Below are 57,671 nucleotides of genomic sequence, written 5' to 3' on the forward strand. Positions count from 1 at the left end.
GCCGCCCGCCATGGACGACGTGCCCGCCTGCGCGAAGCGGTCGATGTCGGAGGTGCGGTTGCCTTCGAACACCGTGCTCTCCACGCGCGAGCCCACGGTGAACATCAGGTCCAGCGCGCCGCACTTCGCGGCGGACATGTTGTCCCGGAACAGCGAGTTGCGAATCGTCACCGGCCCCGGGTAGTAGGCCCACAGCGCGCCGCGCGTCCAGTCACGGTCGCCGTTGTAATCGTTCTTGCGCACCTTCTCGAAAATCATGTGGTCGAAGACGGGGTGGCCATCCCCCACCGAGTTGTCTCCGTAGAAGTTCATCCCCCACCAGCCATATGGATTCGTCGAGGTGAGCACCACGGGCTTGTCCGCCGTGCCGCTCACCTGGATGCCTCCGTAGACGCGCAGCTCCACGCGGCCCTTCTGGTGGTTCATCACGCTGTCCGGTGCCCCTGACGCGACATCCGCCTCCGTCACCTCCGGGCGACCCTTGAAGTCGAGGACGACGCCGGGCTGCACCTTGAGGACCTGTCCCTTCGGAATCGTGACGACGCCCTGCGCGTTGCCGATGACCCGGTAGGGCGAACCCGCCGCCGTCAGCGTCCCCGACAACGTGCCGGTGATGAGCGTGCCGCCGTCCGTCGGCACGTCGATGGGACCTGCGTCCCGCCCGCCATCCGGTGGCCCCGCGTCCGGAAGGCCAGCGTCCACGGGGTCCGGACCGCGGCCACCGTCCGTGCCGGAGTCGCCGCCATCCGAGGACCCAGAGCCGCCCGCATCCCTCGACTCCGGGGTTCCACCATCGGCCTCATGCGTCCCAGCGTCTTCGCGACCTGGCTCGCCCGCATCTTCATGACCTGGTTCGCCGGCGTCTTCGCGATCTGGCTCGCCCGCATCTTCACGACCCGGTTCGCCGGCGTCTTCGCGATCTGGCTCGCCTCCGTCATCTCGACCGGGTCCGCCAGCGTCTTCGCGTCCGGGCCCGTCTCCACCGTCGTCACGCCCAGCCCCGCCACCGTCCTTGGTCGGCACCACTCCGTCTTCATCCCGGTCGGTCGACGAGGGCTCACCGGAACAAGCAAAGACACTCAACGACAGGGACACGAACACGACGCTGACAATCAAGAAGGGAGACGAGGGTGTCTTCATGGGCGGGTTGGCAGGTAACACGGAGAGGAGTCATCCACCATTGCATGAGGGTCCCATCCTCCACTGCCTCGCCGTCGGACCGATGCCCTGCACGAAGGGGCATCTCCATTGCGCGCCGAGCACTCCCCCACCCCCACGGTCGGGCTTCCCGTCGCATGCTCCATGCCTTCCAGCGGGGGGACTCCACGTCTGTATCCCCGCACCCGTGCTCGACAATGCTTCCCACCCAGGCTGACGCATCAGGTCTGATTTCCGACGACGCGCTGACACCATGCGTACATCGACGCCTCCGGCGCCGAGCCCCGAATCCGATAGAGTCCCGCGCACAATGGAGCTCGTGCTGTCGTTTCTCGCGGGCGCGTCGCGTCCGTGTGGCCCGGACGAGTCACAAGTCCTGGCAGGGCGATTGGGGGAAGCACTGGACCGCAGCCACGAAGCGTGGCCGGGCGTCGTGTTGTCTGGCGACACGTTCGCACGCCACCTGGGCGAGCGCGTTCCTCCTGAGCTGTCCCTCACGGAAGGACTGCATGCGCTGAAGGTCGAGGACCTCTACCTCGCCCGCGCATCTCTCGACGGAGACCGCGCCGCGCTCGAGGCCCTCCAGCGCGCGGTGCTCCTGCCCGTGTCGCGCGCCGTGCGCCGCGTGGACCGCTCGGACGCCTTCGTGGACGAGGTGCTCCAGCTCACCCGCCTGAAGCTGCTGGTGGGCAGCACCCGTCAGGGCCCGCGCCTGGGCGAGTACGCCGGACGCGGCACGCTGCGCCGCTGGACGGAGGCCATCGCGGTGGGCGTCGCCCTGACCCTCAAGCGCGGCCCTCCCCGCGCCGTGTCTTTGGATGATGCGCCGCTCGTGTCGGAGCTCCAGGGCGCGGACCCGGAGCTCGCGCTCATCCAGCAACGCTATCGCCCCGCCTTCCGCGCCGCGTTCGCCGAGGCGCTGTCGCAGCTCTCGCCCAGGGACCGAAACCTCCTGCGACTGAGTCTGGGTCAGGGGCTCGGGGTGGAGTCCCTGGGCACGCTCCACCAGGTCCACGCCTCCACGGTGTCTCGCTGGCTGACGCGCGCCCGCCAGTCCCTGCTGGAAGGCACTCGCGCCGGACTCTCGCGGCGACTGACGCTGAATGTCTCCCAGCTCGACAGCCTGCTGCGGGTGATGGATGCGAGCCTCGCGGTGAGCCTGTCTTCCCTGCTCGACGAAGGATGAGTGCCATGGCTCCGTCAAACGACTCGCGGTGCCTCGACGAACCCCAGCTCCTCGACCTCGCGGATGGCGTGGCCTCCCGGGAGCTGCGCGCACGCGCGGAGGCCCACCTGGATGGCTGTGCCGCCTGCCAGGCCCAGCTCGCGGGCTTCCTCCTCGCGCGCGCGCCGTCCACCCCTTCGCCACGCCAGGAGCCTTCGCCCACGCCCTCCACCCTGGTGGAGGACACCGTCACAGCGAAGGGGCCACCCATGGCCGCGCTGGAGCGAGGCACGCTGCTGGGACGCTACGTCGTGCTGGAGCGAATCGGGGCCGGTGGCATGGGCGTGGTGTACGCGGCCTATGACCCCAGCATCGACCGCCGCATCGGACTCAAGCTGGTGCACGCCGCACCGGGCGTGGTGGACTCCACCGACCGAATCCTGAGCGAGGCCCGCGCCGCCGCGCGCACCCAGCACCCCGCCGTCGTCGCCGTGCACGACGTGGGCAGGGTCGATGACCGGGTGTTCATCGCGATGGAGCTGGTGGAAGGCGGCACGCTGCGCCAGCACCTCGCCACCACGCGGCCTGACTGGCGGGGCGTGTTGCGCCTGTACCTCCAGGCGGGCCGAGGCCTCGCCGCCGCGCACGCCGCGGGCGTCATCCACCGCGACTTCAAGCCGGACAACGTCCTGGTCGACCGCGCGGGCCGCGTGAAGGTGACCGACTTCGGCCTGGCCCGCCTCGCCGCCCGCGTGGAGTCCACCGCGTCATCCCCTGGAACGTCCGAGCCACTCGCCGTCGGACCGGGCACTCCCGGCATCGTAAGCACGGCCGCCGCGGGCACGCCGGGCTACATCTCTCCCGAGGGACTGGTGGGAGGGCGCGTGGATGCGCGCTCGGACCAGTTCAGCTTCTGTGTCGCGCTCTTCGAGGGGATGCACGGCGCGAAGCCCGGCGAGCGGGAGGCCCTCACGCGCGCCTCCGTCCCCCGCGCGGTGCTCACCGCCGTGCAGCGAGGCCTCTCGCCGTCGCCGGAAGACCGCTTCCCTTCCATGGACGCGCTGCTCACCGCGCTGGAGCGCGCGGCGTTTCCCAGGACCTCGCGCTGGCTCGGAGCGCTGGGGGCGGGCCTGGGCGTGGCGGCGGCCATCACCGTCCTCTTCGTGGCGCGAGGCCCCCAGCCTTGCGCGGACAGCCCCTCGCGACTCGTGGGCGTGTGGGACGCGACTCGCAAGCTGGCGCTCCGCGACGCCTTCCTCGCCACCAGCGCGCCCGGCGCGGAGGCCCAGCATGCGACGCTGGTCCGCTCGCTGGATGGCTACGCCAGTCAGTGGATGGAGGCCCACCGCCAGGCCTGCGAGGCGACCCACGTCCGCCATGAGCAATCCGAGGCGGCGATGGACCTGCGCATGCATTGCCTGGAGCGCCGCAAGCGCGAGCTGCACGCGATGGTGGACGTGCTGAACACCGCCAGCGCCAGCGAGGTGTCGAACGCGCTCCAAATGGTGCGGGGACTGGTGCCCACCTCCCGCTGCGCGGACGTGGAGGCGCTCGCCCGGCCCGTGCCACCGCCCACGCGAGGCCAGGAGCGCGAGCGGGTCCGCGCCGCCCAGGCGCTGCTCGCCGACGTGAAGGCGAGGGACCACGCCGGGCGCTGGAAGGAGGCCCTGGAGCTGGCGCTCACCGTGGAGAACCAGGCCCTGGCGACGAACTACAGACCGCTGCTCGGGGAGGCGCTGCTCGCCCAGGGCCGCATCCGGCTCCATGAGCGCGACGAGAAGGAGGCCGGGAGACTGCTGCGGCGCGCCGCGCTGGCCTCCCAGGCGGGGCGGGATGACGAGCACGCCATCGAGGCGATGGTGAACCTGGTCTACGTCGAGGGCGAGCTGGCGGAGCGTCCGGAGCAGGCCGACCTGTGGAGCGACCTGGCCCAGTCGCTTTTGGAGCGCATCGGTGGCGACGACCAGCTCGAGTCCAACCTCGCCTTCACCCAAGGCATGGTGCTTACCCGTCGGGGACGCCACGCGGAGGCCGCTCCCCTGCTCGAGAAGAGCATCGCCATGCGTGAGCGCGCCCATGGCAAGGACGCCTACGTCCTGCTCGACGCGCTCCTCGCGCTCGGGACCGCGCAGCGCGGCCTGGGCCGCCTCGAAGAAGCCCTGGCCACCCAGCGGCGCACCCGGGATTTGCTGGTGACGCACGTGGGACGCGAGCACCCCTTCGTGGCCATGACGCTGAACAACATCGCCTCCACGTTCGTCAAGATGGGCCGCTTCGACGAGGCGCTCGCGACCTTCGAGGAGAGCATCCAGCTCTTCGAGCGCATCCATGGCGCGGGGCAGCCCGCCAGCTATCTCATGAACCTGAATGCGAACATCGGCGCGGTGCACGGCGCGCGCGGCCACTTCGAGCAGGCGCACGCGGCCCTGGAGCGCGCGTGGGCCCTCGCCAAGGCCAGCCGCCCGCCTGGACACCCGGACCGGGCTTTCATCGCGGGACACCTCGCCCTGGCGCTCGCGGGCCGGGGCCGGGTGGCCGAGGCGCTCGCGCGCGTGGAGGCCGCGCGAGGGGAGCTGGATGCCGCACTGTCCGATGGACGTCGCAGCGTGCGTCACGGGGAGCTGTCCACGCGCGTCGCGGAGGTCCTCCTTCGGGTGCGTCGCTTCGAGCCCGCGGCCAACGAGGCACGCAAGGCGGTGGCCTTGCTGCGCGAGCTGGGGGCTCAGGACAAGCTGGCCACCGCCCTGTGCAGGTGGGCGGAGGCCCTGCTCGGCGCGGCCCGGCTTCCGGACGCCGAGCGCGCCGCCCGCGAAGGGCTGAAGCTGCGCGAACAAGCGACGCCACCCGACGCGGAAGAGGTCGCGGAGGCTCGCTCCGTGCTGGGGCAGGTGCTGCTGGCGCGCGGAGACCTCGCGGGGGCCCGCGCGTTGCTGGAGCAGGCACTGGAGGGCTGGGAGAAGGAAGGCGCCAGTGCCTTCATGCTCGCGCCGACTCGCTTCGCGCTCGCCCGCTCGCTCGGGCTTTCGGGCGTCGAGCCCGAGCGGGCGAAAGCCCTGGCGCTCTCCGCGAGAGAGGCCATGGCCCAGAGCCCGCCGCCCAGGAGCCTCCCCTTGGAGGAACTGGACGCCTTCCTCGCCGGGGGTCGCGTAGACTCCGCGGCACGATGAACCGTGAAGAAGCGAACCAGGCCCTGGAGCTCATCCGCCGCGTCGTGACCCAGGCGCGTGACGACTCGGCGCTCCAGAACTGGGGCGTCATCTGGATGCTCCACGCCTTCACCAACGCCGCGGGGTTCGCCACCACGCAGTGGCTCTGGAACCGAGGGGACCGGACACCCGGCGCCTACGTCGTCCTCTGGTGCGGGGTGCTCGCCTTCAACATCTCCACCATCTTCCTGCTCAAGCGCGGCCAGACGGCGGGCGCCCGCTCCTTCGTCGAGCGGCAGATCTGGGCCATCTGGACCACGTTCATGGGCGGCATGGGGCTGGTGGCCCTCATCAACTGGCTGCTGGGCCTGGACCGGCTCTTCATGCCCGCGGTGGCCTGCGTGTTGTTCGCCACCGCCTTCTCGATGATGGGCGCGCTGATGGGCCGCGTGTGGTTCACGGTGGCCGCCTTCTTCGCGGTCGTCTCCCTGGTGATGACGCGCTTGCCGGAGCACGGCTTCAGCCTGCTGGCGGCGCTCTGGTTCGCGGTGCAGTTCGGCGGCGGGCTCGCGCTCCACCGCGCCCGATTGCGAAGACTCGCGGCCCGGGCGCCCGAGGCTCGCCTGGTATGAAGCCGGAGTCGCTCGCCGCGCTGGTGGCCCTCGCGACCGAGCCTTGGGGACTGGACGAGTCGGAGCTTCACTCGCGCCTCACCGTGGCCGGTGTGACGGACCCCGCGGCGGCGCTGCGTGCGATTGCCGTGGCCGGCCTCGCCCGCGAGGAGCGCCGCCGCTGGGTGCCCACGCCGCTGGGACACGAAACCCTCCGAGAGGCCCACCTGCTGCTCGCGAGCAGCCAGGACCCAAGCCCCAGTCCCCCGGGCATGGAGGAGTGCCCGTCCGTGCCCTGGCTCACCCAGGTGCAGACGCACTGGGTGGAGGCCGTGTCGCTCAACTACGCGGTGGACGCGGAGCGCCTGGCAAGGCTGCTGCCCGCGCCGCTGGTTCCGGAGCTTCATCGAGGCACCGCGTGGGTGCAGGTGTTGATGTCGTCCCTGCGCGACATGCGACCCCAGGGCGTGTCTCCCCTGTTGGGCGTGTGCTTCTACCAGGTGAGCTATCGGGCGGCGGTGCGCTACCGCAACGCGCGCGGCGAGTGGCGTCGTGGCGGCTACTTCGTGCGCAGCGAGACGAACGACCCGGTGATGCGCCGCATCGGCAATACGCTGGATGAGTTCCGCTTCCACGAGTTCGGCGAGGCGCACATGGTGATGGCTCGCGAGGGAGCGCTGCTCACCCTCGCAGCGGACCCGGACGCGGCGTTTCCCGGTGGGCGCCTCGTCGGCGTGTTCGACACCCGGCCCCAGACGCGTCCTCCGCCGGGCAGCGTGTGGACGGGGCTTGCGGACCTGCACGAGCCGCTGGTGGAGTGCTACGACGCGCTCGGCGTCTCGGGCGACTTCGTCTACGTGCTCACCATCGACCGCGAGCCGTGGAACGCCCGCTTCTGCACCCCGGTGGAGCTGTACTGCGAATACTTCGAGGAGGGCCCCCTGGCCCCGGGAGCCCGGCTGGACTCGGCGCTCCACCTCACGGAGTGCGCCTATCGCTGGCGTCCCCTTCGCAGGGAGCGACATGTCCTGGAACGGTGAGCGGCCCGCCGGAGTCCAACGCGCGATGAAGACCTCCCTCGCACTCGTCGCCGGCCTCCTTGGCACCCTCCTGTCCTTGAGCGCCCACGCGGGGGACCGCGTCGCCACCGCGCGCGCGTCGCGGATGAAGGACGTCACGGCCCTCTTCGCCACCGCCGGGACACCCTGGCCCACGGACCAGCTCTATGTCCGGGCCTTCAAGCACGAGCAGGAGCTGGAGGTCTGGGCGGGTCCCAAGGACGGGCCGCTGGTGAAGGTGAAGACGTATCCCTTCTGCGCTGCCTCGGGAGAGCTGGGGCCCAAGCGTCGCGAGGGCGATCTCCAGGTGCCCGAGGGCTTCTACACGCTCGACCTCTTCAACCCGGTGAGCAACTTCCACCTCTCCGTGCGGGTCAGCTACCCCAACGCGGCGGACAAGCACCACCAGAAGCCGGGCGTCCGGCTGGGCGGGAACATCTTCGTCCACGGCAACTGCGTGAGCATCGGCTGCATCGCCATCGAGGACAGGCCCATCGAGGAGCTGTACCTCATGGCGCTGGACACTCGCGCCCGGACGAAGCGGGACGCGCCCATCCACATCTTCCCCCGCAGACTCGACGCGGCGGGGATGGCGGCGCTGGAGAAGCAGGCCGGCGCGGACGCGGAGCGGGTGTCGTTCTGGAAGAGCCTCCAGCCCGCGTACACCTTGTTCGAGGAGAGCCGCCAGGTGCCGCGCACCTCGGTCGTCGCGAAGACGGGCGCCTATGTCGTGACACCCGCGACGAAGGCCCCTCGCGCGGGACGCTGACCGCGCGAAGGGCTCGGCACGTCACAGCGGATACAGGAACGCCGCCGCCGTCTGGTCCTGGGCGCTCAACACCAGGTCTCCCACCCGCCGGCTGCACGCGTAGTTGACCATCACCGAGCTGGTATCCCCGGTGTCCGTCAGCAGGCATGCGCCCGTGGTCTTCGGGCAGAGTCCGCTGAGGACCGGCTCATGCACGAAGCCCAGCACATGTCCCAGCTCGTGCCGGAGGAGGCCCCTGAGGGTGAGTGGAGCGATGGTCCCGAACGCGGTGGTGTCGATGAGTAGATTGCGCGAGGAGCGGGACGCATTCGGGAGGAACGCGCGGGCCAGATAGCTTCCGCTCGAGTTGACCGGACGGACGTCGAAGACGACGCCCGCCTGGGAGGCACTGCAGGCCCCGTCGAGCGAGCTCTCATGGATGAAGTTCACGCCCGCGATGGCTTCCCAGTCCGCCGCCGCGCCGTTCATCGCCGCGATGACGGCGGCCTGGCGTGAACCGAACGCCGTGCTGACGCAGTACCGCAGGTCACGCACCTCGGTCGAATTCCACATGACGAGGACGCCATTGGGACACCCCACGGCCAGCGCATCCTCGCGAGTCCCCAGTCCGTCCTGTCGCACGTAACGGTCGTGGTACACGCGCAGCGCCGCGTCACCATCGAACGCCAGGTCAGGCGGCACGACATGGACGTTCGAGTCGGGCTCCTTGTACGCCCGCGCCTTGAACTCCTCGAAGGACGCATCGGCGGTGCTTGCCGGAGCACCTCCCGATTCCAGCTCGACGCTCCCGCACGCCGAGAGCACGACGGACACTCCGAAACACAACCCCACGAAACAGACCTTGCGCATGACTCCCCCTCTGGCGGCTCCCAAAGCCGACCAACCTGAAATAATAGCAAATCAGGAAGACAGGATGGGAGCCGGAGGGGACGAACTTCAGTCCGGCGTGGGGTGCTCCACGTCCGGCGTGGGGCTGGGGGCGCGGGCCACTGGAGACGCGGGGGGCTCCGTCTTCAAGACATTCACCAGGGCCATCATCTGCGCCACCAGCGTCGTCAGCCCCTGCCCGTCCTGCACGCCTCCAGTGCCGCCGATGGACACCGAGCGCAGCTCACGAGGATGCGGCAGCTTCTCCGCGATTGCAGGCAGCAGCTCCACGAGGCGCGCCTGCACGTTGGACGCGCTCAGGCCGTTGAGGATCTGCTGGCGCAACTCCAGATGCTCCAGCTCGACGCGGGCCTGACGGTTGGCCGCGGCGCGCTCCACGTCGCGAGCGTCCGCGCTCGCCAGCGCGGTGCGCTTGAGCTTCGCCGCCTCCACCTCCTGCCGCAGCCGCGCCAGCTCCGCCTCACCGGCCAGCCGAACCTTCTCCAGCTCCGCGGACTGGAGCACCGTCTGCTGCCGCTCGGTGGCCAGCCTGCGCGCGTCCTCCTCCTCGCGCTGCTGTCGCCGCAGTCGCTCGGACTGCTCGCGGTCATACGACTGCGCGTCCTTGCTCGCCCTCAGCGCGGACAGCTCGCCATCGCTCTCCAGCCGCATGCGCTCGCGGGTCTGCTCCACCTCCAGCTCGCGCTGGGCCAGCGACTCCTCCTTCCCCAGCGAGGCCAGCCGGGCGATGCGCTCCTGCTCGGCGCGGAACGGCGTCTGGAGGCTCTCCCACAGGCGCGCGGAGCTGACCACCGCCTCCTTGATCTGCACCGTGACGATGCGCAACCCCAGGCCCTTGTCGGTGCCTCCGCCGCCCTCCGCCACGTGCCGCAGCCGGGCGGTGAGCTCCTCGATGATGGGCTGCTTGTCCGACAGCACCGCGTCGATGCTCATGGTGGCCACCTTGTCCTTGATGGCCGCCTCCGCCTGCTCGCGAAGCTGCACGTTCACCACGCGCATCGGGTCCTCCACGTCGGTGAAGTCCAGCTTGCGGTAGGCCGTGCCGAAGTCCTCGATGATCCACTGCACGTAGCCCTGCACCAGCAGGCCCTGCAGCTCGCGGCAGATGCAGTGCGCGTTGATGAGGATGGTCTGCATCGCTCCCGGCACCACCAGGAACGAGTCCTTCGCCGGGTCGTAACCGAACGACACCCCCAGCCCGAGCGTCAGCGGCTGCGCGTGTCCACGGCGCGTGTGCACGACATACGCATTGGGCGGAACGACGACGGTCTTCCAGCGCCAGAAGCCGGTGATGCGCACGTCCACCGCGTTGCCCGGACTCGAAGAACCACCACCGCCACCGCCCGGAGCCGGCGCCGAACGGGACGCACGCGCCGCCTGCGCCATGGGGGGCGCCACCATCTGCTTGCGGGCCCGCAGGTCCACCTCCAGGCGTTGCTGCTGCTCCCGCACCTGGTCGAGATACGCGTTCTTCACCGGCTCCTGGGACGACATGGACGCTCCCCCTGAAATGAGGGCCCATCCAAGCACACGTCAGGAGCGCCGAGGAGCCTGGGCCCGCTACTTGCCCCGGACCAGCAGGATATCCACGCGGCGGTTCAGCTCGCGCCCGCGCGGAATCAGGTTGGGGGCCTTGGGACGGGTGTCCCCCAGCCCGGAGGCGTCGATGCGCGACGGGCTCAGGCCCGCCTTCACCAGCAGGTCCGCGACGGCCTTCGCGCGCGCCTCGGAGAGCGCCTGTCGCGCAGGGGCCGGTGCCTCGCGGTTGTCGGTGTGGCCTTCCAGGCGCAGGCGCAGCGTCTCGTCCCGCACCATCATGTCCACCAGCAGGGCCAGGCCCTGGGTGGAGCCCTTGCGCGGCGCGGCCTGCTTCTCCTCGAAGCCCGGAGGCGTGGGCAGCTCCACGCGCGCGTCCTTCACCTGCGCCTGCTGGTCCTTCTTCGCCGGCGCGGGCGCCAGGACGAAGTCCACCGTGGCCTCGCGCTCGCGGCTCACCTTCACCTGACGCGTCTGGGCCAGGAACCCCTTGGAGAGCACGTCCACCGTGTACTCACCCGGAGGCAGCATCACCGCCGCCGGCTTGCGCGCGGCCTTGTCCAGGAGGACCTGCTGCGGCGCGCCCCGGCCGCCTCGCACGTACGCCGTGGCGGCCACGGGCTTCTTCCCCGCCAGCACCTTCAGCATCAGCTTCCCCGGCGCCACCGGCCCCGGGTCGGGAGGCTTCGTGGGCGGCGGCACCTGCGTCACCGTGACAGGCGGGGACGTGACGGGAGGCGCGGTGACGGGCGGCGGCACCTGCGCCACCGCGACGGGCGGCGGGCCCGCGTCCTGGCCTTCTCCCAGCGTGGCGTCCGCGAGCGGCGCGGTCATCTCCGCCGAGACATCGTGAGACAGCTTCAGCTTGAGCCGAGGGTCGGGCGCGTTGGGGTTGATGCTGGGAACCACCTTCACCCGCATCCGCAGCCCCTTCTGCGCCTGGAACGTGACGGAGGCCGTCATCTTCCAGAGGAAGCCACTCTCCTCGCTGAACAGGCTCCACGAGTCGCTGTTCGTATAGGTGACGCGCGACACCAGCGTGTAGGAGCCCTCCTCCACCTTCAGCGCCGCGAGGCGATGGATGCCCGGGCCGGAGATGACATCCAACCCCGGCACCGCCAGGGGCTGGCCGTTGAGGATGAAGTCCACTTCCAGCAGCTTGTAGGGCCGCGCGGTGCCCTCTCCTGGCAGGCCCTCGTAGGTGATGACGACCTCCGGAGGAGGCGTCTTGACCAGGGCCTGGAGCTGGCGGTCCAGGTCCTCGCGGGCCCGCTGCTCGACGGTGGAGGGTTCAGCCGCCCGCGCCGTGGCGCCGATGAGGGCCAGGATGCAGAGCCACAGTGCTTGTACGGAGGAATAAGCCACGGGGGTTCACAGCATCGCACAACCTGGGCCCGTCGCGAGTTGTCAGCCGGGCGAGCTGACCACCATCCGACCGTCAGCCCCCCTCCCCTCACCCCATGTCCCGGCGCTACAGGGCCCTTGCGTGTGGCCCCCTCCACGTTTTTGGCTCCCATCCCGCCGCCAAGGGCGCTAGTCCTGGGCGCCGAAGACTCCCCCGAAGAGGCCGCGCGCGATGAACGACTTCCAGTTCCAGGAAATGCTTCCGCTGGGCAAGGACGAGACGCCCTACCGGCTGCTCACGAAGGACCACGTCTCCACCTTCGAGGCCGGCGGACGCACCTTCCTCCAGGTGGCTCCCGAGGCGCTCACCCTGTTGACCCGGGAGGCCATGCGGGACATCGCGCACCTGTTGCGCCCCGGCCACCTGGGTCAGCTCGCGGCCATCCTCCAGGACCCGGAGGCCTCCGCGAATGACCGCTTCGTCGCGCTGGAGCTCTTGAAGAACGCCAACATCGCCGCCGGTGGCGTGCTGCCGTCCTGCCAGGACACGGGCACCGCCATCATCATGGGCAAGAAGGGCCAGCACGTCCTCACCGACGGCCACGACGAGGAGGCCCTGTCCCGCGGCGTCTTCGAGACCTATCGCACGTCCAACCTGCGCTACTCGCAGATGGCGGCGCTGGACATGTACAAGGAGGCCAACACCGGCAACAACCTGCCCGCGCAAATCGAGCTCTACGCGACGGGCGGTGACGCCTACAAGTTCCTGTTCATGGCCAAGGGCGGCGGCTCGGCCAACAAGAGCTACCTGTTCCAGGAGACGAAGGCGCTGCTCAATCCGACGAGCCTGCTGGCCTTCCTCGACGCGAAGATTCGCGCGCTGGGCACCGCGGCGTGTCCGCCGTACCACCTGGCCATCGTCGTGGGCGGCACGTCGGCGGAGTTCGCGCTGAAGACGGCCAAGTACGCCTCCGCGCGCTACCTGGACACGCTGCCCACCGAGGGCAACGCGCTGGGCCGGGGCTTCCGCGACGTGGCGCTGGAGCAGGAGGTGCTGAAGCTCACGCAGCGCATGGGCATTGGCGCCCAGTTCGGCGGCAAGTACTTCTGCCACGACGTGCGCGTCATCCGATTGCCGCGCCACGGCGCCTCGTGCCCGGTGGCGATTGCCGTGTCGTGCTCGGCGGACCGACAGGTGCTCGGGAAGATTACGCGCGACGGTGTCTTCCTGGAGCAGCTGGAGGCGGACCCGGCGAAGTACCTGCCGGAGCCGACGGAGGCGGACCTGGCCGGCGAGGTGGTGAAGCTGGACCTCAACCGCCCCATGAGCGAGCTGCGCGCGGAGCTGTCGCGCTACCCCATCAAGACGCGCGTGTCGCTCACCGGCCCCATGGTGGTGGCGCGCGACATCGCCCACGCCAAGCTCAAGGAGCGGCTGGACAGGGGCGAGGGCATGCCGCAGTACCTGAAGGACCGCATGGTCTATTACGCGGGCCCGGCGAAGACGCCGGAGGGCTATGCCTCCGGCTCGTTCGGTCCGACGACGGCCGGGCGCATGGACGCGTACGTGGACCAGTTCCAGGCGGAGGGCGGCAGCTTCGTGATGCTGGCCAAGGGCAACCGCTCCCAGGCCGTCACCGACGCGTGCAAGAAGCACGGCGGCTTCTACCTGGGCTCCATCGGTGGCCCCGCGGCGCGGCTGGCCAAGGACTGCATCACCAAGGTGGAGGTGCTGGAGTACGAGGAGCTGGGCATGGAGGCCGTGTGGAAGATTGAAGTGGTCGACTTCCCGGCCTTCATCGTGGTGGACGACAAGGGCAACGACTTCTTCGCCCACCTCAACAAGCCCTCCGCGAAGAAGGGCTGAGCCTCGCGCCATGCCAGCCGAGGTGCTGACCTACCAGGAGCGGTTCCGCGAGGACTTCGCGCGGCTCAATCGCGAGTGGATTGAGACGCACTTCCGGCTGGAGCCGGAGGACCTGGCCTCCTTCGCGGCCCCGCACGGCACCTTCGTCGCTCCCGGCGGCGAGGTGCTGTTCGCCCTCGTCGACGGCCAGGTGCTGGGCACCTGCGCGCTGCGCCGCGAGGACGCTGACACGTTCGAGCTGTGCAAGATGGCCGTGTCTCCCCAGGCGCGGGGACATGGACTGGGTGACGTGCTGATGGAGGCGGTGCTGCGCGTCGCTCGCGAGAAGGGCGCGCGGCGCGTGTACCTCGTCTCGAACACGAAGCTGGCGCCCGCGCTGGGGCTGTACCGCAAGCACGGCTTCGTGACGACGCGCCTGGGCGACGAGGTGTCGCGCGAGGCGGGCTACGAGCGCGCGGATATCGAGATGGAGTGGCGGCCCTGAAGAGGCCTTCAGGCCTGGCGGAGGGATGAGCCGGCGAGCGCCCTTCCCGGCGCGTGACTCACACCGTCATGCGGGCGCCCGAGGCGACTCAGACGCCGGGAGGCTCGGGCGCCGTCGGCACGCGCGCGGTGGCCTTCTTCTTCGGGATGATGCCGCGACGGGGGCCCTTGAGGGCCACGCCCAGCAACATGCTCGCGGGGAGCATCATCCCCAGTCCTTGCGTGAGGTTGTCGGGAGGGTGGACGACGGCCCCCAGCACCAGCGCGGAGAACAGCAGACCACAGACCAGCCGAAGCAACAGGGAGCTCACGCGAGGGACCTCGGTGACGGGATGGCCCAGCGTAAACATCCGCCGGGCGCTGTCCAGCCGGCCTCGCGAGGCCCTTCAGGGAGGGGCCGAGGAAGCGCCCCACCCTGTCCCACCGTCCACGTCGGACGGTGGGCGTGTCAGGGAGCTACCAGATCTTCACGCGCTTCTCGGGGGCGAGCCAGCCCGCATCGCCCTCCTTGACGCCGAACGCCTCGTAGAACTCCGCCATGTTCCGCACCACGCCGTTGACGCGGTACTGCGGCGGCGAGTGGGTGTCGGTGAGCAGCATCTGCCGCATCGCATCGTCGCGGTACAGGCCGCGCCAGACCTGCGCCCAGCCGAGGAAGAAGCGCTGCGGACCGGTGAAGCCGGCGATGGTGGGCGCCGCCTTGCCGCCGAGCGACTGGACGTAGGCCTTGTAGGCCACCGCGAGGCCGCTGACGTCGCCGATGTTCTCACCCAGGGTCAGCTCGCCGTTGACCTTCATGGACTCCAGCGGGCTGAAGCCGGCGTACTGCTCCACCAGCACGGCGGTGCGCTGCTTGAAGCCCGCCTGGTCCTCCGGGGTCCACCAGTTGCGCAGGTTGCCGTCGCCGTCCGAGCGGCTGCCCTGGTCGTCGAAGCCGTGGCTGATTTCGTGGCCAATCACAGCGCCGATGGCGCCGTAGTTCGTCGCGTCATCCGCGTCCGGGTTGAAGAACGGCGGCTGGAGGATGGCGGCCGGGAAGACAATCTCGTTCATCGTGGAGCTGTAGTAGGCATTCACCATCTGCGGCGGCATGCCCCACTCCTCGCGGTCAATCGGCTTGCCCAGCTTGTCCACCATCCGCTGGAAGTCGAACGCATCCCCGCGACGCACGTTGCCCAGCAGGTCGCCCGCGACAATCTCCAGCCGCGAGTAGTCCCGCCACTTGTCCGGGTAGCCAATCTTCACGTTGAACTTCGACAGCTTCGCCTGGGCCTGCGCCTTCGTCTCGGCGCTCATCCAGTCCAGCCCGTCGATGCCCTGACGGAACGCCTCACGCAGGTTGTTGACCAGCTCCACCATGCGCTGCTTGGACGCGGGGCTGAAGTGGCGCTCCACGTAGAGCTGACCCACGGCCTCGCTCAGCGAGTCCTCCACCGCACCCACGCCGCGCTTCCAGCGGGGACGGTTCTCCTGAAGGCCCTGCAGCGTCTTGCCGTAGAAGTCGAACGAGGCCTGCTCGAAGGCGCTCGACAGCATGGGCGCGCGGCCGGACAGCACCTTGAACGTCAGGTACTGCTTGAGCACGGGCAGCGGCGTCGTCTTCACCAGCCCCGCCATGGCCTCGAAGTACGCCGGCTGACGGACGATGATGCCGGGCGTCGCCTGGGCGCCCGCGGCCTTGAGGAAGCGCGTCCACGAGAAGCCAGGGGTGAGCGCCTCCGCCTCCTTGACGCTCTTGAGGTTGTAGGTGGCCTCGCGGTCCCGGCTCTTCACCCGGTCCCAGCTCTTGTCGGCCAGCGTCGTCTCCAGCGCGAGGATGGCCTCGGCCGCCTTCTTCGCGTCCTTCTCCCCGGCCAGGGTGAAGAGCTTCTCGATGTACGCCACGTAGGCGGCGCGAATCTCGATGAAGCGCGGCTCCTGCTTGGAATAGTAGTCCCGGTCCGGCAGGCCCAGGCCGCTCTGGCTGACGTACGCGATGTAGCGCGTGGCCTGCTTCTGGTCCTGGCCCACGAAGAACGCGAAGGGCGTCTGGAGGCCGCTGCGCTGGAACTCCACGAACAGCTCCGGCAGCTGGGCCTTGTCCTTCAAGGCCTTCACCCGCGCCAGCTCCTGGGCAATCGGCTTCATGCCGAGCGACTCGATGCGCTCGGTGTCCATGAAGCTGTTGTACAGGTCGCCCACCTTCTGCGCGGTGGTGCCCGGCGCGCGCTCCTTCGCGGTGGCGGACTCCTCGATGATGGCGCGCAGGGCCAGCTCGGACTTGTCCGCCAGCTCGATGAACGAGCCATAGCGGGCGCGGTCCGCGGGGATGGGCGTGTTCTTCAGCCACGTCCCGTTGACGAACCGGTAGAAGTCATCCTGGGGACGGATGGTGCGGTCCAGGTTCTTCAGCTCGACACCGAGTGCGCGCACGGCTTCCTCCGACACGGCCTCCGCGACGGGCGTCGTCGAGGACGCGGACGCGGCGGGAGGCGGAGTCGCCTCGGTGGGCGCGGGCTGCGGCGCGCTGGCGCAGCCGGTCAGCAACAGGGTTCCGAGGGCGCTGGTCGCCCACGCGCGGTGGGCAAGGGACTTCTTGGGGCTCATGAGGTTCCGAGAGGAAAAAGGGACGGGGGATGCTGCCGGACCCGAATGGTCGTCGTCCATCCGGGCAGGCAGGAAAAACACCCGCGCGAGCGCCCTATTCCTCAGGTGAGGCCCCCAGCCCCGCGGGCAGGCCCCTGAATCAGCCATTTCCGGCCCGCCCCCGTCCAGGAGGCGAGGCCACGAGCCCCTACCGAGGGCTCAGGAGTTCAGCGCTGGCCCATGACGGGCGCGGGCACCGGGGCGGCCGGGGCCGGCACCGTGGGCGCGGCGGGCACGGGCGCGGGCGTCACCGTGACGTCCTGAGACAGGGCCTCCAGGTCATGGAAGCCCTTCGTCGTCACGTCGCCGCCTCGGAACAGGGCCCAGCCCTGGAGGTTGCGCTGGTACGTCCGCGTCATGTGCCAGAGCTGGATGCCGCTGTTGGCGACGAAGAGGTACAGGGCGCGCTTGGGGTTCCAGGGGTTGGGCAGGGCCAGGGCGATGCCGTCATCCGGGCGGCCATACGTCTTGCCCTGCCAGCGGAAGAAGCGGCGGCCCAGCTCCACGGGGAGCTTCTTCTCCGAGGCCAGCCGGGCGAGCAGCGCGTTGTCCTCCGCCCCGCCGAAGACGACCAGGTCGCGGTCGGCGAGCTGCGCGTCCGTCACCTCGAAGTCAGGAGACACCGGGACGAGCCGCTCGGTGAACACATCCGCCAGCGCCTCGCGGTAGCCGAGCACCAGCGTGCGCATGGACTCCGTCTGCCGGGCGGTGCCGTGCACCATGAGCAGCCTCTCCCAGGCATCCGTCTGGTTGGACAGCACCTGGTAGCGCTCGCGCGGCACCGGCACGTCATTGCCCGCGTTGAAGACGACGCGCACGGGCGCCTCGGTGGTGCGCAGGACGAAGGTCTCGCTCGCCGCGCCCTTCACCTCCACGCGCTCCAGCGTGGAGCCCTTCGCCGTGTGCACTTCCACCAGTGTGACGAAGTGCCAGGGCTTCGGGCCGGGCTGCTCCACCTTGAGCGTCACCTCGTAGCCGTCCTTCACCTGCGCGGCGGTGGCGCGGAAGCGCGGCTGCGGCAGGCCCGTGCGCTCCAGCCACTGGCCCACGAAGGGGCCCACGTCCTTGCCCACCGTCTCCTGGGCCGCGCGCTTGAAGTCCGCCGTGGAGATGTCCTTGTTCGCGTAGCGCGTGTGGACGGCGTTCATCACCTTGGAGAAGTCCGCGTTGCCCAGCAGCAGCCGGAGCTGGTGCAGCGCGAAGGTGCCCTTGATGCGCGGCACCAGGTAGGTGCCATAGCGGCCGTACTCCGTCTTGACGGAGGCAGGCAGCACGTCCGCCTCGCGCGAGGTGGTGAAGAGGTAGCGGTCATTGAGGTCCGCGAGCGCGTCCCGCTGCGCCTCGAAGGCCTTCTCCGGCTTGTCCTCGTGCGCCGACACGTCGCGCAACAGCTTCCAGTACGCGGACGTGCCGCTGATGAGCCAGTTCTCGCCGTCCGACGCGGGGAACAGCGTGTTGGACCACAGGAGCGACTTGTCGAAGCCGACGGCGCCCTTCACCCGCGCGAAGTCCCGCTTGGCCGCCTGCGGCTCCTCCGGAGCCTTCCACGTCTTGCGCGCCTCCTTCAGCTTGGCGGCGACGTAGATGGGGCTGAACGTCGTGTAGCCCAGCGACAGGTGCGGCGTGGCGCCGGGCAGGTCCGGCATGAAGCGGCTGCCAATCATCTTCTCGCGCAGCGTCGTCTTGCCGTAGTGGGCCAGGAACATCAGCTTCTCGGCCATCTCCGATGTGGTCACCTTGCCGTCGCACGCGTGCGGCCGGTTGATGGGGCTGGAGGCCAGCATCCGCGTAGCGGAGTCCAGGTCGAAGCCCTTCTTGCCCAGCTTCGAGTAGTACTCCCAGAAGGCGATGTCGCGGTTCCAGGTGTTGAAGGCCAGGTCCGCGGGGGCGTTGTCCGGGTTGGAGACGGATTCCTTGCGGACCTCCAGGTCGCGGTTGTTGTTGTTCGCCCAGATGAAGTCCTTGAGGTTGCCCGGCGTGTCAGAGGCGTTGCCCTTGCTGCCGGTGCGCCACAGCCGCGTCTTCTTGGTGCCGAGCAGCAGACACGCACCCTCGTCCGTCTTCGTGTCCGCGAGTGTCCAGTCGTTGGTGTACAGGCCGTTGTTGTTGTCCTTCATGATGCGCGCGACGTCATCGATGGAGGACGCGTACTGCGCGGCCTTGCGGATGCGGTTGCTCTGCGGAGAGCCATTCATGTCGAACGGCGTCTGCCCCACCGTCGTCTCGCCGATGACGATGCCCGCGGAGTTGATGAACCAGTCCGCGCCGCTGTGGATGCCGCCCGGGAAGGTCTGCATCACGAAGCGGTGGCCCCGGGTCGGCTGCACGTCGAGCACCACGTCCCAGTGGACGCCCGTGTAGCCGTTCCACATGAAGATTTGCCCGATGATGGCGCGGCCGTCCTTCGTCGCGGACTTGGTGGCGACGAAGGAGGAGCAGTGGTCGCCCTTGCCTCCGCGCTCGGCCTCTTCGTCGGCCTTGAGGAAGGTGCGGCCGGACAGGGAGGTCGACGTGGCGCGGTTGGCCTCCTCGAGCTGGCCCGCGTCCACGGCGGTGTTGAGCGTGACGATGTCGAGCACGTCCAGCTCGCGGTCCTTGAACTTCGCGCCGGCCTTGTTCGCGCCGTCGGCGATGCCCTTCATCTCCTCCAGGTATTCGGCGTCGAACTTGCGCAGGAAGAGCGAGTCCGCGAGCAGCCGCTGGTGGCTCCACCCCTTGGCCGCGTCCGACTTGTCCTTCTGGATGCCGAGCTTCTCGATGTAGCGGACAATCTCTTGCGAGGTCAGCTCGCCGAACTGGACGCCGCGCTCGTAGGGCTCGCCCTCGATGTGGACATAAATCCAGCCGCCGTCGTCGTAGCGGAAGCCCTTGCCGGCCCAGCGCACGGACTCCATGGGGACATAGGCCGTGATGTCCTCCACGGGCTCCAGGCGGACATCGTCGTACCAGACGGAGCCGGTGGCCTTGCCGTTGCGGCCCAGGTGGAGCTGCACGCGGTCCGTGGACTGCGTGGCGAAGAAGAGGACGGAGGCGCGGGTGCCAGCCTCACCGCCCGGAGCCGTCGCGCAGTTGGTGAAGGGGAAGCTCTTCATCGAGAAGCAGGCGCCGTGGGCCGTGGGATAGCGGGCCTCGGGGTCGACCTGGACGCCCTTCGTCCGCACCCAGGCGCTGAGCCGGTAGAGCTGGCCCACCTGGAGCTTGAGGCTCTCCGACTCGACGGTAGTCTCCCCACCGCCCTGCGGGCTCTCGATGAGCAGGCCGCGCGAGCCCTCCACCTTGCCCTCCGCGCTGGAGGCCACCTTGCCGGGGCCTTGCGAGCGCCAGAACGCGGGCACCGAGGAGGAACCTCCGGCCACCTCGAAGGTTCCGTTCGGCACCGCCGAGGAGTTGACGGGAGTGGCGGCCACGGCGGGCGCGGCCTGGAGCAGGCTCGCGGACAACAGCAGCGCGCCGAGGAGCTTCGACGTCTGGGGGCGGTCGGTCATGTCGTTCCCTTCCCGAGCAGGGCGGGGCATCAGCTCGGGCAATCCGGGCGCATGACACTGCCGCGCCTGTCGAGCGTCAACCCTTCAAACCCGCGAAGGCACCATGACGCGAGGCGACTTCCGTGGTCACCCCGACAGTCCGTGCGCCCCCTCCCCTGTCAGCGCAGCAACCGGCCCGACGCCTGGAGCACGCCGCGCGCGGCCCTGCGCACCGCGTCCACGCGCCGCGACTCCACCCAGGGCGGGTCCACGGGCGCATCCCAGTCGAACACGCGCAGCCGGGGCAGGAAGCCCTGCTTCACGCAGCCCTCCAGGCTGAACACATGCAGGTCGTGCGTCCACCGCACCGCGAGCCGCAAGTCACGCGACAGCTCCGTCCAGTCCAGCGGCGGCGACGCGAGGACGCCCGGCAGCTCCACGCCACCGCCGGTGCTGCCCACCGCGAGCGAATTCGTTCCCGGCGCGTAGCTCCACAGGAGCGCGGCCCCTCGGGGGCGCACGAAGCTGGTGTAGAGCATCAGCACCTCGCGGTCCGCGGGCACGTCCACCACGCCCGCCACGCGCCGCAGCACCGAGGAGCGAGCCTGTCGCTCGTCCACGATGAAGGGAAACTGGTACGCGTCCACGCGGTAGCCATCCGCGCGGATGCGCTCCACCAGGGCCTGGTAGCCCGCTCGCGCCTCACGCGTGCGCCCACCTCGCAGGAGGAGTCGCGACAACATCCCAGGGAGGCTCCGCAGCGGCGCCTCCGCCCACCTGCGCAGCTCGTGGATATCGGGCTCGATGTCCAACCCCACGCCGGCCCACTGGAGCTTCTCGTCGGCCGTCCACGTCCTGAAGGCTTCGTAGCGCGCACGCGCCTGCGGGACGTTGCCCGCATGGAACCAGTAGCCCTGCTCGACAGGGAGCAGGAGCCACGCGGTGACGGGGATGCCAGCGCGGTTGAGGAGGCGCACGACTTCGGCGCGCTCGGCGCTCAAGTCGAGGAGGCCCAGGCTCACGCCGGCGCGCATCGCCTGGAGGTCGTCGACGACGCCTTCGGTGTTGAACAGTTCGCGAAGTGGCTCTGGAGCCAGCTCGCAAAAGAAGGTCAGGAAATGGGGTTTCATGGCAGCCTCGCGCCTCCACGCGTACCCCTTCAGGGGTGCACATTTTCGCGAGGAGCACCATGGAATTTCACAGAGGCCGGCTGCTGGACCACGTCCACCTCCGCGCCAAGGACATGGCGGCGAGCAAGCGGTTCTACCAGGCCATTCTCGAAGTGCTGGGCATCCCGCTCGGCTCGCACGGCCCCGACAACTTCTTCGCGGACGAGCTGTTCGTCAGCACCGCGGACCCCGGTGCGCCCGCCGGGCGCGGCGTCCACCTGGCCTTCCAGGCGAAGGACCCGGAGATGGTGAAGCGCCTCTACGACGCGGCGCTCAAGGCCGGAGGGAAGGACAACGGCGCTCCCGGTGAGCGGCCGTACCACCCGGGCTACTACGCGGCCTTCGTGCTGGACCCGGACGGCAACAACATCGAGGCCGTCTACCATGGCCCGGCGAAGCGCTCCGCCGAGTCCGTGGTCTTCACCGCGTAGGGACGAGGCATCGAACGGCCCGCTCCGGAGTCTCCGAAGCGGGCCGAGTCCCGAGGAACGACGCGCGGCTCAGTAGGACCAGGGGAAGCGCTTGAAGTCGCGCTTGCGCTTCTGGACGAAGGCGTCGCGGCCTTCCTGGGCTTCGTCGGTGCCGTAGGCCAGGCGCGTGGCCTCGCCCGCGAAGAGCTGCTGCCCCACGAGGCCGTCATCCGGCAGGTTGAAGGCGTACTTCAGCATCTTGATGGCGGTGGGGCTCTTGGTGTTGATCTCCGCCGCCCACTCCAGCGCGAAGTCCTCCAGCTTCTCGTGCGGCACCACGGCGTTGACCATTCCCATCTGGAAGGCCTCCTGCGCCGAGTAGTTCGCGCCCACGAAGAAGATTTCGCGCGCCCGCTTCTGGCCAATCTGTCGTGCCAGGAGCGCCGAGCCATAGCCCCCATCGAAGCTGGCCACGTCCGCGTCGGTCTGCTTGAACACCGCGTGCTCCTGGCTCGCGATGGTCATGTCGCAGACGACGTGAAGGCTGTGTCCACCGCCCACGGCCCAGCCCGGCACCACGGCGATGACGGCCTTGGGGAGGAAGCGGATCTGTCGTTGGACTTCCAGGATGTGAAGCCGGCCGAGGCGCGCCGGGTCCGACTCGCCGTCCTCGCCCTCGTACTTGTAGCCGTCCTTGCCACGGATGCGCTGATCTCCGCCGGAGCAGAACGCCCAGCCGCCGTCCTTGGGGGACGGGCCGTTGCCGGTGATGAGGACGCAGCCCACGTCCGTCATGAAGCGCGTGGCCTCCAGGGCGCGGGAGAGCTCGTCGACGGTGCGGGGACGGAAGGCATTGCGCACCTCCGGGCGGTTGAACGCGATGCGCACCGTGCCCTGGTCCACCGCGCGGTGGAAGGTGATGTCCTTGAACTTGTGGCCCTCGACGGGCGTCCATCGGGCCGGATTGAAGATGGCCGAGACCATGGGTTTCTCACTCGGGAGAAAGGGGGGAACGGGCGCGGACCCTACGCTGGCCCGTTGGGAGCGTCCATCCCTCCGGCACGGCGACATGGGCTCATGGGAGAGGGACGCGCCAGGTGCGCTCGGGAACGGCCAGGACAAGCTCGCCAGCGCGAGGGTCGAACAATGCGCCGTCAGCGGGTGGCAGGGAGACCCCTGCGCGATTGCGCACGAGCGCACGCGGCCGCACCGGGTCGCTCCATGAGAGCCCACCGCTCTCGACGTGCCAGGACGGGCCGACGCAAGAGGTCTCGACCGCGCTTTGCACGTCCCAGATTCGCAGCCCGTCAGCGAAGATGTCGCCAATCGAAGCGACGAGGTACTCGCCGGCAAAACGCATGTCGCGCAGGATCCGACCATCCTTCCGCCAGGTGTCGTGGTCGAGTCGGAGCTGGCCGGCCTCGTCGCGCACTTCGAGCCGCACGTAGTTGGCCCTCGCGGTGAGGCACTCGCCGCCCACCCATCCGAGCGCGGCGACGTGTAGGGGTTGGAGCAACAGCGCTTCAAGTCGTTTGGCGTCCATCATGGTGTCGCACCAGAGGATTGAGCCGAACCTACCAGCACCCGAAGTACCCCTGTCCCTCAAGCCAGGCAGCCCCTGCGTTCAGCCGGGTTCGTGGCCACCTTTTTCCCAGGCGGCGGCTCCGCCCAGCCCAGGAGGCCCGTGATGAAGCGATGGACCCAGCACCTGCTCCTCGGACTCCTGCTGAGCACGCCTCCCCTGGCCCTGGCCGTGGACACGCAGGCGAGCGGGGACTCGGCCCGTCCCTCACCTGCCCCATCCCCTGATGCCGAGAGCACCCCCGGAACGCCCCGCGCCTTCTCCGGCCCGGTGCTGGGAACCGCGCCGGGAACACTCTTCGTCACCGGCCCCAGCGGCGCCTCGATTCCCATCCGCGTGACACACCAGACACGCATCGCCGGCATGACGGTCCCTCGCGACCAGGACATCGAGACCTATCTGCGCGAGCACCTGAAGCCCGGCCGCTCCGTCCGCGTCCAGTTCGACGTCAGGCCTTTCTCCGATGGCACCCCGCAGAACGTCGCCTCCACCGTCGAGCCGAAAGCCTCCCGAGAGCTCCCCCCGCAGTGAGCCACGTCGCGGAAGCACGGCGACTCGTTGGAGCCACAGTCATCCGGCCGGGCCCTACTTTTCAGCCCTGGGAAAACCCTCGACTTGTGACGCGGTGACGCTGGGCGAATTGCTCGGAAGGTGCCAGCCTGCGCAACGCACGGTGCAGCCCTTCGCGAGGAACTCCGCGTCATGCCCGCCGACGTCGCCCTGCTCAAGGAAGTGCCCCTCTTCGCCGCCCTCGATGACGAGGAGCGCGCGCTGCTCGCCAACCAGCTCGAGGAGGTGCGCCTGTCCGCCGGAGAGAAGGTGTTCAGCCGAGGAGACCCCGGCGGCGCCATCTACATCGTCAGCTCCGGCGAGGTGCAGATCTCCGTCGAGGACACCACCGGCCAGGTCATCGTCTTCGAGACCGCCCGGCGCGGCGACTTCTTCGGAGAGCTGTCCCTGCTCGACGGAGACCCGCGCAGCGCGGATGCCCGCGCCATCCAGGACACCTCCGCCCTCAAGGTCGACCGCGCGGACCTGGAGCTCCTCTTCCGGCGCCACCCCTCCAGCGCCATGGACGTGTTGACCGCCATCGGCCGGCGACTGCGCGAAGCAGACAAGATGCTGCACAGCCGGCCGTCACTCAGCCCCAACGAGATGGTGGAGGAGCGACTGACCACCATCCAGCGGCTCGCGGATGGACTGGCCGCCTTCAGCGGTACCTTCACCTTCATGATGCTGCACGCCGTCTGGTTCGCCGTGTGGATCACCATCAACCTGGGCTGGATTCCCACGTTCCACGCGTTCGACCCGTTCCCCTTCGGCCTGCTCACCATGGTGGTCAGCCTGGAGGCCATCTTCCTGTCCTGCTTCGTCCTCATCAGCCAGAGCCGGCAGGCCGCCAAGGACCGCATCCGCTCCGACGTCGAGTACGAAGCCAACATCCGCGCCGGCATGGAGGTCACCCAGCTCCACTCCAAGCTGGACCACCTCTACGCACAGACCATGGCCCGCCTGGACGCCGTCGAACGTGGGCGCCCACCCTCGGCTCCGGTCGCCTCGAAGCCCGGCCAGCCCTCCGCGTCCCAGGGCTGACCGCGCCACAGCCACTCCGTCTCCAGCGGCAGGCGGGGCGGAAGGCCTGCTACGTTGACCTCGTCAGGGGGTCGGCATGGATGCATTCCCGCTGTGGCTGGGCATCACCTTGGGCGGCACCGTCGTCGCCCTCGTGGGCATCGTCGTGTCGGAGGCGCGCGAACAGAAACGGCTCCAGTCGCTCGTCCAACCGCTTCGATGCCCGGAGTGCGGCGGAGGATTCGACCCCGCGTCGGTAACCAGGTCCTCTCCGCCGAGAATGACTCCGCCACCTGGCACGTCCATCCAGGCCCTTCCCTCGCGGGTCCAGGCGAGGTGTGCCGTGTGCGGGCTTACCGCCGTCTTCACAGAGGCGGGAGTGCTGCAGCGGACGCACCGCGAAGCTCCGCGCGCGGCCTGAGTCGCGAGGCTCGCCCCCCAAAGACGCCCGCCCTCAGGTGGACATGTACAGCTTCATCTACGCCTTCACGCTGTGGTTCGTCGTCGCAGGGAGCGGAGTCCTCGGCGTCCTGTTCCTGCTCCAAGTCGGTGCACGGCGCGAGAAGAAGTTCTTGGAGAACCTGTTCGCGCCAATCCGCTGTCCCACATGCGGAGGGATGTATGACCTTGAAACCGTCTCGGAAGTCCACCGAGCGGTCTGTCCTCGCGGGCGCCCACCCCACGCCATCGGCGATCCAAACGCACCTGCACCGCCTCCCGAACTCGAGGTCGCATGCGGTGCCTGCGGACTCGTCGGCGCGTACTCCATGGAGGGACGGTTCTTGCGAACCGGCTCACTCTGGGATGAACCCACCGAAGATGCGCCTTCTCACCGGAGCACCTCCAGCACCCCGCGTACGGCCCATCGGTCAGGTGCCCCCGGTGACATCGAGAGTGAATAGCTTCAAAGCCTACGACGTCAGTGCCCAGTTCGAAGAGGCTTCAGGGAGGGGCGCTTCGAGAGAGCGCTTGCTCCTTGACAGCGGCTCCACAGGAGGATGGGTCATGCTGGGAATGAAGTGTCGTGGTTGGAGTCCTTCGCCAACGGCTCGCTCGCAGGTTGCATTCTCGTGGGGGCGTCGCCGGGCCCGGCATCTATTGCTGCCTCTCTTTGTCGCGTTCGGCCCGCTGACGGGAATGGCCCAGACGCCGCCGCCCCTGGCTGTTGGCAAGGGAGGAGGAGATGCGGGAACAGGGGTGGCCATCGCGTCGCCACCCAAGCCATGGGTCTGCCCCCCAGAGCGGCGCGTCACGGTGTTGCCCCGGGTGTTGAAGAAGAAGCTGAGCGCCGCGAAGGAGTCCGCCGAGGTGAAGAAGCTTCTTGAGCCCCTTCAGCTCGGGCTCTCATGGAACCGCTTCGACTCATGCGACAAGCAGAACGCCCCCGCGTCCGTGACGCTCGACATCTTTCGTGCCCGCCTCCTGTCTGCCGAGACGGAGGATTTCGTTCTCCAGGTGCGGGGAGGTGTCTGTGACAACGTGTTGTTGCTCGCTGGCGTGGTGGCTCATCCGCTCGAGGAGAAGAACGTCTATTGCCTCATGAAGATGCCGTTCTTGCCGGGGATGAGCGAGCCCTATGCGCCCACGGTTGTCTTCGCATTCGAGAACCTCACCCACCCGCTGCGACACGTCATCAAAGTCGATTTTGAAGAGGGCCAGCCCAGTTCCATGGACTACGCGCTTTCCTACTGGGAGGCGCAGGAGGGTTCCCTGGAGAAGATCTTTGGCCTGGAGTGGAGCAGCGGCTCTGACGCCTTCGGCAGCGGCGGCTCCAGCGTGGAAGTCAGCGCGGAGGGGAAGGCGTTCCCGCGTCAACTCCGGCTCAAGGAGTCGACGGGGGGCTGCAGGAGGGAAACCATCGAACTGCCGTCCGGGAAGACGGAAGAGAGCAACAACTGCGACGAGGCCTCGAGCGAGGCGGTCTATTGCTACAAGCCCACTGACGCTCAAGGTCCTGGCGGTTATACGGAGTGTGGAAGGAAATCCCCAGACTTGTGAGCGCCTCCAGGGGCACGTCGAGCACCGAGTCCGCAGGCCCCAGGCGCACCGCCTGAGGCTCTGCGAGAATCACGATCTCTCGTTTAGTACGACCTGGTCACTTCAAGAATGCGTGAGGGTGGGCGAAGTGTTCCCCCTGCATGACGCCGAAGCAGTTGAAGCGACTGGAGGGAGAGCTGGCGAGCTTCCTTGAGTCGATGTTCTCGGGCCTGGGCCGGGTAGAACGGCGACGGGCGATGGACTGGTATGTGAAGGGCCTTCTGCTTGAGGGCGAGCGCAAGAGCATCGACCCGATGGCAGGTCGGCTGGTGGAGGAGGCTGGCGAGAAGGAGGCCATGCGCCAGCGCCTCCAACAATGCGTCAGTGGCAGCGCCTGGGCGGACGAGGAGGTCAGACGCCGACTGGCACTGAAGCTGGAGGCGGACCTGCCTGGAATTGAAGCCCTTGTACTGGATGACACGGGCTTTCCGAAAAAGGGCAAGCACTCCGTGGGCGTGGCCCGGCAGTACTCAGGCACGTTGGGCCGCACCGACAACTGCCAGGTCGCAGTCAGCTTGCATCTGGCGGGTGAGAAGGGCAGCGGCTGTCTCGGAATGCAGCTGTACCTGCCGGCGGAATGGACTTCCGACACCCCGCGCATGCGGAAGGCGGGTGTGCCAGAGGACGTGGCATTCAAGACGAAGCACGACATCGCCCTGGAGCTGATTGGGCGTGCGTTGGACTGGGGAGTGAAGCCGCGGTTGTTCCTCGCGGACTGCGGATATGGAAACGACGTCAAGTTCCGCGAGGAACTCACGCGACGGGGGCTGCCGTACATCGTCGGCATTCGAGGAGACTCGGTGGTCTGGCCTCCCGGATTCCAGCCTCCACCCATTCCCCCGAAGCCCGCGGGAATGAGCGGGCCTGTGCGCTCACGCTACCGTTATGGAGAATCGAAGCCGGTGGCTGTCGAGAAACTTGCCGCAGGGCTGCCCAAAGCCTTCTGGAAGCATGTCAACTGGCGCGAAGGCGCCAAGGGAATGCAGTGCTCCCGCTTCGCAGCCCTGCGCATCCGCATTGCCCATGGACACTCGGTGGGGTTGGCCCCGGGCGATGAGCAGTGGCTGATTAGTGAATGGCTCAGCCACGAGAAGAGCCCCACCAAGTTCCATCTCTCCACGTTGCCGGCCGCCACCCCTCTCAAGCAGTTGGTGCGCCTCACCAAGCTGCGCTGGCGCGTCGAGCGTGACTATCAGGAACTGAGGGGAGAAGTCGGCCTTGACCACTTCGAAGGGCGCACGTGGCGTGGCTTCCATCACCACGCCACTCTCTGTGCCGTGGCCCACGGCTTCCTCGCGCTCCGTCGGGCGCTTTTCCCCCCGGAGCCGAGTGCACTGGACGCTGCCAATGGTGAGGCGCGTGATTCAGCCTCTGCTGCTCCAGCAGATTGGCACCTGCCCGCTCTGCAACAGGGCCATCAACCCCAGAGCGCCGCCTGAGCAGCCCTCACGGATGTGACCAAGTCGTATTAGCGATGCTCGTCGTCATCGGCCAGGTGGCCGCCAGGTCCGAGACCCGCGCCCGCACCGAGGCCAGACCCCATGCCGCCACCACCCCCTCCACCGGGGCCCTTGGCTCCGCCTTGTCGCGCGTCGTCCTTCCCCGCGCCTTCGCCCTTGCCGCGTGCGCCACCCGAGGAGGGACGCGCCGGGCCTTGTTTCGGAATCACCAGCGAAGCTGGCACCGGGTCGAGATCCAACACCGTACGGATGAAGTCGCGCAGTGACACGACGAGGTCGTGCGTATGAATCGGGCGACCTTCCGCGAGCTCGCCGGCGGCCTTGGCCGCGAGCCGAACCTGGTCCTCGGTGCCGAGCAGGATGATGTCCGACAGCGCCGCCTCGACTGCGTCCCGCACGCGGCGCGAGCGGTCGTCGCCTGGACGAAAACCCTCGAGCGCTGCCACGGACTCAGCGACGGCGGCGGCAGGAACACCGGCGCGCTGGCGCAGCTCGCGCAGGTGTGTCGGGTCGACGGCGAGATCTCCAGTGAACGAGCCGCCCAGCGTCTTGTAGGCGGCGATCAACGTGCGCAGGCGTTCGTTGATCTGCCGATTCTCACGCTCGCGGCGCTGCTGGATGGTCTGCATCGCAAGCAGGCGGATGCCGACGCCGAGCAGCGTGAAGACGGCGAGGCCGAGCAGCGTCGACAGGAGCGCCTGCCAGGAACTGAAATCCAGATTGCGCACGTGGGTGGCGGCTCCAGTGGAAGGGCCACCAATCTACGCGAGCAAGCCCCTTCGCGCTCGCGGCGCGGACGACCGCCTCTCGACAGGGCCTGTCGGTCCTCAGGCTCGGGAGGCGCGGCTTTGTTCAGGGGCTGACCGACGATTCGACCACCTGGAAAGCGCAATCGCAGTAGGGGCAGACACGCTTGTCTCCGGGACCTGCTCCGCCAAGGTCCTGAGGGGCGTTGCACGAAGGACAGCGGTGCGCGAGGGGCCGGGTGGACACCAGGACGAGGCCCGATGAAGAGAGTTTGAGCTCGCCCACCTCGCTGAGGGGAATGGGCTCGACGACGCCCGACTGAGGAATGGCGGGTGCCCACGCCGGGATGAAGGGGTGGACGACGTACACCCCCCTCTCGGGCGCGAAGACGAGATTGATTTTATCGCGGGCGATGAGATCCAGGATGAATCGCTCGGCGATCTGCTCCGACACCTCGCAGAAGCCGGCCACGTCCGCCACGGTGACCTCTCCCTTGGAGCGGATGAAATCAACCACCCGCCACTCTTCTCAGGGTCTGTGTGGTTTGGCTCTACCTCCCGGGAGGTAGACAGAGGCGATTGCCGCCTGCCCACGATGCCGAGCCGCCGGCTGGGGTTGCCGTCAGGGCCAATGGGCCATGCCGGCCAGCCTGGCCGCCAGTCATTGTTTCATACCGGAACAGGTCGTACGAGTTGATGCCGCCGTCGCAATTTCAGTCTCGAGCAGGGCACAATGGGCTCAAACAACGCCCAGCTCGTGGTCGATGGGGCTGTCGAGCTTGTTGGCGTTGAAGTCCACGGGACGGAGGATGACCCCGGTGAAGTCATCGCGGCCGAGGGCCGCGTATCACATACACGCCCATGGGCGAGGGCGTGTTGACCTGGGCAGCGGCCTGATCCTTCGCCCTCCCCTGTCCTTCAGCGCCCCGCGGCCCCGCTCGGCACCGGTGTGTCCAATCACGGGCCGCGGGGCCATGACCCAGCCTCCTCTGGACAGTCCTCTCGAAACAGAGCGCTTGTCCGTCCCTCACGAGCGGGACAGCACCCTGGGCGCCTATCGCTCACATGCGCTCATCTACGCAGACAGGATGACTTGAGGCGTCATTTCAGCGCGGGAGAGGCTTGCGGACCCCCTACGCACGGTGCGAGCGTACGCGCCGCGCTGGCTGGACGGTGGGGGCCGTCCCCTCGTACTCGTCGTCCCCCGGACCTTCCCGCACCCCGATTGCCCCGGCGCACGGTCAACGTGTGCCTTGGAGGTTAGATGTCCCTGACGCTGTCCTGGCCCCTGCGCCTCTGCGTGGTGTTTCTCTCGGCGCGGTTCGTCCTCGCGTGTAGTGGTGGTGAGTCACCCCCACCCAATCCCTCCGACCTTGCCCCACCCACGACACGCGTGACGCCCGCGGGAGGGGAGTTCACCACCCCTGTCGCGGTGACGTTGGTCTGTGATGACGGCGGTGGCAGCGGCTGCGCGGCCACGCACTACACGCTGGATGGCAGCGCGCCCACGCAGGCGTCGCCGCGCTACACCTCGCCCCTGTCCATCGCCCAGACCGCCACGCTGCGGTTCTTCTCCGTGGACCGGGTGGGCAACCCCGAGGCGGTGCAGCAGGCCCGCTACGTCGTGGACACGCAGGCGCCTCAGGTGGTCGCGACGCCCAGGAGCGGCAGCTTCGCCACGTCGCGCGCCGTCACGCTGACGTGTGACGACGGCGAGGGCAGCGGCTGCGTGGCCATCCACTACACCACCGACGGCGGCATTCCCTCACGGCAGTCCCCTGTCTACCAGGAGCCATTGTTGCTGACGGCCACCACCCTCGTGCGGTTCATCGCGGTGGACCGGATGGGCAATGTCTCCGAGGTGGTGTCGGAGGAATACACGCGGGACACGTCCGCGGAGGATTCTACCGCGCCCACGACGACCGCCGCTCCCGCGGGAGGCGTCTACCGGAGCGCTCAAGCCGTGGTCCTGTCCTGCGTGGACGATGCGGCGGGAAGCGGCTGCGCGGGCACCTATTACACGGTCGACGGCAGCGCGCCGACGACGTCGAGCCCCCGCTACACGGGGCCCATCACCGTGGCGGCCTCCACCACCTTGCGTTTCCTCTCCACGGACATCGCGGGCAACGTCGAGCTGGCGAAGACGGAACAGTACAACCTGGACACGACGCCGCCGGTGACCACCGCCACGCCCCTGGGGGGCGTCTACGATGACGCGGTCTCCGTGACGCTGACGTGCGGTGACAGTGGCTCGGGCTGCGCCGAGACGCGCTACACGCTGGATGGCTCGGCGCCGTCCGCGAGTTCGCCGCTGTATGCGGCGCCCATCCCCCTCACGGCCAGCCTGAGGGTGCGCTTCGCTTCCACGGACCTGGCTGGCAACGTGGAGCAGGTGAACCAGGAATCCTACGTCCTGCAGGCGTCCGCGCAGCTCCAGGCCGTGCGCGACGCGGCGAATGGCGCGGTGAACCTCGTCATCGATGGCGCCCGGATTACCTTTCTCAAGGAAGGCGTGGGCGACCTGACGAGAGACCCGGCGGGCTTCTTCCTCCAGGCGGAGCGGACCGGTCCGGCCCTCTTCGTGCCGGTGGACCCGTCGACGCTGTCCCCGGTGCCGCGAGTGGGAGACCGGGTGCGCGTCACCGTGAACGCGAAGAGCGTCGTCAATGGCCAGACGCGCGCGAGCATCTCCAGCTTCAGCGTGCTCGGCGGTGGGAGGCCGGTGGCGGAGTTCCTCCAGGATGTCAGCGACGTGAATGTCACCACCGGCGGGACTCAGCCTGTCCATGAGTCCGAGTACATCTCCATCACCGGCACCATCGGCATGCCCGGCTTCTCCGCCTCCGGCGCGGGGCATCTCGAGGCACCGTTCACGACGGTGGGCGTGCCCTCGGGGTCGGCGGCCGCGTCCTGGCTGCGGCTGCGCCTGGTGGAGCCCCTCCGCGACAGCCTGGCCCTCACGGCGGGTTGCTCGTTGACGGTGACGTCACCCCTCTGGGTGTTCATGCCCGATTCCCAGTCGCGTCCCACCCTCCAGCCGTCCGTATGGACGGCGAGCGACGTCACGGTGCACGGGTGCCCCGCGCCCCGGGTCATCGACGCGTCGACCCCGGACCGCAATACAGTGAGGGTGCGCTTCAGCCGCCCGCTCGACCCCGCATCGCTGGTGGCCAGTGGCAGCCAGTTCAGCATCCCGGGGCTGAGCGTCACGCAGGCCCAACTGGAGGACGACACCGAGGTCGTGCTGACCACCAGCAACCATTCGGCCTACCAGCCGTACACGCTGACGGTGGCGACCACGGTGCGGGACCGGCGCGGCGTCAGCCTCGATCCGACGGCCACCCAGGCCTCCTTCCGGGGCTTCGTGAGGCCGCCGGCCCGGCTGCTCCTGAGCGAAGTGGCACCCAACGTCGCCAATGAACGGGACCTGGTGGAGCTCTATGTCCTGGAGGCTGGCTCCACCGAGAATGCCACGCTGATGGAGGGGGACACGACGCTGGCGACGTTGCCGGATGCCCTGGTGGCCGCGGGGGACCTCATCGTCATCCACCTCAACCCGGACCGGGTGACGCCGGGGATGGATGCGCCGGCCTCCGAGACACTCGGCAAGACACAACATCCAGCGTCCAGCTACAGCACAAACTACGACAACGCCTGGGACTTCCACGGTGGAGCGATGGGCGTGGGAGTTGGCAACCGGACCCTGCGCATCCGGAATGTCTTCACTGTCACCCAGGACGGTGTGGCCGCGGTCCTGACCGCCGCCACCTTGGCGGGCTACCCGCCGCATCTCCAGGCACTTCAGGCCGAAGGGCAGTGGTCCCCGGCGAACTGTGGCGGCGTGCCATGCACGTATGAGTCCTCCCCCTCCGCCTTGAACGTCTCCGCCGAATGGACCGCGGCTTTCCTCTCGAGCCAGACAAACACGTTCCAGCGCCATGGCATCACGGACAGCAACACACGAGCGGACTGGACAAACACCGCCCCCTCGCTCGGCCAGCTCAATGACTAGCCTTCATGGGCGTCCATCAGCCTCATGAACCGCGAGATGTCTTGGGCTCAGGGACATGAACGCCGTGCAGCCAAGACATTGCACACGGCGCCACCCGGGCATGGATGACCCATGCCCGGGTTTCATTGGACGTCCCGCCGAGGTAGATGAGGACCGAGGTCCCGTCCCCCTGCTCCCCAGCAGCGCGAGAAGCGCTACAGTCTCCTGGCATTCATTGGAGCAACCGAGGCGAATCAAGGAGGCCTTCAACCCCATGCGCAACAAGGTACTCGTCTTGCTCGGGCTGGTGCTCGTCTGTGGCATCACAGCCTCGGTCCTCTGTCACAACCTCTGGGGGTACTACATCACGCCGCCGAGCGGCGCGAGCGTGATTGCCTCTTCACGTCGGCTGGAGGCTTTGACCCGTTTCAGGGTCGATCCCGGGGGAAAGGTGGAACGCGTTTCTGGACGCCCCATCATTCCGAGCGAATTCGTGGGGTGCACCCTGTTCGATTTCGATTCGCGGTGCATGAACGACAGGCTGATGGCCGCCGTATTGACGTTGCCTGGAGATACCGCCCGAGCTGAACCGTTGGAGTCTCTTCGTCATCAGATTGAGCGGACCTGTGGCGAATGGTCCACGGCCCGCTGGGGTGTCGCGATCTCGGTGCAGGATGCCGCGGGGCCGGCGCGCCTGATCAGCTGCACGGCCGGCGAAGTAACCAATGATCGCTACGCCCATCGGGAGGTCCTGTTCTCCGAAAGCGGGGAGCGGGAGGTGGCCTTCTTCTGGTACGAAGTTTCGGGGCTTGAGTTCCTCACGGTGACGTTTCTCTTCATCACGCTGATGTTCGTGAGTTGTGGCCTGCTCGCATGTGGTTGGGGCGCGTGGAAGCTGAGGAAACTTCTCGCCGAACCGACTTGAGCGTTGGCCGACGCGCGAGGGAGAGCTTCGGAGCCGAGCCTCAGAAGCGGACGCCTGGCAGCCCGAGGCACCTCGTCGGCGACCCCTGCTGCTCACATGTGGCCGGACGGCTGTACGGACAGGGAGCTGTATGTCATCTACTCTCCGGAGTCGCGCGGCGTCCTGGTGTTCGAACAGGACCATGCCCCGGGACTGCTGACGTCCAACTCGACAACGTTTCCCACGGGAGCCCCTGTGCTTCTCTTGAAGACCATCGCTGTCCTCGCGCTGCTTTCGTCCACCCCGGCCGCCACGGCCGCCAGGCCCGCGAGCAGCTCCGGCTGCATGACCACCAACATCGAGACCGCGCTCCGCCACCTCTTCGAGCGTTACCCTGACGGAGGGCCCCTGCGCATCGGTAGCGACTCCGGCGACCCGCTCCCCCCGGACTTCATCGCGAAGTCGCTGAAGGTCCGCGATGTGCCGAACGGCTACGCGACCTTCGAGAGCCCGGACGCCATCGCGAGCTTCGAGGCCGCCCTCTTCAAGAACCCGACGGGATATCACCTGGTCATCGTGGCGTCGGGTGGGTCGGTGAACGACTTCACCGTGTTCCGCTGCACCCTGGAGGGGCTGACTACAGATCCGTCCGCCTTGAAGATCTCCACCGAGGATGCCATCCGACTGTACGCGGACGCGGGGCTGCTCACCGCCGACGGAAAGGAGGGGACCGACAGGAAGACGCTCGAGGACTGGGCAGGGACCATCGTCACCCTGTCGCTGCCACGAAAGGGCAGGAGCATCGTCATCAAGGCGGATATCGAAGAGCCGCCCAGCATCTACGGAAAGAAGCTCGGAACGGTCGACTACGTGGACAGCAGATTCATCGTCAAATCACTCAAGAGCAAAGTCGCCCCTTGAGGCGCGTGGGCACGGCGACCGTCGCGGTGACGCTCAAGGGGGGGCCGGTTGGTCAGTAGCGGGTGTGGACCTGCCCCTGGAGCGTGGTGTCGTCCGCCTGGCTCCACTGGACAGTGAAGCTGAGCTGGCACGTGATTCCGGTCTTGTATGTGAAAGGGACCTGCTGGCCGCACTGGATTCCCTGGGCGGCCAGGACGAGTCGGCCGCTCCGGGCCGTGTCGGTCACCTGGATGCTCCACGTCCCCTCCGGCGGCGCGGCGACCTGGAAATAGCCCGAGATGCTGACCCATGCGGTGACCTTCTTCTCGGTGGTGAGAGCGCCCTCCCCTCCCACGATGGGGATGCTGAAGGGCATGTCGACGGTCCCACCGAGCACCATGGCGGCCTTTGTCTCATCGCCCTCCGCGTCGACGTGATTGGCGAGCAGCACCTGCTGTTCGGGCGTCAGCTTCAGCCGTGCAGCGGTGGCCTCGCCCATCGCCTGGAGGCCCGCATCCAGGGTCATGGAGTTCTTCATGGCGTCTTCCTCCCAGCAGAGTGAATGGCAACGTCGGGAAGTTCATTCCAAACATCCCCCGACATCGAGGAGGGTTCCTTGCCGCGCTGGCGCCGACTGTAAGGTGCTTCACAAGCGCCCGGTTCACCCAGCCACCGGCGCATGCGGGTCGCGGGCGTTGGTCCAAGCGGGCCCTGTCGATTTGCTCGCGAGAGCCGCTCCGCGTTAAGGGACGGCATGACCCGATTCGAAAGCAGTGTCCCGCGGTTCTCCCGTGCGTTGTTCGTCGCGCTGTGCGTCTTCGTGGCGGCCTGTGACGACTCGGACGACCCGACTTCGACTCCCATCGCCGAGGCGCGCGCGCAGGCGACGGGGACGCAGGCCACCATCGAGGGCTACGTCAGCGTCCAGCCCGGCGCGTTCGTCTCGGCCCTGGGCGACGAGGGCTTCGCGCTGCAGGACTCCACGGGCGGCGTCTACGTCAAGCTGGAGCAGAAGCAGTCGTTCAATCTGGCGCCCACGTCCGCGTCACCGGGACGCTCGACGAGCAGAACCAGCTGCGCATCCTGAAGGCCGAGCCCGAGGACGTGGAGCTGCTGAGCGGCTCCAAGGCCGTCTCGGCCAAGGACGTAACCACCGGCTCCGTCAACGAGTCCGTCGAAGGTCAGCTCATCGAGGTGACGGGCGACGTGACGCAGACGTTCCAGGACGATTCGCCCTACGGCTACAAGCTCTACGTGAATGACGGCTCGGGCGAGGTGCAGGTGTTCGTCCACGCCTCGGCCGGCTTCGACGCGAGCGCGCTGCAGGCGCTGAAGCTGGGAGACACCCTCACCGTGGTGGGGCTGGCCGCCCAGTACGAGACCACCTACGAGGTGGCGCCCCGGTCTCCCGCGGACCTGACCGTCTCGCCCTGAGTGACGCCTCCACGAGCGGCGTGGGCGCGTCCCTGGAGTTCGCAGCGACCGGTCGGCCGGTAGCGCCGCGGCTGGGCGTCTTCATCACCTTCAGAGATGGGCTGATGGCGGGCGAGCGATTCCGTCAGGTTTCGCGAGCCATTGCCGCCCTGGCTGGCCTCCTCAGAAGGTGCTGGGCCCCCTGGAGCCCCCCCGGGCGTGAAACGCTCACAAGGATACGTCTTTGCTCCCATTCCCTACACCGTGGTGTTCATCCTTGAGGGAGTGTCCTAACGAGGGACGGAAATGAGTCAAAAGCAACCTGAGCGCACCCAGACCGATGACAGCCTTCGCAGCGAGCGGGCGAGGACGGACCGAGAGCTGGAAAAGAAGCGGGCCTCCATCGAGGAGGACTCGGACGAGGTCCTGGCCCGCGCCAATGACCGCGCGGATGAGGTGCTCAAGTCAGCCCGCGCGAAGGCCGACACGGCAGGCCTGGGCTCCAGCGCGGCGCTCGAGGTCGAGCGGACAGCAGAGGACCGCGCCCTGGCCGAGGAGCGCACCACGAAGGCCGCTCAACTGACCAGCGAGCGCGACGAGCGGCGGCGAGCCCTCGCTGAGCTGCTCCGCTTCGAGCGTGAAGTGACCGACAAGGACCTGTTGCTCGAGCGCAGGGGAGCCGACGCCGCACTGGTCACCCGCGATGAATTTCTCGGGATGGTCAGCCATGACCTCCGCTCGTTGCTGGGTGGCATCGCGGTGAGCACGTCCTTCCTGTTGAAGGAGGCGCCCGACGACGACAGTGGCAAGAAGGTCGTGAAACGGGCCGAGGGCATCCAGCGCTTCACGGCGCGCATGAACCGCCTCCTCAGCGACCTGCTGGACGTCGTCAGCATCGAGGCCGGCCAGCTCCACGTGCGTCCCGCGCCTGACGACGCCACCCAAGTGCTGCGGGAGTCGGTCGACATCTTCCAACCCGCCGCCACGGCTCAAGGCATCTCGCTCTCCCTGGCCGGACCTCCCGGTCCGCTCCTCGCGAACTTCGACCACGAGCGCATCCTCCAGGTCCTCGCGAACCTGCTGAGCAACGCCCTGAAGTTCACGAAGGAAGGCGGCCGGATCGAGCTTCGCGCGGAAGCACAGGGCCCACAGTGCGAGATCTCCGTCACCGATACCGGCTCGGGAATTCCGCCGGACCAACTGGACACCGTCTTCGAGCGGTTCAGCCAGGTGAACAAGTTCGATCGCCGCGGGCACGGGCTCGGGTTGCACATCTCCAAGTGCATCGTCGAGGCGCATGGCGGGCGAATCTGGGTGGAGAGCGGCATCGGCACCGGCAGCACGTTCCGCTTCACGCTGCCCCTCGTGAAGCAGGAGCAGGGCTGAAACGCAATCGGGGGACGGGTCACCTGGACCCGTCCCCCGAAGTTCAGCGCCCCAGTGCTAGCGGGGAGGCTGCGTGACGGTGGCCTTCTGCAGGGCCACCTGCGTCTGCGACAGGATGCGGCCGTTCATCGTCGCGCCCGTCTCCAGCGTGACGTCGGTCTTGCAGAGCAGGACACCCTCGAAGTGCGAGCCGGCGCCCAACGTCGTCCGGCCGGCGACCTGCCAGAAGATGTTCTTCGCCTGCGCGCCGCCGCTCAGGGTGATGCGCTGGGCGGCGCTCACCGTCAGGTCTCCCGTGGTCTGGAAGATCCACACGTCATTCGCGCCGCCGGAAATCGTCACGTTCGTCGGCAGGGTCACCGTGCTCGTCCACTTGTAGAGCCCCGGCGCCAGGGTCCTCCCGCCGATGTCGCCCGTGCCCAGCTCGAGGAAGTCGGGCGTCGGCCGGCTGGCGGCGTCGGTGTAGGCGCCCTCCATGTTGCCCACCGCCGTGGTCAGGTTGGAGGGCGTCGGCACCGCGTAGTTGGCGGCATAGGCCCTGCCGACAAGCTGCGGGGAGGTGGCGAAGATGTTCGTGGCGTCCGCGACCAGCGAGAAGCCCGTGAGGTAGCTCGCGGCGGCCGGGCCGAGCCCGATGTCGCCCGTCACCGAGGAAGCAGGAACCGTCGAGACGCCCGTCTTGGCCAGGATGGCGTAATTGGCGGCCGTCCCCAGCGACACCGGCATGGGCCCCAGCGCGGCCGAGGCGCCCGTCGTGAAGCTCCACGTGAAGGCGGCCTCCAGGCGATTGCCATTCAGGTCCTTGACGTCCGTGCTCACCGAGGCCGTGAGGATGGCACTGGAGGCCAGCGCGCTCCCGGGGGTGAACGTCGCGGTGGTACCGGGGCCGTAGACCACGGTGCCAGTCACCGGCGTGGCGCCCTGCCGGACGGTGAAGGTGGTGGAGGTGAGGGTGAGCGGGTCCATCGCCTCGTTGAAGCTCACCGTGACCTTCCGGTTGGTGGCCACACCGGCGCTCTCGGCGGCGGGGGTCGTCGAGCTGACCTGGGGCGGGAGGGTGTCCGCCGCCACGCCCGTCGTGAAGCTCCAGGAGCGGGCCGCCGCGAGGCTCGTACCTTCCGCGGACTTCGCTCCGGTGGTGACGGTGGCGGTGTAGACGCTGCTCGCGGTCAGGCTGCTGGAGGGCGTGAAGGTCGCCGTCCTTCCATCGGCGCTGGTCGCCACCGTTCCCGTGACGGCGGTCGTCCCCTGCTTCAGCGTGAAGGTCGTCCCGGTGAGGGCGTCCATGGCCAGGTCGAAGGAGGCGGAGAGCGTGGCGTTGAGCGGCACGCTGGTGGCGCCGTCCACGGGGGTGGTCGCGGTGAGTGTCGGCGCTGGCGTCGGCTCGGGGTCATCCGTCCCCCCGCAGGCGGTGATGGCGAGCGTCAGCAGGGCGAGGCCCAGCCGGGTCGCGAGGGTGCTTTGGATGGACGGGTGGCGTGAAGTGAAGGGAAAGAAAGTCAAGAAGGCTCCGAGGGGGGACCCACCTGGACGAAGCGCAGCGATGCGCTTCCAGTCCAGGGTGGTTCGTGGGGGATGAATCCTTTGCCCCGAGCGAGTCTCGCCAGGGAAGGTTCTGCTACCAACCTAAGACAGGAATTGCCCACGTCAAGGCAGCGGGGTGAGCAATTCGAGAGGTCAGCAGCGACAATGACTCCTCCCACGAAGCCGTGATGCGACGTGGTGCCGAGAAAGCCGGTGCGTCAGTTCGCGGTGGCGGCCTGGGCGGACGGCGCGCGGCACAGCTCCAGGAGCTTCTTCTTCTCGACGGCCGAGGCGCTCGCCCAGTCCGGATGCTCCGAGGCGACGCAGGTCGGCTGGGAGGGGGCCTCGGGCGGAGCCTCCGGCCTGGCGATCAACGCACCAGGGCCGCTGGTCTGCCCCAACTCCAGCTCCAGCAGCATGCCGCGGATGGCCTCCGCCTCCTCCTTCCCGGTCATCTGGTGCCGGCCATTCCAGAGCGAGTCGACGACGACATTCTCGTCGCAGCTCGGCACCCAGGCGGGAGGGGCGTCACTGCACACCGCGTGGCCATCCATGGTGGGCTTGCCAATCAAGTCCATCCGGGTGACGCCGTCCTCGCGTGGCGTCAGCAGCACGAAGAACACGGACCCCACCGTTTTCGTGGTGCCGCTGACGATGTCGCTCCCCGACACCGTGGTCATCGCCGTGCGCTGTCCCTTGAAGACGTAGACGAGGCTCCCGTCCCTGCGTACCTGCTTCTCCGTCACCGGGAAGCCGCGCTTGCTCATCAACTCCGTGAGGCGTCGCGCGGCGTCGTCCGTGCCTCCTTGGAGGAGTGCCTCGGACTCCTTCGCATCCAGGAATGAGCGACTGCTGGTCCGAATGCTGGAGATGCAGCCGCTGCCCAGAATCACCATGCCCGCCAGGGCCCATGCTTGGATTTTCATGGGAAGACGCCCTAGCATTTGCCATTCCAGCCCCGTCGCTCGTCAGGCTTTCGAGCGGAGGGGGCCCCGGCACCGCATCCACACCCCGCGTGTCTGAGGTCAGACCTTGCGGCGGGCTGGTGCGTGGATGCGGATTCCGCAGGTTTTGCGGAATTCGCACTGCCATTTCTTCCACGCGGGTGTCTCCACCCGCGTCCAGCTCAGGGCTCGGCGAAGCCTTCGCGCACCCACGCGTTGGCGGCGTCTCTGTTGAACTTGAAGTTCATGGGCACGCGATGCTTCGCGACGGTCGCGCCCGCGTCGTCGGTGGCCGAGAGCAGCGCGTGGGGATCATACTCATCGGCCACGAGCTCGAGCCGGACTTCGTACCAGCGGCCCTCCCAGGCGATGGAGAGCTTCTTGGTCATCGCCTGGTCGTGCTGTCGCGCGGAGCGGTCGAGGACCTCCGAGGCCGTCTTCACGAAGGTCGCGAACGCGGGTGCATCGAAGGGCTTGGGGTTCTTCTTGTCGCGGCCCATCACCCACGGACTGATGAGGACGGGCTCGGGGATCCCCTGCTTGCGGATCTCCACGGCCCAGCCGTCATCCTCCTCGTTCTTGATGACCCGGGCCGACCAGCCATTCTTCCGCCAGAACGTGGGCTCCATCACTTCAGGCTCAGCAGGTGTGCTCTCGGCGCTCATGGGGATTCGTCATACCTCCGATGGCCATTTGCCAGAGCAGAGAATGAGTCTTCCCCCGCACCATGGAAGTCGACCGGGCGCTCGACCTCCTCGCGGCCGAGCGCTCCTCGCAACGATGCTCGCTCGACGGGAGGCTGCGGGATTCGAGCCGCCGGCTGCGTCCGGAGCGCTTGCTCCCGCTTGATTTCCGTAGGAGTTCCAGTCGCTTACGTTGCTTCCGGCTCCGTACCGCCAGCCGGGGTCGCGTGGACATCCCACGCGACCTCCAGGCTCTCGTGCCTCCTGACGGTGACGCTCCTCAAGAAGCCCGGCGTCTGCCCTGGCACGAGCCGGAGCCCCGGGAGACTCCGGAGCAGGGCCTCCAGCGCCAGACGTGCCTCAAGCCTTGCGAGCGGCGCTCCAATGCAGAAATGGAGCCCCTGCCCGAAGGCGAGGTGCTTCTTGACGTCGGGCCGCCGGACGTCGAAGCGCTCCGGCTCGTGGAACCGGGCCTCGTCGCGGTTGGCCGACGCGTAGACGATTCGGATGTGGGCTCCCTTGGGAATGGGAACGCCCCCCAGCTCCACCGCCTCCAGCGCGGTCCGGAACATGGCATGCACGGGGGAGCTCATCCGCACCGCCTCTTCGACGGCGCCCGCGATGAGGCCCGGGTCGTCCCGAAGGGCCCGCAGCTGCTCCGGATGCTCCAGCAGGAGCTCCACCGCTCCCACGATGAGGCCCGCGGTCGTCTCGTGCCCCGCGAAGTGCACCTGCATCAGCATGCTCACGAGCTCCGCCATGCTCATGGGCGGCGTCATCCCCTGAGAGCCGGTGACGATGTCGCTCAGCAGGTCCTCCCGGGGAGACGTCTTTCGCTCCTCGAGCGCCGCGGCGAGGTAGCGCTGGAAGTCGACCACGCCTCGCGCGCAGGCGACCTGGTGCTCGATGGGGCCATGCGCCGCGAGGACCGTGGTCAGCTCGTCGGACCAGCGCCGGAACCTGTGGATGTCCGAGCGAGGGATGCCGAGAATCTCCGCGATGATGCTGGCCGACAGCGGATGGGCGAACCGGAGGAACAGGTCCACCCTCCCCTCCTTCCGGAAGGAGTCGATGAGTTCGTCCACGAGGGCGCGGATGAAGGGTTCCTTCTCCGCGAGGCGCCGCCCGGTGAAGGCCTTGCTGACGAGGCTCCGGAAGCGCGAATGCGCTGGCGGATCATTGTCGACGAGGCTGGGGACCAGGGGGTAGCCGTCCATCAGCGCGGCAACCACCTCCGGAGGCGTCGTCGCGGCGCCCACGGTGATGGACTCGGCCGACGAGAAGCGCGCGGTATCGGCGACCACGGCGCTGATGTCTTCATGGCGCGTCACCACCCACGCCCCCAGCGCCGGGCTGAAGAACACCGGCTCCTCCCTCCGTGCCCGCGCGAGGAACGGGTGGGGATTCTCGAGATGGGGAGAGTCGAGCGGGCGGTACTCGGACCCGAGTCCTGAAGCGGCGCTGTCCTTGAACATGCGTGCTGACCTCACTCAAAGGTTCGTCGGGTGTTCAGTGCGGAGGGGCGGCCACGCGAATCCTAACAGGCCCGCAAGGCGCTCCCGCGTCCCGACGCGACATGACGAGGCGGGACTGGAGCGGCGCCGCCTGTCGCCTCCGGGTGGTAGGTTGTCGTCACCTACCTTCTTCGAACAGGGCGTGAGGATGAGCATGCGCGGTGTGACCGCCAGGCGGTTGGGATTCTGGGGCGTGGTGGTCTGTGCGCTCGTGCTCTCGGGCTGTGCCACCCGGGCGGCGACGCCCCGGCCCATTCCCCCGCTGCTGCCTCCAGGCCCGCTCTTCTCCCCGCGCGCCACGTTTCGCTTCGCCGTCATCCACACGCCGAAGCCCGGCATCCCCGTGCTCCCGAAGGTGGAGGAGCTGTTGCGCGAGCGCTTCACAGTGCTGCGGCTCGCCGGGGAGGGTCCGGAGGCCACGCCCCTGCCCACCGTGCGCGCCTCGGAGCGGGCCCTGAAGGACCATCCTCTTCCCGAGCAGGGGATGCTGGAGATCGCCGCGCGCGGCCTCTCTCCCCAGGAACAGGCGCAGCTCGCGGCCTCCGAGCGCGTCACCGTCCTGGAGTTCACCACCGAGCCCCCGGCGTTCGAGGCGGTGCGGCAGGCGCATGAGCTGGCGCTGGAGCTGGCCCGCACCAGCGGCGGGCTGCTGTGGGACGAGCATGCCGGGGAGTTCTTCTCCGTGGAGGGCTGGCACGAGCGCCGGCTCGAAGACTGGGAGGGCGGCGAGCCGATGCTGGCACGCCACTTCAACACCCGTGTCTACTCGGAATGGGACGGCACCGCGCGGCTCATGACCACGGGCCTGGGCACCTTCGGCCTCCCGGACCTGGGCGTGCAGCAGGTCCCAGCGCCGCTCGCGCACACGGTGGGCACGTTCATGAACCTCGTTGCCCAGCTCATGCTCGAAGGCACCGCCGTCCGCAAGGATGGGGCCTTCCCCATCACCGTGGACGCGCTGAAGCTCGCCTCCTATCGCAAGGCCCTGCTGGAGCAGGTGCCGCCCGAGGCGCCTCGGCGCACCTTGATTGGCCTGCTCCCCGTGGACCCGAGCGACGTGGAGGGTGAGAACCGGCTGCTGGAAATCATCTTCAAGGCAAAGCCCGGCGACAACCCTTCGGAGCGCCCCTATGCCGCCATCGCCGAGGTCTTCGGCACGCAAGCCGAGATTGTCCATGTCGAGGAGGACCCGGAGCTGCTGGCCGCGAGCCGCCGCGCCGTGGAGACCTTGCTCACGCGCGTCAAGCCGCGCTTCCAGGAAGGACTGGAGCTGGAGTCGAAGCTGCTCGTGAAGTCCCGCTTCACCACCCATGACGGGGGCATCGAGTGGATGTGGGTCCACGTCACGCGGTGGGAGGGCAACGCGCTCCAGGGCGTGTTGAACAGCGAGCCGGAGGCCGTGCCGGGACTGAAGGCGGGCTCGCCCGTGACGGTGGGAGAGGACTCGCTCTTCGACTACATCCTGGAGCGGGAGGGGGGCACCGAGGGCAACGAGACGCAGCGCCTCCTCCTCGAGCGCGCGGGCAAGGCGCATTGAGTGGGAGGAGGCGGCCTCGCCACTCGCCCACGCTCAAACAGACAACAGACACGATATGTTCGAGAACGTGCGGCCTCTCAGCTCCCCAGACAGGCACCTGGTTCGTGAGGGTCCAGGCCTATTCCCACTTCAATGGCGCCTCGCGGGTGATGACCTGGGAGTGACGACCGCATCTCCCGGCCCCTCGCGCAGAGGCGAAGGACTCAACCCACCCCAGCGCCTGCCCTGGACCCATGAGAGGAGGGCGGTATTCGGCTCGATAGGGCTCGTAGAACCGCTCTGGATGAGGATGCGCTCCTTCAGGCGCCGGGGTCCCCGTGAAATCCCAGTGAGCACCGACGTGTAGAACGAAGAGGGCCTGCCAGCGCTCCTCCTCCCTGAGCTGCTCCGGAGTCAGTCGGTACAGCACCCACCGCCGCGTCTCGTCGTGCGCGGCGATGCGATCTGGTTCCGCGACGACATAGAAGCATCGCTCGCCACGGTACTCAGCCATACCCTCGAGGGGGCCATCCCAGTAATCGGAGACCCAGAGAAGCTTCACCTCCTCCGTGCGGAGCTGGGGAAGTTTCGTCAGGTCAAGGTCGTGAGGATGTTTCGTCATGCGCTGTGACTCATGACTCCAGCAACCTCACGTCTCGAGTCTCCGCCGTGCACCGAAGACGGCGGGGCGGCCCGCGAGCAGGAGGCCCAGGATCGCGGCTGCGCCCGCTGCATGAATCCCCCCTAGCCAGACTGGCGGCATCCACATCGCGCCCGCGCCCACGATGAAGGCCAGGGTCGCGAGGGCCGCCGACAGGCGCCAGGCCCAGAGTCTGCGGCGGAACAGGAACCCAGCCGCGACGGCCACCACGACTCCGTGGGCCAGCAGCGCCGTGGACAGCAGCGCGGACATCTCGGCGGCCATGAGTCCCGTCAGCAGCAGGTAGGGGACCACCAGGGCCTGCATGATGGCCGCACCGGTGATGAAACCGCCTCCGCGATGGGAGACCTGGGGGGGCGATTCACTCGCGACCGCTTCGCTCATGGGGCAAGACGGTAGCTCGACTGTCCATCCCCGATGAAACTTCCTCGGGGTCCGAGCGTTGCAACTCCAGCCCACCATGTCCCCACGTCTCCTCCCTGCCCTCCTCCTCGTCCTCCTCCCCTTCGCGTCGCGGGCACAGGTCTCCTTCCCCAAGGACGAGATCTGGCTCACCGTCGGCCCGCTCGTGAGCCTCACCGACCTCACGGACCGACCCCGCTTCGGTCTGGGGCTGGAGACCACCCTCAACTGGTTGGACGACGTCCACACCCTTGGGGTCTTCGCCCAGGCCCAGTGGATGACCCAGGGGCATGCCCGCCTCGCTGGCGGCGTCCAGGGCACCCTCGTCTTCGGCGGACTGGAGCTGGGCGTCTACCACCACACGGGAACCCGGGAGCACCTGCCCACCACGGGGCTGCAGCTCACCCCTTTCCTCACGGGGATCTACGCGTCCCTGGGCCTGCGCATCGGCATCCCCCTGAGCGACAAGGGCGGAGGGCTCGGCCCGGATGGAGCCCCCGGCAGGGTCCGACGGGGCCGTGAGGTGGGACTCGTCCTGACGGGAAAGCTCCCCTTCGAGCTGAGCGACCACAGCACCTACGAGCCGTCCTATCCCTGGAACTAGGACGCCCCCCTAAACAAGCAGTCGCGCTTGCTTTCTCTGGGATGGGGGATGGAGACTCGGGGCCCACCGGCGTGGGAGGTGTGTTGGACGCTCCCACGCCACCGAGGAAGTCCATGCCGCAGACCCAGGAACACCGCGCCATCCGTCAGACGGTCCGCAAGTTCGTCGAGCAGGAGCTGAACCCGCACGTGGACGCCTGGGAGGCCGCGGAGATCTTCCCAGCGAGAGAGGTGTTCAAGAAGCTCGGTGAGCTGGGGCTGCTCGGCATCACCAAGCCCACGGAGTTCGGCGGGCTGGGGCTGGATGCGTCGTTCTCGGTCGCCTTCGCGGAGGAGCTCGGCCACTGCACCTGCGGCGCACTGCCGATGGCGATTGGGGTCGTCACCGACATGGCCACTCCCGCGCTCGCCCGCTTCGGGAGCGACGCGCTGCGCCAGGAGTTCCTCGCGCCCACGCTCGCCGGGGACCGCGTGTGCTCCATCGCGGTGAGCGAGGCCGGGGCGGGCTCCGACGTGGCGAGCGTGACGACCACCGCGCGCCGGGACGGCGACGACTACGTCATCGACGGCGGCAAGATGTGGATTACCAACGGCATGCAGGCCGACTGGATCTGCCTGCTCGCCAACACGGGCGACGGCCCGGCGCACGCGAACAAGTCGCTCATCATCGTGCCCATGGACCGTCCGGGCATCACCCGCTCGAAGATTCGCAAGCTGGGCATGTGGGCGTCAGACACCGCGCAGCTCTTCTTCGACGGCGTGCGCGTGCCGGCGCGCTTCCGTATCGGCGAGGAGGGGCGCGGCTTCGCGATGCAGATGCAGCAGTTCCAGGAGGAGCGGCTCTTCGTGTCGGCGAGCAACCTGGTCACCTTCGACCGGCTCATCGCGCAGACGGCCGAGTACGCGCGCCAGCGCAAGGCCTTCGGACAGTCGATTCTGGACAACCAGTCGGTGCACTTCCGGCTCGCGGAGCTGCAGACGGAGGTCGAGGCGCTGCGCGCGCTCATCTACCGGACGGTGGACCTGTACATCGAGAACAAGGACGACCCGGAGGTGGTGAAGCTCGCTTCCATGTGCAAGCTCAAGTCGGGCCGGCTCGCTCGCGAGCTGGTCGACGGCTGCCTCCAGTACTGGGGAGGAATGGGCTTCACCTGGGACAACCCGCTGGCGCGCGCGTATCGCGACTTGCGCCTGGGCTCCATCGGTGGCGGCGCCGACGAGGTGATGCTCGGAATCATCTCCAAGTCCATGGGCACCCTGCCTCGCAAGTCGCGCGGCTGAGCTGACCGCCTGGGGGGACCACCTGGGCGTGCACCGCGCCACCGCGCCCGGGCCCGTGTCTGTCAGACATCCCAGGTAGGATGCCCTCCACACCCCATGAAACCCGCTGAGAAAGCCGCCCTCCTCCTCGAGCGCCTGCGTGAGAAGCACCCCGACGCGCGCTACGAGCTCAACTGGTCCACGCCGTTCGAGCTGCTCGTCGCCACCATCCTCGCCGCGCAGTGCACCGACGAGCGTGTCAACCGCGTCACCGCCACCGTGTTCCCCAAGTACCCCGGCCCCCAAGCCTTCGCGGACGCCGACACCGCGGCGCTGGAGGAAGACCTCAAGCCCACCGGGTTCTTCAAGCAGAAGACCAAGTCCGTCCAGGCCATGAGCCGCGCGCTGCTCGCGGACTTCGGCGGCGAGGTGCCCCGCACCGTGGACGAATTGGTGACGCTGCCCGGCGTGGCGCGCAAGACGGCCAACGTGGTCCTCAACACCGCCTTCAACCTGGCGTCCGGCATCATCGTCGACACCCACGTCGCCCGCGTCAGCCAGCGACTCGGGCTGACGAAGCACGACAAGCCGGAGGCGATTGAAGAGGACCTGATGAAGCTGGTGCCCCAGGATGCGTGGACCTTCTTCGGCCCCGCCACCGTCCTGCATGGCCGCTACACCTGCACCGCCAAGAAGCCCCAGTGCGACGAGTGCATCGTGAAGGATGTCTGCCCACGCATCGGCGTGTAGACCCACCTGCTCCTCGGGAAGGGCCCTCAATCCACCGCTGCCGTGGAATACCGGCAATGAAACGGGGGTTCGGACGTTCTTTCACGAGCCATGACTCCTGCACCATCCGCGGTGACCACCCCGGAGGCACGTCCGGTCGACTCGGGCGAGCGTCTGGTGTTGCTCGACACGCTGCGCGGCTTCGCGCTGTGCGGCGTGTTCATCTCCAATACCTTCATGTGGTTCAGCGGACGGGCCTTCATCCCCCGCGAGCAGTTGGAGGCGCTGTTCGCAAATGGGACGCTGCTCGACAAGATTCTGCTGCCCGTCGTCACGACGCTGGTGAGCGGGCGGTTCATCACCATCTTCTCGTTCCTCTTCGGATTGGGCTTCGCGGTGCAGCTGGGGCGGGCGGAGGCGCGGGGCTCGCCGATTTCACGCGTGTATGTCCGCCGGCTCGCGGTGATGCTCCTCTTGGGGCTCACCCACCTGACGCTCATCTGGTACGGAGACATCCTCAGCAACTACGCCCTGATTGGCTTCTCGCTGCTGTGGTTCCGGCGTCGGGAGGACCGGACGATTCTCAAGGTGGCGGCGGTGCTGCTCTTCGCGTGGCCCATCGTCAGCGCGATTCTCTTCAAGCTGCCGCACTTGATGGCCGCCTCGCCGGAGGCCGCCGCCGAGCTGACAAAGGTGGAGATGGAGCGCTCCGCGGCCCTCAAGGCGGACACCCTGTCGGTCTTCCAGAACGGGAACTGGTGGGCGGTGGCGAAGGCCGGCCTGTACTTCTGGCGGCGCGAGTTCCTGCTGATGATGAGCGTCAACGCACTGGCGCTGCTGGGCCGCTTCCTCCTGGGCTTCTATGCGGGCCGCAAGCGCCTGTTCCATGACGCGCCCCAGCATCTGGCCTTCTTCCGCCGCCTGTTCTTCTGGGGACTGGGGCTCGGGTTGCTCGGCAGCAGCGTGGGCGTGGTGCTCCAGCAGCTCGTGCTGCGCAAGGTCATCACCCCGGAGACGCTGCCGGTGTGGGTGCCCATGGCGCTGGCTCCGGTGCGGGCTTTGGGCGAGCTGGGCATGGCGGCCACGTACGTGTCGGGCATCACCCTGCTCTTCCAGCGCGCGACGTGGCAGCGAATCCTGTCCGTGCTCGCGCCGGTGGGGCGCATGGCGCTGACGAACTACCTGAGCCAGTCCGTCATCAGCATCCTCGTGTTCTACGGCTACGGCCTGGGGCTGGTCGCGAAGCTGACGCCCAGCCTGTCCATCCTGTACTGCCTGGGGGTCTTCTCCGTCCAAATCGTGGTGAGCCACCTGTGGCTCGCGCGCTTCCGCTTCGGGCCCATGGAGTGGGTGTGGCGCTCGCTGACGTACGGCAAGGCCCAGCCCATGCGCCGGAGCCCCGAGGCGGCTGGCGAGGCGGTGGCGACGAGCTGAGCGCCTGACGGGGGCGTCCTCCCTGGGGGCGGAGGCCCCTGGCGCACCTGGAGGGGGTGGCTTGGACACCGAGCCGCCGTCCAGCCCTCGGACTCCAGGACGGGACATCCCCCGGCGGACTCCGGGTGTGGCAGACTCACAGGGACCATGTGGGATTGGGTCCGCCAGCTGGGCGAGTGGGCGCGCGAGGATGCGCCCTTCGCCGTGGCCACCGTTACAGCGTGTCAGGGAAGCACCCCCGCCGAGCCCGGCGCGAAGCTGCTGGTGCGTGGGGACGGCGCGTTTCACGGCACGGTGGGCGGCGGACACCTGGAGCAGCTCGTGCTCGCGGACGCGCGGGGCTGTCTGGAGCGCGGCGAATCCCGCACCTATCGATATCCGCTGGGCGCGAAGCTCGGCCAGTGCTGTGGGGGCGTGGTGGACGTCTTCGTGGAGCCCGTCAACCACGGGCCTCGCCTGTACCTCTTCGGCGCCGGGCACGTGGGCCAGGCGGTGTGCCGCATCCTGGAGGGGACGCCCTTCCGGGTGCACCTGGTGGACGAGCGCCCCGAGTGGCTCCATGGCGAGCGCGTGCCCTCGGCGGTGACGCGCCACGAGGAGTCCTGGGAGGACTTCGTGGCGGGGGCCGTGTGGGACGCGCGCCGGACGTACGTCGCGGTGATGACGCACCGGCATGACCTGGACCAGGACATCATCGCGGCGGCGCTGGAGAAGCCCGCGCGGTACATCGGCCTCATCGGCAGCAAGACGAAGTGGGCGCGCTTCCGGCAGCGACTGGAAGCGCGAGGCGTGCCCGCGACGCTGCTGAGCCGGGTGCAGTGCCCCATGGGGTTGGAGCTGGGGGGGAAGTCGCCCCAGGAGGTCGCGGTGAGCATCGCCGCGGGGCTGCTCCAGCTTCACCACCAACCTTTCGTAGAAACCCGCCCCGAGCCATCCGCCTCGGAGCCGCCCCGCCTGCGCGGGGTTTCGTCTGGAGAATGAGCACCATGTTCGAGTTCCGGCTCAACGGGACCCTGGTCCGCGTCGCGGACGTGTCGCCCAACACCACGCTGCTCGACTTCCTGCGCGCGCGAGGCGCCACGGGGACGAAGCAAGGCTGCGCCGAGGGAGACTGTGGCGCGTGCACCGTGGCGATGGTGGACCGCGACGCCCAGGGCAACCGCTGCCTGCGCGCGTTCAACAGCTGCATCACCCTGGTGCCCATGGTGGCCGGGCGCGAGGTGGTGACGGTGGAGGGCGTGGGCTCGCGCGAGAAGCCGCACCCCGTGCAGCAGGCGATGGTGAAGCACTACGGTTCGCAGTGTGGCTTCTGCACGCCGGGCTTCATCGTCTCCATGGCTGAGGCCTACTCGCGGCCGGAGGTCTGTACCCCCGAGGCGGTGGCGGACCAGCTCTGTGGAAACATCTGCCGCTGCACCGGCTACCGGCCCATCCGCGACGCGATGATGGAGGCGCTCGCGGCGCGTGACGCGGCGGTGGGCTTGCAGCCGCTGCCGGGCACGCCGCTCGGTGGCCCTGCTTCACCGGTGTCCGCGTTGAGCTACGAGGCCGGCGGCCAGAAGTTCCTGCGGCCCACGTCGTGGGAGGAGCTGCTGGCGCTGAAGGCCGCGCACCCGGAGGCGCTGCTCGTGGCGGGCGCCACGGAGCTGGGCGTGGACATCACCAAGAAGGCCCGGCGCTTTGCGTTCCTCATCTCCACCGAAGGCGTGGAGTCACTGCGCGCCATCCGCCGGGAAGCGGACGGCTGGTACGTGGGCGGCGCGGCGACGCTCGTGGACCTGGAGGACGCGCTCGGGAAGGACATTCCCGAGGTGGGGAAGATGCTCAACGTCTTCGCCTCGCGGCAGATCCGGCAGCGGGCCACGCTGTCCGGGAATCTCGTGACTGCGTCTCCGATTGGCGACCTGGCGCCGGTGCTGCTCGCGCTGGATGCTCGGATGGTCCTGTCGTCGGTGAAGGGCGAGCGGACGGTGGCGCTGTCGGACTTCTTCCTCGCGTACCGGAAGACGGCGCTCCAGGTGGATGAGGTGGTGCGCTTCATCGTCATTCCGCATGGGCCCTCTGAGGACAGTGGGCTCAAGCGCGTATCGGACGCGTTCAAGGTGTCCAAGCGGCGCGAGCTGGACATCAGCATCGTCGCCGCGGGCTTCTGCGTGGAGCTGGATGCGGGCGGCGTGGTGCGCACGGCGCGGCTCGGCTACGGCGGCGTGGCGGCCACTCCGATTCGCGCGCGGCGCACGGAGGAGCTGCTCGTTGGACAGCCGTGGACGCGGGAGACGATGGACAAGGTGCTGCCGGCGCTCGCGGGCGAGCTGTCACCCATCAGCGACTTGCGCGGGAGTGCTGAGTACCGACGCGGGCTCATCGTGAGCCTGTTCGAGAAGTTCTTCTCGGGGGAGCAGAGTCCCTCTCTGGACGCGGCGCCGGGCTTCCTCACGGGGGATGCCGAGGCTCCCTCGGACGCCAGCCGTGTGCTGCGGCATGAGAGCGCGCTGGGCCATGTGACAGGGGCCGCGAAGTACGTGGACGATGTGGCGCAGTCGCGGCCCATGCTGGAGGTGTGGCCGGTGTGCTCGCCGCATGCGCACGCTCGAATCCTGCGCAGGGATGCGACGGCCGCTCGGGCCCTGCCGGGCGTGGTGACGGTGCTGCTCGCGGAGGACATCCCGGGGATGAACGACACGGGGCCCATCCGCCACGACGAGCCGCTCCTGGCGAAAGACGAGGTGTTGTTCCACGGGCAGCTTGTCGCCGTGGTGGTGGGCGAGAGCATCGACGCGTGCCGCGAGGCCGCCAAGCAGGTGGTGGTGGAGTACGAGCCGCTGCCGGCCATCCTCACCGTGGAAGATGCGATGGCTCAGGGCAGCTACCACACCGAGCCGCACGTCATCCGGCGCGGCGACGTGGATGCGGCGCTCGCGGCGAGCCCGCGTCGGCTGTCGGGCACGGTGACGATGGGTGGGCAGGAGCACTTCTACCTGGAGACCCAGGCGGCCTTCGCCGAGAAGGGCGATGACGGCGACGTCACGGTGGTCTCCTCCACGCAGCACCCGTCCGAAGTGCAGGCGGTGATTTCCCACGTGCTGCACCTGCCGCGCAGTCGTGTGGTGGTGCAGTCCCCGCGCATGGGTGGCGGCTTCGGTGGCAAGGAGACGCAGGGCAACTCGCCCGCGGCCATTGTCGCGCTGGCGGCGTGGCACACGGGCAGGCCGGTACGGTGGATGATGGACCGGGACGTGGACATGATGGTGACGGGCAAGCGTCATCCGTTCCATGCCACGTTCGACGTGGGCTTCAACGAGCAGGGCAAGCTGCTCGCCCTGCGCGCGCAGCTCGTGTCGAATGCGGGCTGGTCGCTGGACTTGTCCGAGTCGATTACGGACCGCGCCCTCTTCCACCTGGACAATGCCTATTACATCCCGGCCATGAGCTACACGGGCCGCGTGGCGAAGACGCATCTGGTGTCCAACACGGCCTTCCGGGGCTTCGGTGGACCGCAGGGCATGCTGGTGGGCGAAGAGGTCCTCGACCGCGTGGCGCGCACGCTGGGATTGCCTCCGGAGGAGGTGCGCGAGCGCAACTTCTACCGGGGCACCGGCGAGACGAACACGACGCACTACGGCCAGGAACTGGAGGACGAGCGGCTTCCGCACCTGTGGCGTGAGCTGAAGGACTCGTCGGACTTCGCGCGTCGGCGCCGGGAGGTGGAGGAGTTCAACGCCGGCTCACCGCGCATCAAGCGCGGGCTCGCGATGACGCCGATGAAGTTCGGCATCTCCTTCACGGCGACGTTCCTGAATCAGGCGGGCGCGCTGGTGCATATGTATCGGGACGGCTCGGTGATGCTGTCGCACGGCGGCACGGAGATGGGCCAGGGCCTGCACACGAAGATTCAAGGCGTGGCCATGCGCGAGCTGGGGTTGCCGGCGGAAGCCATCCGGGTGGCGAAGACGGTGACGGACAAGGTGCCCAACACCTCCGCCACGGCGGCTTCGTCGGGCTCGGATTTGAATGGCGCGGCGGTGCGCGAGGCGTGCGTCACGCTGCGAGGGCGGCTGGCGCCGGTGGCCGTGAAGCTGCTGGCGGAGCGGCATGGGCGGACCGTGGCGCCGGAGGCCGTGGAGTTCCACGACGGGCGCGTGGGCGTGCGGGATGCGTCCGTGTCCTTCGCGGAGGTGGTGGACGCGGCATACATGGCGCGTGTGGGGCTCTCGGTGACGGGCTACTACCAGACGCCGGGCATCGGCTACGACAAGGCGAAGGGCCGAGGAAAGCCGTTCCTCTACTTCGCGTATGGCGCGGCGGTGACGGAGGTGGAAGTGGACGGACACACGGGCATGAAGCGGGTGCTCCGCGTGGACCTGCTGGAGGACGTGGGCGACTCGCTCAACCCGGGCGTGGACCGGGGACAGATTGAAGGCGGCTTCGTCCAGGGCATGGGCTGGCTGACGGGCGAAGACCTGCGCTGGGATGCGAAGGGACGGCTGCTCACGCACTCGGCCAGCACGTATCCGGTGCCGGCGTTTAGCGACGCGCCGGTGGACTTCCGAGTGCGGCTGCTGGAGCGGGCGCGGCAGCACAACACGATTCACGGCAGCAAGGCCGTGGGCGAGCCGCCGCTGATGCTGGCGTTGTCGGTGCGCGAAGCGCTGAGGGACGCGGTGGGCGCGTTCGGGGCTCCGGGCGGAGAGGTGGAGCTGGCCTCCCCTGCCACGCATGAGGCGCTGTTCCTGGCCATCCAGAAGCGCGAGGCCCGGAGCAAGGTGGAGTCGGGACTGGTCGCGGCTTAGCCTCCGGGCACCGATTCATCGAGGGACTTGGAGGTGACGTGGACACGCAGACACTGAAGTCCCTGAAGGCGAAGCTCCGCCCCGTTCAAGACGAGGACCTCGAGCAGATTCGTGACGAGGACATCGCTGGCGTCCTCAGCGGGGACAGTTGGGTTCACGAGGGAGACCTCGTGATTGAGGGAGACCTCAGCGTGACGGATGGAGCGCTGTTGGTCCTGGGTGACCTGACGGTGAGCGGCGAGGTCACGACGGACGAGACGGGTACGCTGGCGGTCACAGGTCAGCTCAAGGCTCATCACCTCTACCTGGAGGGCAACCTGGAGGTTCACGGGGACGCCACGCTCAGCGGTGTCGTCTACGGCTTCTACGAAGCGGGCATCTCCCGGGTCCACGGCAAGACGACCGCGAAGCTCGGCCTGATTGGCAATCACGACTGGTCTTGCGACAGCGAGCACTACGAAGTCGTCGGTCGCTTCAGCAACCACAGCAAGCTCGTGGAGGGAGACCCTGAAGCCATCCGCAAGCTCGTCGGCGACGCAGAGTTCGCCCAGCTCGCGCGCATGCTGGGGGTGAGCAAGGATGAGACCGCGGGCAAGTCAAACAGCGCCTGGGGACTGAGCCTCTTCCACCGGGTCTGACCTGGCCGCATCAGCCTTCTGCTCAGAACAGGGGGCGCTGTCAGACTTTGTCGAACCCGCACTAAAGATACCGCTTACTTCCAGGGCATTCTTGATTGCCTTATCAGCAATCAGCACAAACACCAAACACGCACACACCATACAAGTCAACTAAACCAACAATAATACACAAAGCCATCTCACAAATCCATCAATGCCTGAACAAGACCAATAACTTCCGAGCGACTCACCACACTCTCTATTCCCATACCAGTCGACGAGTCTCGCCCCAGAAGCTCCTGCAACCAGGACAAGAAGCCTTCCTGAAGAAAAGATGCTGGGCTAGCCGCTGCAATATACTCCCCCACCAAAGCATCGACCTTTGCACGATCAATTGGACATCGGCGTCGCAGAATCAGCGCAGATTCAGGATTTCGAATCCCAAACTCAACTCGAGTCGCCAAGGCAGAGAACTCCTCAGCCAATTCCGCGTTTCCCATAAAACTCGAAATGGACAGTCCTGCTCTCAGAACCCAACCCCACTGCTCGACAACGTAGCTACCGCAAAACACTGCGACCTGCTCCAAGACGTCCTCGAACCCCTCTGGTGGTTGACCAGTCTCCTCCTCCAACCAAGAACCAACCTGCGCCTTCACCTCCTTGTCCCGAAGCGTTAAGTACGCAATTTTCGACAAAGGCAATCCCGAAACCCACGCTAACAGAACAGCCTGGAAATTCTCTTCATTTACCGGAAATCCACGCCGTCCAACCGATCTGAACACATCCCCCGTCAACTCCTTCACATCTATTTTTCTTGCAACAAGCCTATCTGCTATTTCAGCCAACAACGACTCCCAGACAATCCCATGCCTCTGCCGTAGAACCTTCCCCTTCCTGGGTTCACCCACGGGCTGAAATCCCGCAGCCAGTCGAGACAACTCCAAACCAGATCGCGGCGAAAGCCCAGTCTGAACAACCTTAACCCCGAGAGGAGTGAGCGCCAGGGGACTATTCCTCACAAACAAGGGATAATCAGCAACACCCAACATGTCATCAATCAACTCTACAACAATCCCCTTCAACACCTGCCGAGCGTTGGAATCCTGCGCGGCAAGAAACGAGGAAACAAATGAATCCTCCTGCTCCTCACTGGGCTGAAAAGCATCGAGTTGCGCCGCAAACAAAGACTCCACAACTGGCACCACATCCTCTAGCGCCTTCGTCTGGACGGCAGCGAACTCCGACGAAAGAGCTCGAACAATCGACGACTCCATTCGAATGTCGGCCGGCCTTATATACAGTCGATAATACTCTCTCCGCCGATGCACGTAATTATTCGACGGCTCTCTCGTCGGAACGTCAACAATAACGGTATCCCCCTCCGCGAAAACACCCGCCCTGCCACATCGCCCTGCAATATTTCTAAACAACAGCGTCGGCAGAGGGCTCATCATCCCATATCTATACTGCTGCCAATTCGCAATCACCACAACTCGAAACGGGAGATCAACCCCCTCAGCCAGCGTCGTAGTCGACGCAACAACTCTGCACAACTGTTCCTCTATTGCACCCTCCACCCTCTCTCGAACCCAACTTGGGAGTGCAGCATTGTGATACGCCACGCCACGTCGCAAACACGTCTGTAGGCTATACAGGTGGGGGAACTTCTCAATAAGCTCTCTTGCAAGAACACTCAATCGGTGATCTTCATCCAGAGGAGAGAGTAGGTTTGCAATCTTCTCCGCAAGCTCCCTGCTCTCAGCCCGAGTCGAAGCCACAACTAATACCGGGGCATTTAATCTACCATGCTGCTCAACAACAACTGCAGCCACATTATCTCGAACGCCCTCTCGATGCCGCTTGAGCACATGGCTAAATTGCGAATTTGGCGATGCTTGAATTTGATTTGGAAATTCCGTACTGCCGGACCAATCCGGGATTGAGGCATCTGCATCCTCTCGCAGTCGCTCCCCAGGCGTATAATAATGAATCTCCCGATCAGGACCCGCAACCGCCAGTCGCCGGCCAGTTGGTCGCCAATCAGAACGAATCACTTGACTGGGGCTAACGGCAAGCCAGGAAGCGAGATTATCTGCCAAGGTCAAAACAGGTGACAGTGCAACGATTTTCGCCCTTTGCTCAACGGGCATCGATAGCAGCCTCGCGACAAGTCCTTCATAGCGAATCCCGCGAGCTCCTTGCTCCACCAAATGAAACTCATCAAAAACACAACACGCAATTTTTGACATTAACTGCGGTGAACTCCGGAGCAAGCTATCGAACGCCTCTGGCGTCGAAACGAGTAGCGTTTTGGAGCCAGCCCCAAATTCCAATGTTGACTCTAGATACCCACCTCGACGCATCTCGCAACGGATACCAACTCCGCCCAATCTACCTTGCATCCTCCGATGGAGCTGATCGGCAAGGGCACGATAGGGAGCCAAGTACACCCCAAGCGGCCGCTCTTCGGTTAATGCCCCAACAATAGCCAATTCCCCCAGGAGACTCTTCCCTGTACTTGTTGGAAGAAGAACAATCGAATTAGCTCGCCCTCTGACTAGTCCATCTACTTCAAGCGCCTTGACTTGAGTAGGAAAGAGGAGGGGCGAAACATCCCCAACAAGCGACTCTACATAAGAGTGATTTTCAAACCCCGCATCACTCAAACACCTAGCTGCACACAACTCGGAAAACCGTCGCTGCGCCATCTCCCAGAACAAAAACAAATACTGATCAAAATCCGGAAGAAACTGACCTTCGCGCGCATAGAACAACAAAAGACTGTCCGTAGCCTCTTGATGATCGACCTCATTTCCGCGCAAGAAATAACGCTTTAGAGCTCTTACATATTGAACCAAGCCCAGCAATGGACCAGGATCAAGATCACGAACACGACTTGCAATCAACCTCAGCACCCATCGCTCGAATGGACCAGCATTACCAGCCCCACCCTCAAGTGCCTTATTCGCATACACAGCAGCTGTCGAAAAATTTCCCGCAGCAGCAAAACCCACCGCAGCCAACGTAGCAAGCGAACGGGTAGCGTATTTGGCCTGAGCCCTGTATGAATTACCGGATGCCCTCGCCAAGAGACTCGCAGCAAGATCTTCTTTGCCATCAGCCTTAAAGAGGGCATCTACGCCAAGCGATGCAAAGTCCAAGTTTAAGCGAAGCAGATTATTCTCAGCCTCCTCCCAATTACCATCACTTGGCGACTGCAGTTTTCGATGCCACAGAGCAACATTCCGCTCAGTGTCATCCAGGCCTGCAGCCAGGCAAGCCTCTCTAAAACTCTCATTTAGGGCCATTC

The 57,671-nt window shown here is 67.5% G+C and carries 47 protein-coding genes (2 of these 47 cut by a window edge); 26 read left to right on the forward strand and 21 right to left on the reverse strand.

Translation table 11 applies throughout. The features are described from left to right. Together LZ199_RS33940 and LZ199_RS33945 are read right to left on the reverse strand one after the other, a co-directional pair. Nucleotides 1-639 carry the 5' portion of a right-handed parallel beta-helix repeat-containing protein gene (locus LZ199_RS33940; protein WP_253997910.1) on the reverse strand. Its footprint begins 465 nt before the window's first position, so the window shows 639 of its 1,104 coding nt (coding positions 1-639); the start codon lies at nucleotides 637-639; its stop codon lies beyond the left edge, outside the window. Then, nucleotides 588-1,037 carry a hypothetical protein gene (locus tag LZ199_RS33945; protein ID WP_253997911.1) on the reverse strand — a complete coding sequence of 150 codons (450 nt, stop codon included), beginning with the start codon at nucleotides 1,035-1,037 and terminating at the stop codon, nucleotides 588-590. Before LZ199_RS33945 ends, LZ199_RS33940 begins: the two co-directional genes overlap by 52 nt. A gap of 431 nt (nucleotides 1,038-1,468) precedes the next feature. On the opposite strand from LZ199_RS33945, the gene LZ199_RS33950 reads away from it, so the two are divergent. From LZ199_RS33950 to LZ199_RS33970, 5 genes are read left to right on the forward strand one after another with little or no spacing between them, the layout of a single operon-like run. Beyond that, the gene (locus LZ199_RS33950; protein WP_253997912.1) at nucleotides 1,469-2,344 is read left to right on the forward strand and encodes a sigma-70 family RNA polymerase sigma factor; all 876 of its coding nucleotides are present in this window, start codon (nucleotides 1,469-1,471) and stop codon (nucleotides 2,342-2,344) included. A gap of 5 nt (nucleotides 2,345-2,349) precedes the next feature. Continuing rightward, nucleotides 2,350-5,490: a protein kinase domain-containing protein gene (locus LZ199_RS33955; protein WP_253997913.1), complete on the forward strand. Its 3,141-nt coding sequence runs from the start codon at nucleotides 2,350-2,352 to the stop codon at nucleotides 5,488-5,490. After that, nucleotides 5,487-6,101: a hypothetical protein gene (locus tag LZ199_RS33960; RefSeq protein WP_253997914.1), complete on the forward strand. Its 615-nt coding sequence runs from the start codon at nucleotides 5,487-5,489 to the stop codon at nucleotides 6,099-6,101. Before LZ199_RS33955 ends, LZ199_RS33960 begins: the two co-directional genes overlap by 4 nt. Then, a complete protein-coding gene (locus tag LZ199_RS33965; RefSeq protein ID WP_253997915.1) occupies nucleotides 6,098-7,120 on the forward strand; it encodes a DUF2071 domain-containing protein in 1,023 nt (340 codons plus the stop codon). Before LZ199_RS33960 ends, LZ199_RS33965 begins: the two co-directional genes overlap by 4 nt. Nucleotides 7,121-7,145: 25 nt before the next feature. Beyond that, a complete protein-coding gene (locus tag LZ199_RS33970; protein ID WP_253997916.1) occupies nucleotides 7,146-7,907 on the forward strand; it encodes a L,D-transpeptidase family protein in 762 nt (253 codons plus the stop codon). Between the two features lie 21 nt (nucleotides 7,908-7,928). Here LZ199_RS33970 and LZ199_RS33975 read toward each other — a convergent pair whose 3' ends face one another. The 3 genes from LZ199_RS33975 to LZ199_RS33985 form a co-directional block, all read right to left on the reverse strand. Further along, a complete protein-coding gene (locus LZ199_RS33975; protein WP_253997917.1) occupies nucleotides 7,929-8,756 on the reverse strand; it encodes a zinc metalloprotease in 828 nt (275 codons plus the stop codon). Between the two features lie 87 nt (nucleotides 8,757-8,843). Further along, nucleotides 8,844-10,289 carry an SPFH domain-containing protein gene (locus LZ199_RS33980; protein ID WP_253997918.1) on the reverse strand — a complete coding sequence of 482 codons (1,446 nt, stop codon included), beginning with the start codon at nucleotides 10,287-10,289 and terminating at the stop codon, nucleotides 8,844-8,846. A gap of 66 nt (nucleotides 10,290-10,355) precedes the next feature. Further along, complete coding sequence (locus tag LZ199_RS33985; RefSeq protein WP_253997919.1) at nucleotides 10,356-11,696, reverse strand: OmpA family protein; 1,341 nt, start codon at nucleotides 11,694-11,696, stop codon at nucleotides 10,356-10,358. Nucleotides 11,697-11,907: 211 nt separating this feature from the next. Here LZ199_RS33985 and LZ199_RS33990 point away from each other — a divergent pair, with 211 nt between their 5' ends. After that, nucleotides 11,908-13,542, forward strand: coding sequence for a fumarate hydratase (locus LZ199_RS33990; RefSeq protein WP_253997920.1), 1,635 nt, complete (start codon nucleotides 11,908-11,910; stop codon nucleotides 13,540-13,542). A gap of 10 nt (nucleotides 13,543-13,552) precedes the next feature. Beyond that, the gene (locus tag LZ199_RS33995) at nucleotides 13,553-14,026 is read left to right on the forward strand and encodes a GNAT family N-acetyltransferase (protein WP_253997921.1); all 474 of its coding nucleotides are present in this window, start codon (nucleotides 13,553-13,555) and stop codon (nucleotides 14,024-14,026) included. Between the two features lie 88 nt (nucleotides 14,027-14,114). On the opposite strand, the gene LZ199_RS34000 is transcribed toward LZ199_RS33995, so the two are convergent. The 4 genes from LZ199_RS34000 to LZ199_RS34015 form a co-directional block, all read right to left on the reverse strand. Then, complete coding sequence (locus LZ199_RS34000; protein WP_253997922.1) at nucleotides 14,115-14,336, reverse strand: hypothetical protein; 222 nt, start codon at nucleotides 14,334-14,336, stop codon at nucleotides 14,115-14,117. A gap of 145 nt (nucleotides 14,337-14,481) precedes the next feature. Further along, nucleotides 14,482-16,611, reverse strand: coding sequence for a M13 family metallopeptidase (locus LZ199_RS34005; protein WP_253997923.1), 2,130 nt, complete (start codon nucleotides 16,609-16,611; stop codon nucleotides 14,482-14,484). 206 nt (nucleotides 16,612-16,817) lie between these two features. Continuing rightward, the gene (locus LZ199_RS34010) at nucleotides 16,818-20,135 is read right to left on the reverse strand and encodes a C45 family autoproteolytic acyltransferase/hydolase (RefSeq protein ID WP_253997924.1); all 3,318 of its coding nucleotides are present in this window, start codon (nucleotides 20,133-20,135) and stop codon (nucleotides 16,818-16,820) included. A gap of 158 nt (nucleotides 20,136-20,293) precedes the next feature. Continuing rightward, the gene (locus LZ199_RS34015; protein ID WP_253997925.1) at nucleotides 20,294-21,244 is read right to left on the reverse strand and encodes a hypothetical protein; all 951 of its coding nucleotides are present in this window, start codon (nucleotides 21,242-21,244) and stop codon (nucleotides 20,294-20,296) included. Between the two features lie 59 nt (nucleotides 21,245-21,303). On the opposite strand from LZ199_RS34015, the gene LZ199_RS34020 reads away from it, so the two are divergent. Next, nucleotides 21,304-21,714 carry a VOC family protein gene (locus tag LZ199_RS34020; RefSeq protein WP_253997926.1) on the forward strand — a complete coding sequence of 137 codons (411 nt, stop codon included), beginning with the start codon at nucleotides 21,304-21,306 and terminating at the stop codon, nucleotides 21,712-21,714. A gap of 69 nt (nucleotides 21,715-21,783) precedes the next feature. Here LZ199_RS34020 and LZ199_RS34025 read toward each other — a convergent pair whose 3' ends face one another. Together LZ199_RS34025 and LZ199_RS34030 are read right to left on the reverse strand one after the other, a co-directional pair. After that, nucleotides 21,784-22,677, reverse strand: a complete 894-nt coding sequence (locus LZ199_RS34025; RefSeq protein ID WP_163869305.1) for a 1,4-dihydroxy-2-naphthoyl-CoA synthase — start codon at nucleotides 22,675-22,677, stop codon at nucleotides 21,784-21,786. A gap of 91 nt (nucleotides 22,678-22,768) precedes the next feature. Then, entirely contained in the window at nucleotides 22,769-23,239 is a 471-nt protein-coding gene (locus LZ199_RS34030; RefSeq protein WP_253997927.1) for a hypothetical protein, read from the reverse strand. A gap of 141 nt (nucleotides 23,240-23,380) precedes the next feature. On the opposite strand from LZ199_RS34030, the gene LZ199_RS34035 reads away from it, so the two are divergent. The 4 genes from LZ199_RS34035 to LZ199_RS34050 all read left to right on the forward strand — a co-directional run bounded on the left by LZ199_RS34035 (nucleotide 23,381) and on the right by LZ199_RS34050 (nucleotide 28,323). Next, nucleotides 23,381-23,806, forward strand: a complete 426-nt coding sequence (locus LZ199_RS34035; protein ID WP_253997928.1) for a hypothetical protein — start codon at nucleotides 23,381-23,383, stop codon at nucleotides 23,804-23,806. A 171-nt stretch (nucleotides 23,807-23,977) separates the two neighbouring features. Continuing rightward, nucleotides 23,978-24,868 carry a DUF1003 domain-containing protein gene (locus LZ199_RS34040; protein WP_253997929.1) on the forward strand — a complete coding sequence of 297 codons (891 nt, stop codon included), beginning with the start codon at nucleotides 23,978-23,980 and terminating at the stop codon, nucleotides 24,866-24,868. A gap of 861 nt (nucleotides 24,869-25,729) precedes the next feature. Continuing rightward, complete coding sequence (locus LZ199_RS34045; protein WP_253997930.1) at nucleotides 25,730-26,845, forward strand: hypothetical protein; 1,116 nt, start codon at nucleotides 25,730-25,732, stop codon at nucleotides 26,843-26,845. Nucleotides 26,846-26,985: 140 nt separating this feature from the next. Beyond that, on the forward strand, nucleotides 26,986-28,323 hold the full coding sequence (locus tag LZ199_RS34050; RefSeq protein ID WP_253997931.1) for an IS701 family transposase: 1,338 nt from the start codon (nucleotides 26,986-26,988) through the stop codon (nucleotides 28,321-28,323). Nucleotides 28,324-28,352: 29 nt separating this feature from the next. Here the strand turns inward: LZ199_RS34050 and LZ199_RS34055 are convergent, their stop codons facing one another. Both LZ199_RS34055 and LZ199_RS34060 read right to left on the reverse strand, forming a co-directional pair. After that, on the reverse strand, nucleotides 28,353-29,072 hold the full coding sequence (locus tag LZ199_RS34055; RefSeq protein ID WP_253997932.1) for a hypothetical protein: 720 nt from the start codon (nucleotides 29,070-29,072) through the stop codon (nucleotides 28,353-28,355). Between the two features lie 124 nt (nucleotides 29,073-29,196). After that, a complete protein-coding gene (locus tag LZ199_RS34060; RefSeq protein WP_253997933.1) occupies nucleotides 29,197-29,571 on the reverse strand; it encodes a hypothetical protein in 375 nt (124 codons plus the stop codon). Nucleotides 29,572-30,354: 783 nt separating this feature from the next. Here LZ199_RS34060 and LZ199_RS34065 point away from each other — a divergent pair. From LZ199_RS34065 to LZ199_RS34075, 3 genes are all read left to right on the forward strand, one after another. Further along, entirely contained in the window at nucleotides 30,355-33,102 is a 2,748-nt protein-coding gene (locus LZ199_RS34065) for a chitobiase/beta-hexosaminidase C-terminal domain-containing protein (protein ID WP_253997934.1), read from the forward strand. Nucleotides 33,103-33,355: 253 nt separating this feature from the next. Further along, nucleotides 33,356-34,006 carry a hypothetical protein gene (locus LZ199_RS34070; protein WP_253997935.1) on the forward strand — a complete coding sequence of 217 codons (651 nt, stop codon included), beginning with the start codon at nucleotides 33,356-33,358 and terminating at the stop codon, nucleotides 34,004-34,006. Between the two features lie 234 nt (nucleotides 34,007-34,240). Next, complete coding sequence (locus LZ199_RS34075; RefSeq protein ID WP_253997999.1) at nucleotides 34,241-34,906, forward strand: hypothetical protein; 666 nt, start codon at nucleotides 34,241-34,243, stop codon at nucleotides 34,904-34,906. Nucleotides 34,907-34,958: 52 nt separating this feature from the next. Here the strand turns inward: LZ199_RS34075 and LZ199_RS34080 are convergent, their stop codons facing one another. Beyond that, a complete protein-coding gene (locus LZ199_RS34080) occupies nucleotides 34,959-35,423 on the reverse strand; it encodes a hypothetical protein (protein WP_253997936.1) in 465 nt (154 codons plus the stop codon). A 216-nt stretch (nucleotides 35,424-35,639) separates the two neighbouring features. Between LZ199_RS34080 and LZ199_RS34085 the strand changes: the two genes are divergently transcribed. The 3 genes from LZ199_RS34085 to LZ199_RS34095 all read left to right on the forward strand — a co-directional run bounded on the left by LZ199_RS34085 (nucleotide 35,640) and on the right by LZ199_RS34095 (nucleotide 37,684). Continuing rightward, nucleotides 35,640-35,972, forward strand: coding sequence for a hypothetical protein (locus LZ199_RS34085; RefSeq protein ID WP_253997937.1), 333 nt, complete (start codon nucleotides 35,640-35,642; stop codon nucleotides 35,970-35,972). Nucleotides 35,973-35,989: 17 nt separating this feature from the next. Beyond that, nucleotides 35,990-36,319 carry a hypothetical protein gene (locus LZ199_RS34090; protein WP_253997938.1) on the forward strand — a complete coding sequence of 110 codons (330 nt, stop codon included), beginning with the start codon at nucleotides 35,990-35,992 and terminating at the stop codon, nucleotides 36,317-36,319. 285 nt (nucleotides 36,320-36,604) lie between these two features. Further along, on the forward strand, nucleotides 36,605-37,684 hold the full coding sequence (locus LZ199_RS34095; RefSeq protein ID WP_253997939.1) for a sensor histidine kinase: 1,080 nt from the start codon (nucleotides 36,605-36,607) through the stop codon (nucleotides 37,682-37,684). A gap of 57 nt (nucleotides 37,685-37,741) precedes the next feature. Here the strand turns inward: LZ199_RS34095 and LZ199_RS34100 are convergent, their stop codons facing one another. The 4 genes from LZ199_RS34100 to LZ199_RS34115 form a co-directional block, all read right to left on the reverse strand. Next, on the reverse strand, nucleotides 37,742-39,187 hold the full coding sequence (locus LZ199_RS34100) for an ice-binding family protein (protein ID WP_253997940.1): 1,446 nt from the start codon (nucleotides 39,185-39,187) through the stop codon (nucleotides 37,742-37,744). A 239-nt stretch (nucleotides 39,188-39,426) separates the two neighbouring features. Further along, entirely contained in the window at nucleotides 39,427-40,134 is a 708-nt protein-coding gene (locus tag LZ199_RS34105) for a hypothetical protein (protein ID WP_253997941.1), read from the reverse strand. A 200-nt stretch (nucleotides 40,135-40,334) separates the two neighbouring features. Continuing rightward, entirely contained in the window at nucleotides 40,335-40,817 is a 483-nt protein-coding gene (locus LZ199_RS34110; protein ID WP_253997942.1) for a hypothetical protein, read from the reverse strand. 206 nt (nucleotides 40,818-41,023) lie between these two features. Beyond that, a complete protein-coding gene (locus LZ199_RS34115; RefSeq protein WP_253997943.1) occupies nucleotides 41,024-42,310 on the reverse strand; it encodes a cytochrome P450 in 1,287 nt (428 codons plus the stop codon). A 193-nt stretch (nucleotides 42,311-42,503) separates the two neighbouring features. Between LZ199_RS34115 and LZ199_RS34120 the strand changes: the two genes are divergently transcribed. Then, nucleotides 42,504-43,886 (forward strand): DUF2314 domain-containing protein, encoded by a 1,383-nt coding sequence (locus LZ199_RS34120; protein ID WP_253997944.1) that lies wholly within the window; start codon nucleotides 42,504-42,506, stop codon nucleotides 43,884-43,886. Between the two features lie 628 nt (nucleotides 43,887-44,514). Here LZ199_RS34120 and LZ199_RS34125 read toward each other — a convergent pair. Then, nucleotides 44,515-44,910, reverse strand: coding sequence for a hypothetical protein (locus tag LZ199_RS34125; protein ID WP_253997945.1), 396 nt, complete (start codon nucleotides 44,908-44,910; stop codon nucleotides 44,515-44,517). A 76-nt stretch (nucleotides 44,911-44,986) separates the two neighbouring features. Between LZ199_RS34125 and LZ199_RS34130 the strand changes: the two genes are divergently transcribed. The 7 genes from LZ199_RS34130 (at nucleotide 44,987) to LZ199_RS34160 (ending at nucleotide 54,382) form a co-directional block, all read left to right on the forward strand. Continuing rightward, complete coding sequence (locus tag LZ199_RS34130; RefSeq protein ID WP_253997946.1) at nucleotides 44,987-45,532, forward strand: hypothetical protein; 546 nt, start codon at nucleotides 44,987-44,989, stop codon at nucleotides 45,530-45,532. Between the two features lie 113 nt (nucleotides 45,533-45,645). After that, nucleotides 45,646-46,812 (forward strand): acyl-CoA dehydrogenase family protein, encoded by a 1,167-nt coding sequence (locus tag LZ199_RS34135; RefSeq protein WP_253997947.1) that lies wholly within the window; start codon nucleotides 45,646-45,648, stop codon nucleotides 46,810-46,812. Between the two features lie 96 nt (nucleotides 46,813-46,908). Next, nucleotides 46,909-47,541: an endonuclease III gene (gene nth / locus LZ199_RS34140; RefSeq protein WP_253997948.1), complete on the forward strand. Its 633-nt coding sequence runs from the start codon at nucleotides 46,909-46,911 to the stop codon at nucleotides 47,539-47,541. Nucleotides 47,542-47,631: 90 nt separating this feature from the next. Next, nucleotides 47,632-48,954 carry a DUF418 domain-containing protein gene (locus LZ199_RS34145; protein WP_253997949.1) on the forward strand — a complete coding sequence of 441 codons (1,323 nt, stop codon included), beginning with the start codon at nucleotides 47,632-47,634 and terminating at the stop codon, nucleotides 48,952-48,954. Nucleotides 48,955-49,101: 147 nt separating this feature from the next. Further along, complete coding sequence (xdhC, locus tag LZ199_RS34150) at nucleotides 49,102-49,935, forward strand: xanthine dehydrogenase accessory protein XdhC (RefSeq protein WP_253997950.1); 834 nt, start codon at nucleotides 49,102-49,104, stop codon at nucleotides 49,933-49,935. A 5-nt stretch (nucleotides 49,936-49,940) separates the two neighbouring features. Then, a complete protein-coding gene (gene xdhB / locus LZ199_RS34155) occupies nucleotides 49,941-53,744 on the forward strand; it encodes a xanthine dehydrogenase molybdopterin binding subunit (RefSeq protein ID WP_253997951.1) in 3,804 nt (1,267 codons plus the stop codon). Between the two features lie 38 nt (nucleotides 53,745-53,782). Further along, nucleotides 53,783-54,382 carry a bactofilin family protein gene (locus LZ199_RS34160; RefSeq protein ID WP_253997952.1) on the forward strand — a complete coding sequence of 200 codons (600 nt, stop codon included), beginning with the start codon at nucleotides 53,783-53,785 and terminating at the stop codon, nucleotides 54,380-54,382. Between the two features lie 179 nt (nucleotides 54,383-54,561). On the opposite strand, the gene LZ199_RS34165 is transcribed toward LZ199_RS34160, so the two are convergent. Then, a complete protein-coding gene (locus LZ199_RS34165) occupies nucleotides 54,562-57,669 on the reverse strand; it encodes a DEAD/DEAH box helicase (protein ID WP_253997953.1) in 3,108 nt (1,035 codons plus the stop codon). Next, nucleotides 57,656-57,671 carry the final stretch of a hypothetical protein gene (locus tag LZ199_RS34170; RefSeq protein WP_253997954.1) on the reverse strand. Its footprint extends 755 nt past the window's final position, so 16 of the gene's 771 nt are visible here — the last part of the coding sequence; its start codon lies beyond the right edge, outside the window; the stop codon is at nucleotides 57,656-57,658. Before LZ199_RS34170 ends, LZ199_RS34165 begins: the two co-directional genes overlap by 14 nt.

Origin of the sequence: Myxococcus qinghaiensis (genome assembly GCF_024198215.1) — a bacterium.
Lineage (GTDB): Bacteria > Myxococcota > Myxococcia > Myxococcales > Myxococcaceae > Myxococcus > Myxococcus qinghaiensis.

Coding starts and splice junctions, on each gene's coding strand:
- LZ199_RS34010 (WP_253997924.1), bottom strand. CDS start 20,135: ATGACCGACCGCCCCCAGACGTCGAAGCTCCTCGGCGCGCTGCTGTTG.
- LZ199_RS34035 (WP_253997928.1), top strand. CDS start 23,381: ATGAAGCGATGGACCCAGCACCTGCTCCTCGGACTCCTGCTGAGCACG.
- xdhC (WP_253997950.1), top strand. CDS start 49,102: ATGTGGGATTGGGTCCGCCAGCTGGGCGAGTGGGCGCGCGAGGATGCG.
- LZ199_RS34085 (WP_253997937.1), top strand. CDS start 35,640: ATGACCCGATTCGAAAGCAGTGTCCCGCGGTTCTCCCGTGCGTTGTTC.
- LZ199_RS33960 (WP_253997914.1), top strand. CDS start 5,487: ATGAACCGTGAAGAAGCGAACCAGGCCCTGGAGCTCATCCGCCGCGTC.
- LZ199_RS34105 (WP_253997941.1), bottom strand. CDS start 40,134: ATGAAAATCCAAGCATGGGCCCTGGCGGGCATGGTGATTCTGGGCAGC.
- LZ199_RS34095 (WP_253997939.1), top strand. CDS start 36,605: ATGAGTCAAAAGCAACCTGAGCGCACCCAGACCGATGACAGCCTTCGC.
- xdhB (WP_253997951.1), top strand. CDS start 49,941: ATGTTCGAGTTCCGGCTCAACGGGACCCTGGTCCGCGTCGCGGACGTG.
- LZ199_RS34015 (WP_253997925.1), bottom strand. CDS start 21,244: ATGAAACCCCATTTCCTGACCTTCTTTTGCGAGCTGGCTCCAGAGCCA.
- LZ199_RS33975 (WP_253997917.1), bottom strand. CDS start 8,756: ATGCGCAAGGTCTGTTTCGTGGGGTTGTGTTTCGGAGTGTCCGTCGTG.
- LZ199_RS34110 (WP_253997942.1), bottom strand. CDS start 40,817: ATGAGCGCCGAGAGCACACCTGCTGAGCCTGAAGTGATGGAGCCCACG.
- nth (WP_253997948.1), top strand. CDS start 46,909: ATGAAACCCGCTGAGAAAGCCGCCCTCCTCCTCGAGCGCCTGCGTGAG.
- LZ199_RS34040 (WP_253997929.1), top strand. CDS start 23,978: ATGCCCGCCGACGTCGCCCTGCTCAAGGAAGTGCCCCTCTTCGCCGCC.
- LZ199_RS33995 (WP_253997921.1), top strand. CDS start 13,553: ATGCCAGCCGAGGTGCTGACCTACCAGGAGCGGTTCCGCGAGGACTTC.
- LZ199_RS33950 (WP_253997912.1), top strand. CDS start 1,469: ATGGAGCTCGTGCTGTCGTTTCTCGCGGGCGCGTCGCGTCCGTGTGGC.
- LZ199_RS34005 (WP_253997923.1), bottom strand. CDS start 16,611: ATGAGCCCCAAGAAGTCCCTTGCCCACCGCGCGTGGGCGACCAGCGCC.
- LZ199_RS33990 (WP_253997920.1), top strand. CDS start 11,908: ATGAACGACTTCCAGTTCCAGGAAATGCTTCCGCTGGGCAAGGACGAG.
- LZ199_RS34050 (WP_253997931.1), top strand. CDS start 26,986: ATGACGCCGAAGCAGTTGAAGCGACTGGAGGGAGAGCTGGCGAGCTTC.
- LZ199_RS34115 (WP_253997943.1), bottom strand. CDS start 42,310: ATGTTCAAGGACAGCGCCGCTTCAGGACTCGGGTCCGAGTACCGCCCG.
- LZ199_RS34165 (WP_253997953.1), bottom strand. CDS start 57,669: ATGGCCCTAAATGAGAGTTTTAGAGAGGCTTGCCTGGCTGCAGGCCTG.
- LZ199_RS34020 (WP_253997926.1), top strand. CDS start 21,304: ATGGAATTTCACAGAGGCCGGCTGCTGGACCACGTCCACCTCCGCGCC.
- LZ199_RS34135 (WP_253997947.1), top strand. CDS start 45,646: ATGCCGCAGACCCAGGAACACCGCGCCATCCGTCAGACGGTCCGCAAG.
- LZ199_RS34070 (WP_253997935.1), top strand. CDS start 33,356: ATGCGCAACAAGGTACTCGTCTTGCTCGGGCTGGTGCTCGTCTGTGGC.
- LZ199_RS34025 (WP_163869305.1), bottom strand. CDS start 22,677: ATGGTCTCGGCCATCTTCAATCCGGCCCGATGGACGCCCGTCGAGGGC.
- LZ199_RS34120 (WP_253997944.1), top strand. CDS start 42,504: ATGCGCGGTGTGACCGCCAGGCGGTTGGGATTCTGGGGCGTGGTGGTC.
- LZ199_RS33970 (WP_253997916.1), top strand. CDS start 7,146: ATGAAGACCTCCCTCGCACTCGTCGCCGGCCTCCTTGGCACCCTCCTG.
- LZ199_RS34125 (WP_253997945.1), bottom strand. CDS start 44,910: ATGAGCGAAGCGGTCGCGAGTGAATCGCCCCCCCAGGTCTCCCATCGC.
- LZ199_RS33965 (WP_253997915.1), top strand. CDS start 6,098: ATGAAGCCGGAGTCGCTCGCCGCGCTGGTGGCCCTCGCGACCGAGCCT.
- LZ199_RS34080 (WP_253997936.1), bottom strand. CDS start 35,423: ATGAAGAACTCCATGACCCTGGATGCGGGCCTCCAGGCGATGGGCGAG.
- LZ199_RS33945 (WP_253997911.1), bottom strand. CDS start 1,037: ATGAAGACGGAGTGGTGCCGACCAAGGACGGTGGCGGGGCTGGGCGTG.
- LZ199_RS34065 (WP_253997934.1), top strand. CDS start 30,355: ATGTCCCTGACGCTGTCCTGGCCCCTGCGCCTCTGCGTGGTGTTTCTC.
- LZ199_RS34130 (WP_253997946.1), top strand. CDS start 44,987: ATGTCCCCACGTCTCCTCCCTGCCCTCCTCCTCGTCCTCCTCCCCTTC.
- LZ199_RS34145 (WP_253997949.1), top strand. CDS start 47,632: ATGACTCCTGCACCATCCGCGGTGACCACCCCGGAGGCACGTCCGGTC.
- LZ199_RS33955 (WP_253997913.1), top strand. CDS start 2,350: ATGGCTCCGTCAAACGACTCGCGGTGCCTCGACGAACCCCAGCTCCTC.
- LZ199_RS33980 (WP_253997918.1), bottom strand. CDS start 10,289: ATGTCGTCCCAGGAGCCGGTGAAGAACGCGTATCTCGACCAGGTGCGG.
- LZ199_RS34030 (WP_253997927.1), bottom strand. CDS start 23,239: ATGATGGACGCCAAACGACTTGAAGCGCTGTTGCTCCAACCCCTACAC.